Raw genomic sequence first — 57,671 nt, forward strand, 5'->3', positions numbered from 1 at the left:
CCTGGTGCCTGCCTTCACCGGCCTGGGTGCCCCGTACTGGGACCCGTATGCCCGTGGCGCACTGTTCGGCCTGACCCGTGGCGTGAAGGTGGACCACATCATCCGCGCCGCGCTGGAATCGATCGCCTACCAGACTCGCGACGTGCTTGACGCCATGCAGCAGGATTGCGGCCAGCGCCTGTCCGAGCTGCGCGTGGACGGCGGTGCAGTGGCCAACAATTTCCTCATGCAGTTCCAGGCCGACATCCTCGGCACCTGCGTGGAGCGGCCGAAGATGCGTGAAACCACCGCGCTGGGGGCGGCCTACCTGGCAGGCCTGGCCTGTGGCTTCTGGAGCGGCCTGGACGAACTGCGCGACAAGGCGATCATCGAGCGCGAGTTCAGCCCGCAGCTGGATGAAACGCAGAAAGAGAAGCTGTATGCCGGCTGGAAGAAGGCAGTCGACCGTACCCGTGACTGGGAAGATCACGAGGCCTGATCCTACCTGACAGGCGCGACACCACGTGTAGGAGCGGCCTTGTGTCGCGAAAGGGCCGCAAAGCGGCCCCAGGATTTTCGTGTCATTGCAAATGTTGCTGGGGCCGCTTCGCGGCCCTTTCGCGACACAAGGCCGCTCCTACAAAAAAGCGCCAGCGCAGGCCACAAAATCGATGCAGGGCATTTGTCCCCGCCGCCGCCCCGATAGTCTACTGGTCGTAGTCCGCGTCCTACGGCATCATTGCAGCATTTGTCCGGCAGCCCCAAAGGACCGCCCATGAATCTGCCCCCTCGCCAACAACAAATCCTCGAACTGGTGCGCGAACGCGGTTACGTCAGTATCGAAGAAATGGCGCAGCTGTTCGTCGTCACACCGCAAACCATCCGCCGTGATATCAACCAGCTGGCCGAGCTCAATCTGCTACGCCGCTACCACGGGGGCGCGGCCTACGACTCGAGCATCGAGAACACCGCCTACGCCATGCGCGCCGATCAGATGCGCGACGAAAAGCAACGCATCGCCGAAGCCGTGGCCCGGCAGATTCCCGACCATGCCTCGCTGTTCATCAACATCGGCACCACCACCGAATCCATCGCCCGGGCGCTGCTCAACCACAACCACCTGAAAGTCATCACCAACAACCTGCACGTGGCCGCGATCCTAGCCGCCAAGGACGATTTCGAAGTGCTGGTGGCAGGTGGCACTGTTCGCCGTGATGGCGGCGTCGTCGGCCAGGCCAGTGTCGACTTCATCAACCAGTTCAAAGTCGACTTCGCCCTGGTGGGCATCAGCGGCATCGACGAAGATGGCAGCCTGCTCGATTTCGATTACCAGGAAGTGCGGGTATCCCAGGCAATCATCGCCAATGCCCGACAAGTGATCCTTGCCGCCGACTCCAGCAAGTTCGGGCGCAACGCCATGGTCCGCATGGGCTCGATCAGCCTGGTCGACTGCCTGGTGACCGACCAGGCGCCAACTCCCACCCTCACCCAGCTGCTGAACCAGTACAAGATCCGGCTTGAGGTGGTTTGAGGGCTGACAGGCGCATGCCGCAAGGTTTGTCGCGCCTGTGAGATCGAGCGTCGCCCGCGCCGCGCTCGATCTTACAGGCGCGATACCTTTCAAACCGATCATCCAAAACTTTCGTAAATGTTCATTTCATTGTCATCTGATCAGTTTTTTCTATAAAGACTGACTGGCGACCAGCTTTCTGTTGCGCTAGTATTTTCGAAAACGAACATAAATGTTCATATTCGATGTAAACAGCACCAGGAGGCCTTGCCCGTGTCCCAGCCCGTTTCGTCCCAGCCCCCAGTCGCCGACTGCTATGACCTCGCCGTGATCGGCGGCGGCATCAATGGCGTGGGCATCGCTGCCGACGCCGCCGGGCGTGGCCTCAAGGTATTCCTCTGCGAAAAGGACGACCTGGCCCAGCACACCTCGTCGGCCAGCAGCAAACTGATCCACGGCGGCCTGCGCTACCTGGAGCACTACGAGTTCCGCCTGGTGCGTGAAGCGCTGGCCGAACGCGAAGTGCTGCTGGCCAAAGCCCCGCACATCGTCAAGCCGATGCGCTTCGTGCTGCCGCACCGCCCGCACTTGCGCCCTGCCTGGATGATTCGCGCTGGCCTGTTCCTCTACGATCACCTGGGCAAGCGCAAGCGCCTGGGTGCTTCGCGCAGCCTGCGCTTCGGCCCGGGATACCCGCTCAAGCCTGCGATCAGCCGTGGTTTCGAATACGCCGACTGCGCGGTGGACGATGCCCGCCTGGTAGTGCTGAATGCGATGGCCGCACGGGAAAAAGGTGCCCATATCCATACCCGCACCCGCTGCCTGCGCGCGGAGCGTGTGGATGGCCTGTGGCAAGTGGAGTTGCAGCACGCTGACGGCCGCCTGCAGACCATTCGCGCCCGTGCCCTGGTCAATGCCGCCGGGCCGTGGGTGGCCAGCTTCATCAAGGACGACCTCAAGCTCGATGCCCCCTACGGCATCCGCCTGATCCAGGGCAGCCACATCATTGTGCCGCGCATGTACGAAGGCGAACACGCCTACATCCTGCAGAACGAGGACCAGCGTATCGTCTTCTGCATCCCGTACCTGGAGCGTTTCACGCTGATCGGCACCACCGATCGCGAGTACAGCGGCGACCCCGCCAAAGTCGCGATCACCGAGCAGGAAACCGATTATCTGCTCAAAGTGGTCAACGCCCATTTCAACCACCAGATCAGCCGCAGCGACATCGTGCACACCTATTCCGGCGTGCGCCCACTGTGCAACGACGAATCGGACAATCCGTCCGCGGTCACCCGCGACTACACCCTGGCGCTGTCCGCCAGTGAAGGGCAAGCGCCGTTGCTGTCGGTATTCGGTGGCAAGCTGACCACCTACCGCAAACTGGCCGAATCGGCGATGGCCGAGCTCAAGCCGCACTTCCCACAGATGCGCGGCAGCTGGACCGCTGGCGCGCCGCTACCTGGTGGTGAGCAAATGACCACGGTGCAGGCTCTGGTAGATGCGGTGCTGGCGCGCTGTGGCTGGTTGCCGGTCGATATCGCCAGGCGCTGGGTGCTGACCTATGGCAGCCGTGTATGGCAGTTGCTGGAGGGCGTGCAAGGGCCGGAAGACCTGGGCCAGGCAATTGGTGGTGGGTTGTTCGCTCGAGAGGTGGACTACCTCGCCAGCAACGAATGGGCCTGCAGCGCTGAAGACATTCTCTGGCGCCGCACCAAGCTGGGCCTGTTCACCAGCGCGGGCGAACAGCAGGTGCTTGCAGACTACCTGCAACGAGAGCAGCAGGCGCGCACCCAGGCAGCGTGACTCCCTGGCCCGCCCACACGCGCCAGGCGCAAGCGCCTGGCTGTCAAGCGGGCCATTCGGCGCAGCAGTAACTACCGCCAAACCACATTATCGGCGTGATGCTCTGGGGTCTTTAAAACCCCGGAGAACATCACGTGCCACCCACCGAATACAACCCATCCTATTCAGTCGACGCCCTGATCGCCCAGCAACTGCCTGACTGGTTGACCGGCGCCGACACAACGCACCTGCAAGCCTACGGCAAGGCCTTGGGTGCACAACAACAGGCAGCGGACAGGCTTCGCCATCTGCTCGAAAGAATCCCTCGCCTCGAAGACTTCGCCCTGCCCCTGCTCGAACGCGCGCTGCGTGAGCAGAGAGTGGGGCATATCGACGCGCGACGGGGTCACGTGGTCGTGAGCGAAGAGTTCCAACTACCTTCGGCCGCAGAGCATTTCTACAAGCCGACCGTAATCCATAGCACACGACAAACCCTGCTGGCTGCCGCCCTGCATAACTTCGAAGCACACGAAGCTGAACCGTGGCTGTTGCGTAAAGCGCATCTGGAAAACGAGAAAGGCGAAAAGCTGGCCATGACCTTCGAGCAATTCGTTCGCCTGTGCCGCTCGCTGGATCTGGGCGGCAAGTATCAGGTGCTGCTCAAGACAGTGCTCGAACCCAAGGCTGGGCGTGGCCAGCCGGGCGATCAGGCGCGCACGACAATAAGGCACCTGTTTGAAACCGGCGTACGAACGCGCATGCAAGCAGCGGTTTACGAGGCCAGGTTCAAGCGGCAACTGGATGAGCGGGATCTGCTTCGGCTGCGGTCGATGCTGGAACCCCCTGCGCTCGCAACCTATGGCAAAGGCACGCTGACACCTCGCCAACTCTATCTGCTCGGCAAGTGCGTGACGGGGGTCATCACTCTCGAATGGCGCCCTGCCTTGGCTGCCGACATCGACGAGATCATCGTCTGGATACCCGATGCCCCCGGGCAAAGCCTGTGCTTTTACGACAGTTGGAACGATGTGTACACCGACCTGGCCACTCGCCTCAAACACCAGCCATTCCGCAGGTTTTTCAAGCGTTTCATCAAGGCGCGGGACACAAGCGCTTTCGACAAGGAACTTGCACAACGGCTGTTAGCGTCGCCTGGAGCAAAGAAACTGCAGCTCGACGGGCGAAACCTGCCCATAGAGGGGGATGTGTTCGCACATGTACGAGCGCTTTTGCTCGGACGAATGTTCGATGATGCAGCCTACCTGGCTGTGCCCACGGACGTCGAAGACCGCCTGAGCAGACATCAGCGCTTGCAGGGCATGCTCAGTGCCGGGTTGGACCTGCTGGGGCTGGCAGCTCTGGTCGTACCGGTATTGGGAGACCTGCTGCTGGTCGTCAGCGCGGCGCAATTGCTCGATGAAGTCTACGAAGGCTACCAGGACTGGCAGCTAGGTGATCGCCAGGGTGCACTGGACCACTTGTTCAACGTAGCCCAGGGCCTGGCGACCACAGGCCTGACTGCAGGTGCGCTGCATACGCTGCGACGAATACCTTTTGTCGACAGGCTTGCGCCAACGGTGTTGCCCGGCCGCGGCGTAAGGCTGACCAGAAACCTCCGCTACCTGCCTGCCGAGGAAAATGTCTCGGTATTATTGGAAGGCCTGCAAGGGGAGCACTTTGCCGACACGTTGTCAGACCATGGCCGGATGCTTCTGCAGGTCACAGGCCTGTCCGTGGACCAGCTGCGCCGACTTTGCCTGGAGAACGCTCCACCACCCGCGCGGCTGCTAGACATCCACGACCGGATCAAGCTGCACCAGCAGGATCCGACCCTGAAAGGGGTGGCCGTCGAGCAGAAACTTCAGGCATGGCAAACACCGCTATCCATCGACCAGGCCAAGCTGATCGGCGCCTTTCGGGGGCTGTCGCCAAGGGGCGCCCAGGAAGTCATCGACCATTGCAGTAGCGCCCAGATAGAACAGTTGCATGCTTCCGGGCGGATACCACTGAGCATGGCGCAACATGCACGATGGTATGAACATGCCAGCCGTATTGACCGAGCTTGTCTCGGCTTGCGCCTACAGAACCTGGCCAACACCGATAGCGAAATACTGGCGCTACGCCTCATCGAGCGGGAAGCCCCGTGGCCAGACTCAGTACGGGTCGAATTACGCCACGGCGGCCCGGAGGGATTACAGATATTCGCCAGCCAGAGCGAGACCGCGCAGAAGGTGCGCACCATTGTCAAAGATGAGCAAGGCTACGCCCTGGCTGGCGAAGAAACCCAGGGCAAGTCCTTGCTGGCAGCGCTCCTGCGGTGCCTGGACGACGAGCAGAAAACCCGGTTGGGGAACCGCAACCTGCAGCTCAGGGAACTGCGCGACAAACTGGCCATGGCAGCCGAACAGGATCGCGACTCCACGGCTAGCCTGCTCGACCTGCCCGGCATCCGCGCAACTATCAGGCCGCCCCGGCGTTTCGCCGACGGCAGGCTGGCCTATACACTCAGCGGTGGTGGTGAAAGCAGCCAAAGCGCTATTCGTCGAGGGATCCATCAAATATTCCCCACACTCTCCGAACTGCAACTGGACGCTTACCTCGAAGCAGTCCGCCAGCGCGGGGAGAGCTTGTGGGACCATTACCAGGCGCTGCAACGCCAGCTTGCCGACCTGCGCGAAACACTTCGGGTCTGGCAGGCCGGTTGGCAATCTCCGATCGACGCCATTCGCAGACGCCGGGTAGCCGATACCCTTCGCCGCAGTTGGCGGCGCAAACTGGTGGACGGCAACGACCAATATGAACTGACCATAGACGGCGAGCACATCGATGCCTTGCCAGACCTGCCGGAGGGTGTGGAATACCGACACGTGCGCCGGCTGACGTTACGCAACATGCGCCTGCAGCAGATCGATGCGCGCTTCCTAAGGCTGTTCCCCAACGTCGTGGACCTGGACCTGAGCGGCAACCAGCTGACATTGGTTCCCGAGGGCATCGAGGGCCTCAGCCAGCTACGGCGCTTGAACCTGAGCAACAACCTGATTGCGATGGACGCAGCAGGTAGCAGCCGCCTGGCTCAGTTGCAGCGGCTGGATACCCTGATACTCAATTACAACCCCCTCAACGGTATGCCCGACCTCTCGGCCTTGCCACATGTGCGGGACCTGCGCCTGCGAGCAACGGGCCAGGCGGATATTGGCCTGGTCCACCAGAGCGTAGCGCTACGCGCCCATATCGACTTGCGCGACAACAGAATCAGCGAGTTGCAGCGCGAGATGCGCGGCTTGCGCCTTCGCCTGCAAAGGCTGAACCTGCATGACAATCCGTTGAGCGAAGGCAGCATCGAGTATCTGGACGAAGCACAGGGTGCCAGCGAAACAGGCGCCCGAGGCAGCGCGTCGTATGCCCACGAGCCAATAGATGAAGAAACCCGTGCAACCTGGGTAGCGTCCAGAAACGAGCTCCTCCGTGCAGAACGGGAGGCAGCCTGGGACCGCATGAGCGAGGAGCCGGGCTCTGGAGGCCTGTTCAGATTCCTGGCCGACTTTGCCCAGAGCGAAGACTTCGAGGCCCATCCGCGGCATTATCGACGCCGTCTCTGGCATATCCTCGAAGCCTGCGAAAACAATGAAGCGTTACGCGAGCAGTTGTTTCGCGAGGCCGACGGGCCGCGTACCTGCGAGGACCGCCTGTTGCTGCTGCTCAACCAGATGGAAGTGGGCGTGCTGGCCTTCCAGGGCATCGAAGGGGTGCCAGCGGAAATGAGAGAGAGCCACCTGCTGTATCTGGGCGGCCAGTTGCACCGCCTGGACCTGCTTGACGATATTGCCAACCGGCATATCCAGGCCCTGCGCGAAGCAGGACGCAGAGTAGATGAAATCGAAGTTCGGCTTTTCTATCGCCTGCGGCTGACAGGGCCACTTGACTTGCCAGCACCACCGGATGAGATGCACTTCGCATCATTCGCCCACGTGACAACGCGGGATCTGAATGCAGCAGAAATAGAAGTACTGCAAAGCTACAGCACCTTGTCGATGCTGGACGCGCTTGCAGGCCGCCCTTACTGGCAGAACTACCTGCGAGAAACCTATGTTGACCGTTTCGAGGCGACCGCAAGGCCTTATCACGAGCGAATGGAAGCGCTCGAGGCACGGGCCGTGGCCGGCCAGGAAGCGGGCTATGAAGACCAGGCCAGGGTTTTGATGCGCGAACTTGCCGCCGAGGAGTCAGTGCTGATACGCACCCTCACTACCGAGGCCTGGGCGCGCTGGAACCAGACGCCGAAAGAGCGGCTCATGCCCCACTGACCAGGCTGGCAGCACTGCGATCAGGCTCAGCATGGCAGCGGTCCTGATCGCTCGTGCATTGCGATGCAGGGTTGGCAAATCCGTTCGGATTTCCGAACGATTAACCGCTATTCATTCGGTATGGCGAATGAAACTTACCGTCACACGATGAGTGCGAAAGGTTGATTCCCAATGAATTCGAGGCGTTATGATCAATGCCAGAGCTTGGCACGACTCATGCTCTACACTTGGTAGCCGAATGCAATCGTTTATTTCTGTATTCGTTGAACGAAGAGTCCGCCAACGGCTCCATAAAAAAAACAAACACGTCGAGGAAAATTTGATGCGCATCGTTCGTCAATTGCTGGGCGCCGCCATCGCGGCCGCCGTAATCGCTTCGCCGGCCATGGCCGAAGAACTGACCGGCACCCTGAAGAAGATCAAGGATTCGGGCACCATCACCCTGGGCCACCGCGACTCCTCCATCCCGTTTTCCTACCTGGCCGGCAAGCCCGAGCCCGTGGGCTACTCGCATGACATCCAGATGGCTGTCGTCGACGCCCTGAAGAAGCAGCTGGGCACGGACATCAAGGTCCGCTACAACCTCGTCACCTCCCAGACCCGCATCCCGCTGGTGCAGAACGGCACCGTAGACCTCGAGTGCGGCTCCACCACCAACAACGTCGAGCGCCAGCAGCAGGTCGGCTTCTCGGTCGGTATCTTCGAAGTCGGTACCCGCCTGCTGACTAAGGTCAAGGACGGTCAGCCGGCATACAAGGACTTCCCGGACCTGGCCGGCAAGAACGTGGTAACCACCGCAGGTACCACCTCCGAGCGCATCCTCAAGGCGATGAACGCCGACAAGCAGATGAAGATGAACGTGATTTCCGCCAAGGACCACGGTGAAGCCTTCAACATGCTCGAAAGCGGCCGCGCCGTGGCCTTCATGATGGACGACGCCCTGCTCGCCGGCGAAATGGCCAAGGCTCGCAAACCGTCGGACTGGGTCATCACCGGTACCCCGCAGTCCTACGAGATCTACGGCTGCATGGTGCGCAAGGATGACGCGGCCTTCAAGAAAGCGGTCGATGACGCCATCGTCGGCTACTTCAAGTCGGGCGAAGTCAACAAGAGCTACGACAAATGGTTCCAACAGCCAATCCCGCCGAAGGGTCTGAACCTGCAGTTCCCGATGAGCGACGAGCTGAAGAAACTGATCGCCGAGCCGACCGACAAGGCTGCGGACGAGAAAAAGTCCTGACCACCAGCCCATGGCCTGTTGCGCTGCAAAGCGCGAATTAAACCTGCAGGCCACCCGTTAGTGTCTAACCTTTCATCCGAGGGCTTATGCCCTCGGATGTTGGAAGGTGCCCGTGAAACAACCGTCTGAGGGGAAATCCCGATGAATTACAACTGGGACTGGGGCGTGTTCTTCAAGTCCACCGGCGTGGGCAGCGAAACCTATCTGGACTGGTACGTCACCGGCCTGGGCTGGACCATCGCCATCGCCATCTCCGCCTGGGTCATCGCCTTGCTGCTGGGCTCGGTCCTCGGTGTCATGCGCACCGTGCCGAACCGTTTGGTATCGGGTATCGCCACCGCTTATGTGGAGCTGTTCCGCAACGTACCGCTGCTGGTGCAGCTGTTCATCTGGTACTTCCTGGTGCCAGACCTGTTGCCAGAAGGCCTGCAGGAATGGTTCAAGCAGGACCTCAACCCGACCACCTCGGCGCTGATCAGCGTGGTCATCTGCCTGGGCCTGTTCACTGCCGCCCGCGTGTGCGAGCAGGTGCGTACCGGCATCCAGGCGCTGCCCCGCGGCCAGGAAGCCGCCGCCCGCGCCATGGGCTTCAGCCTGTCGCAGATCTACACCAACGTGCTGCTGCCACAAGCCTACCGGATCATCATTCCGCCGCTCACCTCGGAATTCCTGAACGTGTTCAAGAACTCGTCGGTGGCGTCGCTGATCGGCCTGATGGAACTGCTGGCACAAACCAAGCAGACCGCTGAGTTCTCGGCGAACCTGTTCGAGGCCTTCACCTTGGCCACGCTGATCTACTTCACCCTGAACATGGGCCTGATGCTGCTGATGCGCATGGTCGAGAAAAAAGTCTCGGTGCCCGGCCTGATTTCCGTAGGGGGCAAATAAATGGATATGGATTTCAGCGAAATCATCCCGGCCCTGCCTGCCCTTTGGGAAGGCATGGTCATGACCCTGCAGCTGATGATAATGGGCGTGGTTGGCGGCATTGTACTAGGGACCATCCTGGCCCTGATGCGCCTGTCGTCGAGCAAGCTGCTGTCGAACGTGGCCGGCGCCTACGTCAACTACTTCCGCTCGATCCCGCTGCTGCTGGTAATCACCTGGTTCTACCTAGCGGTACCATTCGTGCTGCGCTGGATTACCGGCGAGGACACCCCGGTAGGTGCTTTCACCTCCTGCGTGGTGGCATTCATGATGTTCGAGGCCGCGTACTTCTGCGAAATCGTCCGCGCCGGCGTGCAGTCGATCTCCAAAGGCCAGATGGGCGCCGCCCAGGCCCTGGGCATGACCTACGGCCAGACCATGCGCCTGATCATCTTGCCCCAGGCCTTCCGCAAGATGACGCCGCTGCTTTTGCAGCAGAGCATCATCCTGTTCCAGGACACCTCGCTGGTCTACACCGTGGGCCTGGTGGACTTCCTCAACTCGGCACGCTCCAACGGCGACATCATCGGGCGCTCCCATGAGTTCCTGATCTTCGCCGGTGTCGTGTACTTCCTCATCAGCTTCTCCGCTTCGTGGCTGGTCAAGCGCCTGCAAAAAAGGATCGCCGTATGATTTCCATCAAGAACGTAAACAAGTGGTACGGGGACTTCCAGGTACTGACCGACTGCAGCACCGAGGTCAAGAAGGGTGAAGTGGTGGTGGTCTGCGGCCCGTCGGGCTCGGGCAAGTCCACCCTGATCAAGTGCGTCAACGCCCTGGAGCCGTTCCAGAAAGGTGACATCGTGGTCGACGGCACCTCGATCGCCGACCCCAAGACCAACCTGCCCAAGCTGCGTTCGCGCGTTGGCATGGTGTTCCAGCACTTCGAGCTGTTCCCGCACCTGACCATCACCGAGAACCTGACCATCGCCCAGCGCAAGGTGCTTGGCCGCAGCGAAGCAGAAGCGACCAAGAAGGGCCTGGCCCTGCTCGACCGCGTCGGCCTCGGTGCCCACGCCAAGAAGCACCCCGGCCAGCTGTCCGGCGGCCAGCAGCAGCGCGTGGCCATCGCCCGCGCCTTGTCGATGGACCCGATCGTCATGCTGTTCGACGAACCGACCTCGGCACTGGACCCGGAAATGGTCAACGAAGTACTGGACGTGATGGTCGAGCTGGCCCACGAAGGCATGACCATGATGTGCGTGACCCACGAAATGGGCTTCGCCCGCAAGGTGGCCAACCGCGTGATTTTCATGGACAAGGGCAACATCATCGAGGATTGCCAGAAGGAAGACTTCTTCGGCAACCCGAGTGCCCGCCACGAACGTACCCAGCACTTCCTCAGCAAGATCCTGCAACACTGATTTTGCTTCACTGAAGCGGTCGGCGCCGCTGCCCTTCGGGCAGCAGGCGCTGGTCGTGACAAGGCCACTGTGATGAAATGCGATCCTTCGCTTCTTCTCCCTGCCAAGCCTGCCGTGAAATCCCGCCTGCTCCGCCAATTGCTGTTACCGCCACTGATCATCCTGCTGATGGTCGGCCTGGGAATGGCTGGCTACCTGATCAGCGAGAGCAGCGGCATCCGCACCCTCAGCGAAAACGGCGAGCGCCAGCTGGAGCTGCACGCGCGCACGGTCGAGAGCGAAATCAGCAAGTACACCTACCTGCCGAGCCTGCTGGAGCTGGAAGACAGCGTCTCGCATCTGCTCACCGACCCTGACGGCGGCTCGCGGCAGACTGTCAACGAATACCTCGAAGGCCTGAACCGGCGCAGCCGCAGCCGGGCCATCTTCGTCCTCGACACCAACGGCCGTGTCCAGGCTACCAGCAACTGGCGCGATGCCGACTCGTTCCTCGGCGAGGACCTGTCGTTCCGGGCCTACTTCCAGACTGCCGTGCGCGGCGAACCCGGGCGTTTCTACGGTATCGGCAGTACAACCGGCGAGGCCGGCTATTACCTGGCCCACGGCCTGGAGGAGCATGGCAAGATCATTGGCGTGGCGGTGATCAAAGTGCGCCTGGACACCCTCGAGGAGCGCTGGCAGCGTGCCCGCCTGGAGGCGTTCGTCAGCGACGAGAACGGCATCATCATCCTCTCCAGCGACCCTGCCCGGCGCCTGAAGTCGGTACGCCCGCTGACCCCGCAGATCAAGGAGCGCCTGGCTCGCAGCCTGCAGTACTACTGGTGGCCGCTGAACGAACTGCAGCCGCTGGCACGGGAGACCCTGGCCGATGGTGTGGAAAAGCTGACCTTCCCGGCCAACAGCGAAACCGCACAGGGCAAGGCCCGCGAAATGGCCTACCTGGCCCAGACCCGGCGCCTGGTCGACACGCCCTGGCATTTCACCCTGCTGACCCCACTGCAGGACCTGCGCCGCGAATCCATGGTACAGGGCATCCTGGTGGGCGTGGCCTTCGCCTTGTTGGCGATCCTCGGCATCGCCTGGAACGAACGGCGCAAGGTCATCGCCACTCGCCTGGCAGCCCGCGAGGCCCTGCAGGAAGCCAACAGCCAGCTGGAGCGACGGATTACCGAACGCACGGCCGACCTGCGTGCCAGCAATGAACGCCTGAAGGGCCAGATTCGCGAGCGCCGGCATGCCGAGCAGACCCTGCGCCACGCCCAGGACGAACTGGTACAGGCCGGCAAGCTGGCCGCCATCGGGCAGATGTCCACCAGCATTGCCCACGAACTGAACCAACCGCTGGCCGCGCTGCGTACGTTGTCCGGCAACACCGTGCGCTTCCTCGAACGCGGGGCGCTGGAAACCGCCAGCACCAACCTGCGTACCATGAACGACCTGATCGACCGCATGGGCCGAATCACCGCCAGCCTGCGCTCGTTCGCCCGACGCAGCGACGACAGTGGCCAGGCTTCGCTGGCCAAGGCGGTGGACGCTACCTTGCAGGTGCTGGCCAACCGCATCAGCGCCTGCCACCTGCAGTTGCACAATCAGTTCGAGGACCAGCAGCTTGCCATCGACCAGACCCGCCTGGAGCAGATCCTGGTCAACCTGATCGGCAACGCCCTGGATGCCATGGCCGCCCAACCGCTGCCGCAACTGTGGCTGGAGGGCGAGCTGCAGGGCGACAAGTACCGTTTGCAGGTGCGCGACAATGGCCACGGCATCGACGCCGAGGCGCGCAAGCACCTGTTCGAACCTTTCTTCACCACCAAGCCGGGCGAACACGGCCTGGGCCTGGGCCTGACCCTGTCGGCGAGCCTTGCCGCCGCCGCCAAGGGCAGCCTCAACGTCGAGCATCCCGCCAGCGGCGGTACGGCCTTCGTCCTGGCCCTGCCCCTGGTCTCACCCCCTAGCGAATCGGCAGAGCACCCATGAACCAAGCGCCTCTTACCGTCCTGATCGTCGAAGACGACCCGCATGTGCTGCTCGGCTGCCAACAGGCGCTGGCCCTGGAAGACATCGCCTGTGAAGGTGTGGGCAGCGCCGAGCAGGCGCTGGAGCGCATCGGCGACGACTTCGCCGGCATCGTCGTCAGCGATATACGCCTGCCGGGCATCGATGGCCTGGAGCTGCTCAACCGCCTCAAGGCCCGCGACCGCAGCCTGCCGGTGGTACTGATCACCGGCCACGGCGATATCGACATGGCGGTGGGCGCCATGCGCAATGGCGCCTACGACTTCATGGAAAAACCCTTCTCCCCGGAGCGCCTGGTCGACGTGGTGCGCCGCGCCCTCGAACAGCGCGGGCTGTCGCGCGAAGTGGTGGCCCTGCGCCGCCAGTTGGCGGAGCAAAGCAGCCTGGAGGGGCGCATCATTGGCCGTTCGCCGGCCATGGAGCACCTGCGCGAGCTCATCGCCAACGTCGCCGATACCTCGGCCAACGTGCTGATCGAAGGCGAAACCGGTACCGGCAAGGAACTGGTCGCCCGCTGCCTGCACGACTTCAGCCGTCGTCAGGGCCAGCCGTTCGTGGCACTTAACTGTGGCGGCTTGCCGGAAAACCTGTTCGAAAGCGAGATTTTCGGCCACGAGGCCAACGCCTTCACCGGTGCCGGCAAACGCCGCATCGGCAAGATCGAACACGCCAACGGCGGCACGCTGTTCCTCGACGAAGTGGAGAGCATGCCGATCAACCTGCAGATCAAGCTGTTGCGCGTGCTGCAGGAGCGCACCCTGGAGCGGCTGGGCTCGAACCAGAGCATTCCGGTGGACTGCCGGGTGATCGCCGCCACCAAGTCTGACCTGGATGCCATGGGCCAGAGTGGCCAGTTCCGCAGCGACCTGTATTACCGGCTGAACGTGGTGACACTGGAGCTGCCGCCGCTGCGCGAGCGCCGCGAAGATATCCTGCAGCTGTTCGAACACTTCCTGCAGCAGTCGGCCCTGCGCTTCGACCGTGAAACACCTGCGCTGGACAGCCAGACCCTGTCGCGCCTGATGGCCCACGACTGGCCGGGCAACGTGCGTGAACTGCGCAACGTCGCCGAACGCTATGCCCTCGGCCTGCCTGCGTTCAAGAAAGGCCCCAGCGGTGGTGCCAGCCAAGGCTTGGGCTTTGCCGAGGCGGTGGAAGCGTTCGAGCGCAACCTGCTCAGCGATGCCCTGCAACGTACTGGTGGCAACCTGAGCCAGGCCAGCCAGGAGCTGGGCATGGCCAAGACCACGCTGTTCGACAAAGTGAAGAAATACGGCCTCGGCTGACCTCAACCCAACCTGGAAAGACAACGTGGACCTGGTATTCAAAGCTGCCCTGGGTGCTGGTGTGGTGGTGCTGCTGGCGGTGCTGTCGAAGACACGCAATTACTACATCGCCGGGCTGGTGCCGCTGTTCCCCACCTTCGCCCTGATTGCCCACTACATTGTCGGCAAGGGGCGCAGCATTGCCGACCTGAAGACCACCATCCTGTTCGGCATGTGGTCGATCATTCCGTATTTCGTGTACCTGGCGACCTTGTATGTACTGGTTGACCGCATGCGCCTTGAGGCATCGCTGGCGTTGGCCACGGTAGCCTGGCTGATGGCGGCGACCGTGCTGGTGACCTTGTGGGTGCGGATTCACTGAGTTGCATCGGCGTAGACTTCTTCGCGGGCACGCCCGCTCCCACAGGTATTGCACATGATTGAAAGCGGGTGCATTCCCTGTGGGAGCGGGCGCGCCCGCGAAGAGGCCAACGCCGATTCAGAGCCCTGCGATATGCGTGACATCCTGCCGATGTGCCTGCAGGTAGGGCAACACCGCCCCCAGCAACGGCGCCTTGAACGGCTCCTGGAAGCGGTGCGCCAACCCCGGTATCAAGCGCAGCTGGCTGCCCTGGATATGCGCCGCCAAGTGCACGCCATGCATCACCGGCAGCAACGGGTCGGCCGTGCCATGCACTACCAGGGTCGGCACCCGCAACTGGTTAAGCAACTCGACCCTGCTCGGTTCGGCCAGTATCGCCATGATCTGGCGCTTGGCCCCTTCAGGGTTGAACGCCCGGTCGTAGGCCACGGCCGCTTGCTGCAGCAAGGCCGCACGGTCGTCACGCACCTCGGGGCTACCCAGCGCCGCCAGCAGATCAGCCTGCTGCTCGATGGCCACTTCGCGGTTCGGCGCGCTGCGCCGGGCCAGCAACTGCACCAGCGCAGGATCCGGCGCCGGCAACCCCGCCGCCCCTGAACTGGACATGACCAGCGTCAGGCTGCGCACGCGCTCGGGCGCCATGGCAGCCAGGTGCTGGGCAATCATGCCGCCCATGCTCACCCCCAGCACATGAAACTGGCGCACGCCCAACGCATCCATCAAGCGCAGGCCATCGTCCGCCATGTCGGTCAGCGTATAGGGCGCAGCCACCGACAGGCCCAGCTTGTAGCGCAGCAGTTCGACCGTCAGGTTGGCCGTCGGTGGCAACTGGTTCCAGCGTGACAGGCCGACATCGCGGTTGTCATAGCGGATCACCCGAAAGCCCTGGCGGCACAACGCTTCGACCACGTCGTCCGGCCAGTGGATCAGCTGCCCTCCAAGGCCCATCACCAGCAGCAAGGCCGGGTCGCGTGGCGCACCGACGCTCTGGTAGACAAGGCTGACCGCGCCCAGCTCGGCACGCTGCACCGGCACGTGGGCGTCACAACGCTGTTCAGCGAAACTTGCAGGTACGCCGAATACAAAGAAAAGAAAAAGCCAAAAAGCCCGCATGAAAGAAACACCAGAATGCAGATCCCCAGTAGAGCGCGAGTCTGATGAATTCTGTTCGGGCGCGCTGCCACAGTTCAGTGACAGTTTGATGACTCCCGCCAGGCGGTGCGGCGGTACGCCCAGTCGACAGGCGCGGCAACATGAGGGAAACTCAACTCATTCCCTGTTTCCTCAAGTCCACACACCGGAGTCAGCTGTGCTGGAGATCCGTCACCTGAAAACCCTTCATGCCCTGCGCGAGGCCGACAGCCTCGTGGAGGCTGCCGAGCGCCTGCACCTGACTCAGTCGGCGCTGTCGCACCAGTTCAAGGAACTGGAAGAACGCCTGGGCCTGCCGCTGTTCGTGCGCAAGACCAAGCCGATCCGCTTCACCAGCGCCGGGTTGCGTCTGCTGCAACTGGCCGATGCCACCCTGCCGCTGCTGCGCGGCGCCGAACGTGACATCGCGCGCCTGGCCGGCGGCACCGCCGGTCGTCTGCACATGGCCATCGAATGCCACAGCTGCTTCCAGTGGCTAATGCCGACCATCGACCAGTTCCGTGATGCCTGGCCGGAGGTGGAGCTGGACCTGGCCTCCGGCTTTGCCTTCGCACCACTGCCGGCCCTGGCCCGCGGCGACCTCGACCTGGTGGTGACCTCCGACCCGCTGGACCTGGCGGGCATCACCTACGTGCCTCTGTTCACCTACGAGGCAATGCTGGCGGTGGCCAACCAGCATCCGTTGGCCAGCAAGCCCTACATCGTGCCGCAGGACCTGCTCGACCAGACCCTCATCACCTACCCGGTGGAGCGCGACCGCCTGGACATCTTCACCCGCTTCCTGGAGCCAGCCGACATCGAGCCCGCCGCCGTGCGCACATCGGAGCTGACGGTGATGATGATGCAACTTGTGGCCAGTGGCCGTGGCGTGTGCGGCATGCCGCACTGGGCGCTGCACGAGTACAGTTCGCGCGGGTATGTGAAGGGCAAGCGCCTGGGTGAGAAAGGCCTGTTCGCCACGCTTTATGCCGCCGTGCGCACCGACATGCTCGATGCGCCATATATGCGCGACTTCTTGCTCACGGCCAAGGACACCTCGTTCGCCACCCTCGATGGCGTCAGCGCGGTGCGCTGACGGCCTGGCGGTATAGCGGCAGGATCAGGTCGCGGGTCAGGGGTGCAAGCTGCATGGCGGGTGCCTGGTCTGCGGCCAGCCACACCACCTCCTCGATCTCCGCGGCCGGCAGCACGGCTGCGGCGCTGTCGACTCGGAACAGTTCGGCTTGTACCTCGAAGCCCGGCTCGTTGGCGGCCGGGGCGCTGAACTGGCCCAGGTGCACGGCCTGGGCCGGGTCGATGTGCAGGCCCAGCTCCTCATGCAGCTCTCGCACCAGCGCCTGCACGGGTGTTTCGCCAGCATCGATCTTGCCGCCGGGCTGCATGAAAGCCTGGGTGCCGCGTTTGCGTACCAGCAGGGTTCGGCCTTGGGGGTCGATCAGCATGGCCGCGGCGATGCGGATGGTGTTGGGCATGGGGGGCTCACCTGAATCAATGGCCGGGGAGGATCCCATGGGGTTCCTGGCCTGACAAGGCCAGTGTTTCCTGTGCCGGCCCTTTCGCGGGCGCGCCCGCTCCCACAAGCCCTCCACAGCTCTTGAAAGCAACGCAGTACCTGTTGGAGCGGGCATGCCCGCGAAAGGGCCGGCACAGGATATAGCCGACCGGCCAGACGAACGGCCCCTTGCCAACCCGTCCCACACCCTCCATAACCAACACATGAACCTGCCCGCCAAACACCACCCGGTGCTCGAGCTGTTCCACCCCGCCGTGCGCACCTGGTTCCGTCGCCACTTCGCCACGGTGACCGATGCCCAGGCCCAGGCCTGGCCGTTGACCCATGCGGGCAAGTCGATGCTGCTAGCCGCACCGACCGGCTCGGGCAAGACCCTCAGTGCGTTCCTGGCCGTGCTCGACGAACTGTTCCGCCAAGGCCTGGAGCACCAAGGCGAGCTACCAGCGCAAACCCAGGTGGTCTACGTTTCGCCACTCAAGGCGCTGTCCAACGATATCCGCCTGAACCTGCAAGCCCCGCTCGAAGGCATCAGCCAGGCCATCGCGGACCAGGGCCTGAACGCCCCGCGCATCACCACGGCCGTGCGCAGCGGCGACACCCCGCAGAAGGAGCGTGCCGCCATGCGCAAGCTGGCGCCGCACATCCTGGTGACCACCCCCGAATCGCTCTACGTGCTGATGGGCTCGGCTTCTGGCCGTAAAGGCCTGGCCAGCGTGCACACGGTAATCGTCGACGAAATCCATGCCCTGGCAGGCAACAAGCGCGGCGCCCACCTGGCACTCACCCTGGAGCGCCTGCAGGCCCTGTGCAACCGGCCGTTGCGGCGCATCGGCCTGTCGGCCACGCAACGCCCGGTCGAGCGAGTGGCGCAATTTCTGGTCGGCAACGGCCGCCCCTGCGCAATCGTCGATGTCGGCCATGCTCGGCAGCGCGACCTGGCCATCGAGGTGCCGCCAGTGCCACTGGGTGCAGTGATGGCCACCGATGTCTGGGGCCTGGTCTATGACCGCCTGGCCACCCTGGCGCGCGAACACCGCACCACCCTGGTGTTCGTCAACACCCGGCGACTGGCCGAGCGCATCACCCGCCACCTCAGCGACCGGCTGGGCAAGGAGGCGGTTGCCGCGCACCACGGCAGCCTGGCCAAGGAACTACGCCTGGATGCCGAACAACGCCTGAAGAATGGCCAGTTGCAGGTGCTGGTGGCCACTGCATCGCTGGAGCTGGGTATCGATATCGGCGACATCGATCTGGTCTGCCAGATCGCTTCACCAGGTTCGATAGCGGCCTTTCTGCAGCGGGTCGGCCGCGCCGGCCACCAGGTCGATGGCGTGCCAAAGGGCCGCTTGTTCCCGACCTCGCGCGATGACCTGATCGAATGCGTGGCCCTGCTCGACTGCATACGCCGGGGCGAGCTGGATGAACTGCACATTCCCCGGGCGCCGCTGGACGTGCTGGCCCAGCAGATCGTCGCCGAAGCCAGCAACCAGCCCTGGCACGAACAAGCCCTGTTCGACTGCCTGCGCCAGGCCACGCCCTATGCCGAACTCGACCAGCAACATTACCAGGCCCTGCTGCGCATGCTCGCCGAGGGCTACAACGGCCGCCAGGGCGTGCGCAGTGCCTATCTGCACCGCGATGCGGTGAGCGGCACCCTGCGTGGCCGCCGCGGCAGCCAGCTGACCGCCCTGACCAGCGGCGGCACAATCCCCGACAACGCCGACTACGCCGTGCTGCTCGAACCGCAGGCGCTGAACATCGGCAGCGTCAACGAAGACTTCGCCGTAGAAAGCATCGCCGGCGACATCTTCCAGCTTGGCAATGCCTCCTATCGCATCCTGCGCGTCGAACCGGGCCGGGTGCGGGTGGAGGATGCCCATGGCCTGCCACCGACCATTCCATTCTGGCTGGGCGAGGCGCCGGGGCGCAGCGACGAGCTGTCCGCCGCGGTGGCCCGGCTGCAGGCGCAGATCGACCAACAGCTGGCTGACAACAACCAGGCCGAGGTGCTGGCATGGTTGCAGGCCACCTTCGAACTGAGGAAAGACGCCGCCGGCCAGTTGCTCGACTACCTGGCCCGCACCCGCGAAGTGCTTGGTGCCCTGCCCTCGCAGGACACGCTGGTGATGGAGCGCTTCTTCGATGAGTCCGGCGGTACCCAGTTGATCATCCATTCGCCCTACGGCAGCCGCATCAACCGCGCCTGGGGCCTGGCCCTGCGCAAGCGCTTCTGCCGCACCTTCAACTTCGAGTTGCAGGCGGCGGCCAGCGAGGACGCCATCGTGCTGTCGCTGTCCTCCAGCCACAGCTTCGAACTGGACGACGTGTGGCGTTACCTGAATAGCCGCAACGCCGAGTCGATCCTTGTCCAGGCACTGCTCGATGCGCCGCTGTTCGGCGTGCGCTGGCGCTGGAACGCCAGCGTGACCATGGCCTTGCCGCGCTTTGTCGGCGGTCGCAAGGTGGCGCCACAGATCCAGCGGATGAAGAGTGAAGACCTGATTGCCGCCGTGTTCCCCGACCAGATCGCCTGCCTGGAGAACATCGTCGGCGAGCGGCAGATTCCCGATCATCCGCTGGTCGAGCAAACCCTCGACGACTGCCTGCACGAGGCGATGGACAGCGAAGGCTGGCTAGCACTTTTGCGGCGCATGGAAAGCGGCACGGTACGCCTGCTGTGCCGCGATCTGCCCGCCCCTTCGCCGTTGGCGGCGGCCATCCTCAATGCACGGCCATATGCCTTCCTGGATGACGCGCCACTGGAAGAGCGTCGCACACAGGCAGTGCTCAACCGGCGCTGGAACGAGGTGCAGAACGGCGACGACCTGGGCGCGCTGGACGCCGATGCGATTGCCGCCGTGGCGGCCGAAGCCTGGCCGCAGCCGGGCAACGCCGACGAAATGCATGAAGCGTTGATGGGCCTGGGTGTCATCAGCCAGGACGAAGTGCAGGGCAATGCCGGCTGGGAGCTGCTGCTCAGACAATTGGCCAAGGCTGGCCGGGCCTTGCGCCTGGTGGATGAAAAACTGTGGCTGGCACGCGAGCGGTCGAGTCTGCTGCAGGTGCTGTATCCCGGCTCCCGGCTGGAACCTGCGTTGCAGGTACTGCCAGGCTTCGATCAGGCCATCGAGCCGGACATTGCGCTGGTCGAACTGTTGCGAGCCCGCCTGAGCGGCCATGGCCCGCTGACCCGCGCGCAGATTGCGGTAGCACTTGGCAAACCGCCGCAAGCCATCGAACAGGCCCTGGCCCACCTGGAGACCGAAGGCTATGTGCTGCGTGGGCATTTCAGCCCCGGCGCAAGCGAACTGCAATGGTGCGAACGCCATCTGCTTGCGCGCATCCACCGCTACACGGTCAAACGCCTGCGCCGGGAGATCGAGCCGGTCAGCCTGCAGGACTTCATGCGCTTTCTGTTCGACTGGCAGCACCTGGCTGACGACACGCGCCTGCGCGGCCCGCAAGCCGTGGCCGAGGTACTAGGCCAGTTACAAGGATTCCCGAGTGCCGCCGGAGCATGGGAGGCCGAACTGCTGCCAGCACGTATCAAGGACTACAGCCCGAACTGGCTCGACGATGCCTGCCGTAGCGGGCAGTTCGCCTGGAGCCGGCTGGCGGCGACCGTGTCGAGCAACACCTTGTCGAGCACACCGCTGGTGCTGCTGCCACGCGAGCATCTTGGGTTGTGGCGCAGCCTTGCCCCCGTGCCAACCCTGGATAGCCTCGGCGCACGGGCACAACGCGTCCACGAGGTGCTGAACGCGCATGGCGCGCTGTTCTTCGACGAGCTGGCACACGACGCCCACCTACTACCCAGCGAACTGGAGACGGCCTTGCAAGAGCTGGTAGGCGCAGGCCTGGTGGGGGCCGACAGCTTCACCGGCCTGCGCAGCCTGATCACCCCGGCGGCGAAACGCACATCGCGCAACAGCCGACGCGGCCACCCGCCGCTGTCCAGCAGCATGTCCCATGCCGGGCGCTGGGCCTTGCTGCGCAGGGGCACTGTAGACGACAGCCAGCGCCTGGAGCACATCGCCCGGGCCCTGCTTCGGCGCTATGGCGTGGTGTGCTGGCGCCTGCTGGAGCGCGAAAGCGATGTGCTGCCGCCCTGGCGCGAACTGCTGCGCTGCTATCACCGGCTGGAAGCGCGTGGCGAGATTCGTGGCGGGCGTTTCATTGCCGGGCTGGCCGGCGAACAGTTCGCCTTGCCTGAGGCGGTGGGGCTGCTGCGGCAGGTGCGGCGGCGTGAATTGGACGGGGCATTGGTGGTGGTGAGTGCCAGTGACCCACTGAACCTGGTCGGGTCGTTGCTGCCGGGGGCGAAAGTGCCGGCGGTGAGTGGCAACCGCCTGCTGTACCGCGACGGGGTGCCAGTGGCGATGCGGGTGGCAGGGCACTATTCGTACCTGGTCGAAGCGCCGGCACAAGAGCAGGAAAGCTGGCGGCAGAAGCTGCTGCGCGACACTATCTGAATCCCTCGTTGCTGACTTCAGGGCATGCACAGCACCTGTAGGAGCAGCCTTGTGCTGCGAAGAGGCCATTATTGCCGAAGACAATCTGTTTCCCTACTGGCCTCTTCGCAGCACAAGGCTGCTCCTACAAAAGCCCGTGTTGGCCTGAAGACTATCGCCAGGCTCTGCGAGAATGATTTTCGCTACCCCGATTTTAATTTGCACAGCCGAGCAACTTGGCTATGGTCGGGGTTTGCCCCAGGCCCTGAGCCTGACCGCGCCATCGCAAGGACCCTGTATGAGCCTGTCACTTCTCAGTCGCTATGCCTTCTTCGCCGCCTGTGTGCTGTTCACCCTGGCGAGCCTGCCGTTCACCCACCACGAATGGCTGTGGCCGTTCACCCTGAGCACCGGCATCCTCAGCCTCATCGGTCTGTTCGACCTGTTGCAGCAACGCCACGCAGTACGCCGCAACTACCCGATCCTGGGCAACATCCGCTATCTGGTCGAGGCCATTCGCCCGGAAATTCGCCAGTACCTGCTGGAGGCGGACAGCGACGCCCTGCCGTTCTCCCGCGCCCAGCGCTCGCTGGTTTACGCAAGGGCGAAGAACGAAGCCTCGGACAAACCCTTCGGCACCCTGATCGACGTGTACGAGTCCGGCTTCGAATTCATCGGCCACTCCATGCGCCCGGCGCCATTGGCCGACCCGGCAAGCTTCCGGGTCATCGTCGGCGGGCCGCAATGCAGCCAGCCATACTCAGCGTCGATCTTCAACATATCGGCGATGAGCTTTGGCTCGCTCAGTGCCAACGCCATCCGCGCCCTCAACCAGGGCGCCAAGCTGGGCAACTTCCACCATGACACCGGCGAAGGCAGCATCAGCCCCTATCACCGCGAGCATGGCGGCGACCTGGTCTGGGAACTGGGCAGCGGCTACTTCGGGTGCCGCACGCCAGACGGGCGCTTCGACCCCGAACGCTTTGCCGCCCAGGCACGCAGCCCGCAGGTGCGGATGATCGAAATCAAGATGAGCCAAGGCGCCAAGCCCGGCCATGGCGGCATCCTGCCCAAGCACAAGGTGACCCGGGAAATCGCCGAAACCCGTGGTGTGCTGATGGGCGAAGACTGCATATCGCCGTCGCGCCACAGCGCCTTCTCCACACCCATCGAGATGATGCAGTTCATCGCCCAGTTGCGTGAGCTGTCTGGCGGCAAACCGGTAGGTTTCAAGTTCTGCCTGGGCCACCCGTGGGAGTTCATGGGCATCGCCAAGGCCATGCTGGAAACCGGCATCCTGCCCGACTTCATCGTCATCGACGGCAAGGAAGGCGGCACCGGCGCGGCGCCGGTGGAGTTCACCGACCACATTGGCGTACCGCTGCGCGAAGGGTTGCTGTTCGTGCACAACACCCTGGTTGGCCTGAACCTGCGCGACAAGATCAAGCTGGGCGCCAGCGGCAAGATCGTCAGCGCGTTCGACATTGCCAGCGTGCTAGCCATTGGCGCCGACTGGGCCAACTCGGCGCGCGGCTTCATGTTCGCCATCGGCTGCATTCAGTCGCAGAGCTGCCACACCAACAAGTGCCCGACCGGTGTGGCCACGCAAGACCCTCTGCGCCAGCGTGCGCTGGTGGTGCCGGACAAAGCCCAGCGGGTGTTGAACTTCCACCACAATACCTTGCGTGCCCTGGCCGAAATGCTTGCGGCAGCGGGCCTGGAGCACCCGGCGCAGCTGGAAGCCAAGCACCTGGTACGGCGCATCTCGGCCACCGAGATCAAACTGTTCTCGCAGATGCATGTGTTCTTGAAGCCGGGTGAACTGCTGACTGGCGAGGTGAACGGGCAGTTCTATTCGCGCATGTGGCAATTGGCGCGGGCGGACAGCTTTGAACCGAACAGCGAAGTGGCGGCCTGATAGAACCCTGGGGCTGCTACGCAGCCCATCGCGACACAAGGCCGCTCCTACAGGAGTACGCGATCTCTTGTGGGAGCGGCCTTGTGTCGCGAAAGGGCCGCAAAGCGGCCCCAGCCATTTCAGATCAGGAAGCAGTACTGGTCACACCCTGCGCATCTTTCGGCGCCAGGCGGAATGCGTAGTACAGCACCGTCAGCAGCACCAGGAACGCCGGGCCGATGTACAGCGCCACGCGGGTATCCTCGAAGTACGCCATCAGGCCGACCACCAGCACCAGGAAGGCCAGCGCCAGATACGAGCTCAACGGCCACAGCCACATGCGGTATTTCAGCGCCTTGCGTTCAGTGGAGCTCAGGCCGGCGCGGAACTTCAGTTGCGCCAGCAGGATCATCACCCAGGTCCAGATCGCGCCGAAGGTGGCGATCGAAGTCACCCAGACGAAGACCTTCTCCGGCACCAGGTAGTTGGCCAGCACGCCCAGCAGCAGCGCACCGATCGACAGCAGCAGCGCGTTGCGCGGCACGCCGTTCTTCGACGTACGGGCGAAGGCCGCCGGGGCCTGGCCGTTCTGCGCCAGGCTGTAGAGCATGCGCCCGGTGCTGAAGATGCCGCCGTTGCACGACGACAGCGCTGCAGTGATGACCACGAAGTTGATGATGCCGGCGGCGGTCTTGATGCCCAGGCGCTCGAAGGTCATGACGAACGGGCTGCCCTGGCTGCCGATTTCGTTCCAAGGGTAGATCGACAGGATCACGAACAGCGCACCGACATAGAACAGCAGAATGCGCCAGAACACCGAGCCGATGGCCTGCGGGATGGTCTTTTGCGGGTTGCGTGCTTCACCGGCGGTCAGGCCGATCATTTCCACGCCCAGGTAGGCGAACATGACCATTTGCAGCGACATCAGCACGCCGGTCACGCCATTGGGCATGAAGCCGCCGTTGCTCCAAAGGTTGGAAATACCCACTGCCACGCCGTCATTGCCGAAGCCAAAGGCAATGATGCCGATGCCGCCAAGGACCATGGCGATGATGGTGACGATCTTGATCAGGGCGAACCAGAACTCGAATTCACCAAAGGCCTTGACGGCCACCAGGTTGACCGCCCCCATGCTGCCCAGCGCCGCCAGGGCCCAGATCCAGCGTGGTACGTCAGGGAACCAGATACCCATGTAGATGGCTACCGCGGTGATTTCGGCAACGCAGGTCACCAGCCACAGGAACCAGTAGTTCCAGCCGGTAAGGAAGCCCGCCAGCGGGCCTAGATAGTCCTGGGCATAACGGCTGAACGAGCCAGCGACAGGGTTGTGCACGGCCATTTCGCCAAGGGCGCGCATAATCACCAGGATGGCCAGGCCGCCGATGATGTAGGACAACATGATGGCGGGGCCGGCCATTTCGATGGCCTTGGCCGAACCGAGGAAAAGACCGACACCGATACAGGCGCCCAGCGCCATCAGGCGGATGTGCCGTTCGCCCAGTTCACGCTTGAGCGGGCCGCCTTCAGCGGCCTGGCCGTGGGCAGAGTGGTTGCCGACTGGCATAGCAATACAACCTCATTTTGTTATTGGATTTGACCTTCGTGCAGCACCAGCCAGGCCGATAGGCGTGGCATTGGCTTGCCGAACTGGCCTTGTGGGCCGGCCCGAGTGCCGGAATAGAGCGCCCGGCGAGGCGAAGGGGGCGAGCAGTATAGGAAGACCCTTGCAGGTTTTTTCGCTGTATAAACAGGAATATTCAGCTAGATCTCTGGGGCCGCTTCGCACCCCATTCGCAGCACAAGGCTGCTCCTACAATGGATACGCATTCCCCTGTAGGAGCAGCCTTGTGCTGCGAATGGGGCGCGAAGCGGCCCCAAATCGCCCGGCCACCATAGCAACATCGCCGTATGAAGAAACCCACACCAAAGCCGCATAGCCCTACGCCACTCTTCTCCGTCTCTTACAAATTTTTCACCTGACCCGCTCAACGTCTAAGCTTCAGACAAGCAAGACGAAAATACCTGGCCGGATAGAAGACTATGGGCGCACTGTGGCAATCGGAACCAAGCAGAACGGAAGCACCCGAGATACCTCCGGCCGAGACGCCACAACCCAAGTCCCCCCGTCAGCGTCGGCTATGGTGGCGGCTGATCATCCTCATCCTGCTGGTGGCGCTGGTGGCCATCGGCTTTGCTGCGTATGACGAATTCCGCACCTCCAACCTGCAGTCGCGGGAATTCAGCAAGCTGGCCAGCACCCTCACCTATTCGCTGCAACCAGGCCCCAGCGATGCCATCGTCTACCCCGGCGAAGGGCCGTTCGACAAACGCCTGGGCTACAGCGCCCTGGGCGAATTCCTGCCGCGCCTGCTCAAGCGCGACTACCTGATCAGCGAGCAGGTGAAGTTCTCGCCGGCGTTGATGAACTACGTCGATCATGGGCTGTTCGCCCCCTATATCGAGAAAATCCAGGCTGGCCTGTCGATCACCGACTGCCGCGGCGACATGCTGTACCAGTACAACTACCCGCAACACCTGTACCCGGACTTTGCGGCGATCCCGCCGGTGATCGTCAACAGCCTGCTGTTCATCGAGAACCGCGACCTGCTCGACACCAAGGACCCACGCAACAACCCGGCCGTGGACTGGCCGCGCTTCGCCAAGGCCGCCTACAGCCAGGTGGCCAAGTACCTGGCCCTGCCCGGCCAGTCCGCTGGCGGCAGCACCCTGGCCACGCAGCTGGAAAAGTACCGCCATTCACCGGACGGCCTGACCGTTTCCGGCGCCGAGAAGATCCGCCAGATGATTTCCGCCAGCGTGCGCGCCTACCAGGGCGGCCCTGACACCACCGAGGCGCGCCAGCGTATCGTGCGGGACTACCTCAACAGCGTGCCGCTGTCGGCAGTGCCTGGGCATGGCGAAGTGCATGGCATGGCCGAAGGCCTGCGGGTCTGGTACGGCGCCGACTTCGACCAGGTCAACCAGGCCCTGAGTTCCACCGCCAGCGACCCTGAGAGCATGGCCGCACGCGGCCTGGCCCTGCGCCAGGTGCTGTCACTGATGATTGCCCAGCGCCGGCCGTCGCACTACCTGTCCAAGGGGCGGCTCGAACTGGCCGAACTGACCGACGCGCACATCCGCGTGCTGGCCGCCAACAAGGTCATCGAGCAGCCACTGGCCGACGCGGCACTGGCCAGCAAGGCGGTATACCGCGACTGGGTGGCGCAACCGACCATCGTGCCGATCGTCACCAACAAGGGCATCAGCCTGGCACGCAACCGCCTGGCGGCCATGCTCAACCGCCCGCTGTACGACCTCGACCGGCTCGACGTGTCGGCCACCAGTACCCTGCAGTCCGACCTGCAGCTGCAGGTCAGCCAGTACCTGAAAAACCTTGCCGACCCTGAATTCGCAGCGCAGATCGGCCTGATCGGCGAACGCCTGCTTACCGCCAAGACCACCGACCAGGTGAGCTACAGCTTCACCTTGTTCGAGCGCACTGCCGACGGCTCGCGGGTGCGGGTGCAGACCGACAGCACCGACCAGCCGTTCGACATCAACGAAGGCAGCAAGCTGGAGCTGGGTTCCACCGCCAAGTTGCGGGTGCTCACCACCTACCTGGAGATCATCGCCGAACTGCACGACAAGTACGCCGGCAAGCCAGCCGCCGAGTTGAAGAAAGTCGAAGTCGCCGAACTCGACCGCATCAGCCAGTGGTCGCTGGAATGGCTGGCGCAGAACAGCAAGAACCAGAGCCTGGACGCGATGCTCGATGCGGCGCTGGAACGCAAGTATTCGGCCAACACCGGCGAAGCCTTCTTCACCGGCGGCGGCATGCATGTGTTCAACAACTTCCGCAAGGAAGACAACAGCCGCAACCCGACCCTCAAGGATGCATTGCGCGAGTCGATCAACCTGCCGTTCATCCGCCTGATGCGCGACCTGGTGCGCTACGTGACCTACCAGCAGCCATACAACCGCGTGCCGCTGCTCAAGGACGACTCCGACCCGCGCCGCCAGGAATACCTGGCCCGTTTCGCCGACAAGGAAGGCACCAACTACCTGATGCGCTTCTGGAAGAAATACCAGCGCAAGACCTCGCAGCAGCGCCTGGACACCTTCCTCGACAGCATGCGCGTAACCCCGCAACGGTTGGCGGCCGTGCACCGTTACCTGTTCCCCGAGGCTGGTCAGGAAACCTTCAACGCCTTCGTCCGCGCCCACCTCAAGGGTGACAAGATCGTCCTGGGCAAACTGACCGATGGCCGCCTGTCGGAGATGTACGACGCCTATGGCCCGGGCAAGTACGACCTGCCCGACCAGGGCTATATCGCCAAGGTCCACCCGCTGGACTTGTGGCTGCTGGGTTACCTGCTGAAGAACCCCGGCTCTACCTTGACCGAAATGGTCAATGCCAGCCGCTTCGAGCGCCAGGAGGTATACGGCTGGCTGTTCAAGAGCCGCCATCAGGGCGCCCGTGACAGCCGCATTCGCACCATGGTCGAGATCGAAGCGTTCCTCGACATTCACCAGCGCTGGAAGCGCGTGGGCTATCCATTCGACCACCTGGTGCCCTCGCTGGCCACCGCCATCGGCAGCTCGGGCGACCGCCCCGCCGCCCTCTCCGAACTGGTCGGCATCATCCAGAACGACGGCGTGCGCCTGCCGACCTTGCGGATCGACACCCTGCACTTCGCTGCCAACACGCCTTACGAGACCAAGCTGGTCACTGACCCGGACCGGGGTGTGCGGATTCTGCCGGTCGAAGTGGCGCGCGCCCTCAAAGGCGCCATGTCGCAGGTGGTGGATGCAGGCACCGCGCGGCGTATTTCCGGCAGTTTCAAGCTGCAGGACGGCACGCCATTGGTGATGGGCGGCAAGACCGGTACCGGTGACAACCGCATCGAAAGCTTTGGTGCTGGCGGCCGGCTGATCGGCTCGCGCTCGCTGAACCGTACCGCCACCTTCGTGTTCTTCCTGGGCGACAACCACTTCGGCACCTTGACCGCGTTCGTGCCGGGGCGCTCGGCAGAGGCCTTCAAGTTCACCTCGGCGCTGCCGGTGCAGGTACTCAAGGGCATGGCTCCGATTCTCATGCCATACCTGCAACCGGGCAATCCGAATGAGTGCAAAGCGCCGCAGGTGGCCATGCACACAGCCGCGCCGCAAGGGGATCCATCGAACAACTAGATGATAATCATCTGCAATTAAGGGCTTGTCTTTAGATATATCTTGAGTAATATCTTACGATATATCGCAAACGACGGAGCCCTGCCCCCATGCGCGAACATACCCCCCATGACCCCTTCGAGCGGCGCCCAGGTCGTGGCGAACGCGGCCCGCGCGTCTTCGCTCCCGGCGACCTCAAGCTGCTGATGCTGGCCCTGCTCGCCGAGCAGCCAGGCCACGGCTACGACCTGATCCGCCAGATCGAGAACCTGTTCGACGGTAGCTACAGCCCAAGCCCCGGGGTGATCTACCCCACCCTCAACTTCCTCGAGGAGGCCGAGCTGATCAGCGGCCAGGTGCAGGGCAGCAAACGCCTCTATGCCATCACCGAAGCTGGCCGCACCGCCCTGGCCGAACAGGCCGTCGCACTGGACGGCGTGCGCATGCGCATCGAAGTCAGCAAGCGCGCCCTGCGCGGCCACGACCGCCCACCAGAGATTCATGAAGCGGTCGGCAACCTGCGCCACGCACTGCACATGCACAGCGGTCGCTGGACACCGGAAGAAATCGAGCGGGTCCGCGACCTGCTCAACCACGCCGCCAAGGCCATCGCCTCCTCGCCGGCTGAACCTGCCAGGGAGACACCCCATGAGTGACACCATTCACCGCGTCAACCACGAAATCCGCCAACGCCACCTGCAGGTGCTGCGGGTCACCGAACTGACCCCGCGCATGCGCCGTATCACTCTCGGGGGTGCCGAACTGCAAGGTTTCACCAGCGTGGGCAGCGACGACCATATCAAGCTGCTGTTCGCCGAAACGCCGGAGCAACAGCAAGCCATCGAGGCTCGCAACCTGGGCCGAGAAGGTGGCGCACGGCCTACCATGCGCGAATACACGCCACGGCGCATCGACCTGGTGGCCAATGAGCTGGACATCGACTTCGTGCTGCACGGCGATGGCCCTGCCTCTACCTGGGCAGCCCAGGCGGCACCCGGGCAAACCCTGGACATTGCCGGGCCGCGGGCTTCGATGGTGGTGCCGGACATCTTCGACAGCTACCTGCTGATCGGCGACGAAACCGCCATTCCGGCCATTGGCCGCCGCCTGGAGGAATTGCCAGCGGGCCGCCAGGTACTGGCGGTTATCCAGATCGAAGACGAGCAGGAACGCCAGCCACTGCCGAGCAAGGCACAGGTGGAAGTGATCTGGGTACGTCGTCAACATGAAGACCTGCTGGCGCTGGTGAAGAACCTGACCTTGCCACAAGGCCGGTTGTATGGCTGGGTGGCACTGGAAAAAGCCCTGACCCGCCAGGCCAAGGCACTGTTGCTGGAGAAAGGTTTGCCTGAGGATGCGCTCAAGGCTGTGGCCTACTGGCGTGCCGACGGGACTGCGGACGACGAATGATTGTTTATTGCCTGCACTGGCCCTATCGCCGGCAAGCCAGCCACAGGAATCGCTTAGCCCCTGTGGGAGCGGCCTTGTGTCGCGATAGGGCTGCAAAGCAGCCCCAGCAATTTCAACTATGGCGCATCAATCCTGGGGCCGCGTTGCGGCCCTTTCGCGACACAAGGCCGCTCCTACAGGTACAGCGACAACCTCGAGAGCAACGCTGTACCTGTGGGAGCTGGCTTGCCGGCGATAGGGCCAGTGCAGGTCAAGCCAATCTGTGCAGCCCCCGCCACCTGTCCAGCCCCAGCAACACCAGCCCAATCCCCCAGAACCCCGCCAACACCCCCAGGGCATTGAGCAATACCTGCCCATACCCCAGGCTCGCCACATCGATGAACGGGTAGGCATACACGCCAATCTCGCTCCCCCGCCACAGCGCGTAGGCAAAATACATCGCCGGGTACACCGCCCAGACCAGCAGATGCCATAGCCGCAACCTGCCCTTGGGCACCTCGCACCACCAGTACAAGGCATATAGCACGGGCATCACATCGTGCAGCAACTCGTCCGCCAGCCATTGCCAGCCCTGCGGTTGCCACAAGTGACGCAACAGCACGCTGTAGGCCAATGCCACCAGCACGATGCTGGCGGCCACCGCGGAACTCACCGCAGGCGACAGGAAAAAGCGCTTGGCACGGCCTTCCCGGCCAAACGCCGCATAACTGAGCACCGTTGCCACCAGGGTGTTGGTCAACACGGTGAAATACCCGAACACATTGATCAGGCCACCCACCAGGCTGGCCTGCTCCTGCCAGCGCGCCAGCAGCACCAGATACACCTGCACGGTCAGGCCGAACCAGCCCAGCACGGCCATGCCGGTCAGCCAGGGGCGACGCGGCATGTCAGGCCTGACGCTGCAGCTTCACGTACAGCTGCTCGACCTTTTCCCGTGCCCACGGCGTCTTGCGCAGGAAGGTCAGGCTCGACTTGATGGTCGGGTTGCTTTTGAAGCAGCGCACATCGATGCGCTCGGCCAGGCCCTGCCATTGGTAGTGCGCCACCAGCTCGGTGAGGATCTGTTCGAGGGTCTTGCCGTGCAGCGCGTTGTGTTGGGCCGTGCTCATGCCTGTGCTCCGTAGGAAAGATGCGCACCTTACACGAGTGTAGTGGTGGGTGGGATCAGGTGAGTCAACAGAAAAACCGCTGGCCAGGCGCAAAACCTCTGTGCTGAAATAGAGATGTTATATTGTAACATTACAAAAGCATCTGCCAAGGAACGCCCCATCCCCATGCTGCACACACCGCTTCGCCTCTCTCCCCTCGCCGTCGCGCTATGGCTAGCCGCCCCACCCAGCCAAGCGGTGGAGCTCGAACCCCAGGTCATCACCGCCAACCCTTTGGGTAACAGCCAGCTGGCCGCCCCCAGCACCGTGCTCGAAGGCGACAACCTGCTGCAACAGCAGCACGGCAGCCTCGGTGAAACCCTGAACAAGCAGCCCGGAGTCGCCTCCACCTGGTTCGGCCCTGGCGCCAGTCGCCCGGTAATTCGTGGCCTGGATGGCGACCGCATTCGCATCCTGCGCAATGGCGTCGGCGCCCTCGACGCTTCATCACTGTCCTACGACCACGCCGTGCCGCTGGACCCGGTGACCGTCGACCGTGTCGAGATCGTCCGTGGCCCGGCCGCCCTGCTCTACGGCGGCAACGCCATCGGCGGCGTGGTCAATACCTTCGACAACCGCATCCCGGATGCCCCCATCGAGGGCATCCACGGTGCCGGTGAACTGCGCTACGGCGGCGCCGATACCACCCACAGCAGCGCTGGCAAGCTGGAAGCCGGCAACGGTGCCTTCGCCCTGCACCTGGATGCCAACAGCCGCCAGTTCAACGACCTGCGCATCCCCGGTTACGCGCGCAGTTCCAAGGTGCGCGATGCCGACGAACCCGGCAGCAAGCACCGCCTGGAAAACAGCGATGGCCGCCAGGACGGTGGCGCCCTGGGTGGCGCCTACCATTGGGACCACGGTTACGCCGGCCTGTCGTACAGCCGCTACGACAGTAACTATGGCTCGGTGGCCGAGCCAGGTGTGCGCCTGGACATGAAGCAGGACCATTACGCCTTCGCCTCCGAGCTGCGCGACCTGGACGGCCCGTTCACTTCGATCAAGGTCGATGCCGGCTACACCGACTACGAGCATCGTGAAATCGAAGAAGGCGAGGTCCACACCACCTTCAGGAACAAGGGTTATGAAGCACGTATCGAAGCTCGCCACCAACCGCTCGGGCCGGTAGAAGGCGTGATCGGTGCCCAGGTCAGCCGCAACGAATTCTCCGCGTTGGGCGAGGAAGCCTTCGTCCCGCACACCGACACCGACAGCCTGGCGCTGTTCATGCTGGAGCAGTGGCAAGCCACCGAGCGCCTCAACCTGAGCCTGGGTGCACGCATGGAGCACACCCGGGTCGATCCGGATGCCAAAGGCAACGAGAACTTCGCCGACGCCGACAGCGCCAGCAGTTTCAACGCCTTCAGTCTGTCTTCCGGGGCGGTGTACCAGCTCGACCCGGTATGGGCGCTGGCCGCCAACCTCGGCTACACCGAGCGCGCCCCGACCTTCTACGAGCTGTATGCCAATGGTGCCCACGTGGCCACCGGAGCCTTTGAAGTCGGCGATGCCAGCCTGAACAAGGAAAAAGCCGTTTCCGCCGACCTGGCCCTGCGTTTCGACAACGGCACCCACAAGGGCAGTTTCGGGGTGTTCTACAGCCACTTCCGCAACTACATCGGCCTGATCAGCACCGGCAACATCCGCGAGGGGCATGACCACGATCATGATGAGGATGACCACGACCATGATCACGATCATGACCACGGCGGTTTCCCGGAGTACCAGTATCAGGGCGTGCGGGCGCGATTCTATGGCATCGAGGCCCAGGATCGCTGGCAGCTGGCCGAGAACCGTTACGGCAGCTTCGCGTTGGAAGTGTCTGGTGACTACACCCGGGCCAAGAACCTGGACAGTGGCGAGCCGCTGCCCCGCATCGCCCCGCTGCGCCTGAACAGCGGCCTGGTCTGGGAGCTGGACCGCTGGCAGGCGCGGGTCGACGTGCAACACGCTGCGTCTCAGCATCGCAAACCGGCCAACGAAACCAGCACTGATGGCTATACCACGCTAGGGGCCAGCGTTGGTTACCGCTTCGAAGTCGGCCAGAGCCAGTGGCTGGCGTTTGTGCGCGGCGAGAACCTGACTGACCAGACCGTGCGCTATGCCAGTTCGATCCTGCGCGACATCGCCCCGGCGCCGGGGCGTAGTGTGGAAGTGGGTCTGCGTACCACCTTCTGATTGCAAATCAGTATCTGTGGGAGCGGGCATGCCCGCGAAGAAACCGACGCGGTGGATGGCACCGGCTCCGCCGGTGTTCGCGGGCGCGCCCGCTCCCACAAAGAGCTCGCAAGCTCTGGACTGTTGCCATATCAGCAACAATCCACTGCGACAATTTGTCTTTTTTTCTTACAACTTCCCCTATATCCTCCCCGCCGCAAGCTGAATCGCTTCATCGAAACCATCTTGTCGCCATTTCCATTGAAGGGCCCGCCCTTCGATGCGCTTGCCGTTTATTCAACAATCAGAAGATAGCGCTATCTCATGCTCCAACTGCCCAAAACCTGTTACATCGGCCTAGCCCTCAGCGCCCTGGCGGCTCCCAGCAGCGCCAGCGAGATATTCGCCAGCGACTCGCCATGGATGCTCGGCGACTGGGGTGGCACCCGCAGCGAACTGCTGGAAAAAGGCTACGACTTTACCCTCGGCTACACCGGCGAGATGGGCAGCAACCTGCATGGTGGCTACGACCACGACCGCACCGCGCGCTACAGCGACCAGTTCACCTTCGGCAGCCACCTGGACCTGGAGAAGGTCCTCGGCTGGAACGACACCGAATTCCAGCTGACCATTACCGAGCGCCACGGCGACAACATCAGCAACGACCGTATCAACGACCCGCGTGTCGGCGGCTTCACCTCGGCCCAGGAGGTCTGGGGCCGTGGCGAAACCTGGCGGCTGACGCAGATGTGGATCAAGCAGAAGTACTTCGATGGCGCACTGGATGTGAAATTCGGCCGTTTCGGCGAAGGCGAAGACTTCAACAGCTTCCCCTGCGACTTCCAGAACCTGGCCTTCTGCGGCTCGCAGGTAGGCAACTGGGTAGGTGGCATCTGGTACAACTGGCCGGTCAGCCAGTGGGCCCTGCGCGTCCGCTACAACCTCAGCGATGCGCTCTACGCCCAGGTCGGCGTGTACGAGCAGAACCCCTCCAACCTGGAGTCGGGCAACGGCTTCAAGCTCAGCGGCAGCGGCACCCACGGCGCGGTAATGCCGATCGAACTGGTATGGAGCCCACAGGTCAATGGCCTGAAAGGGGAATATCGCGCCGGCTACTACTACAGTAATGCCAAGGCACAGGATGTTCTCAAGGACAGCAATGGCCAGCCGGCAGCCCTCAGCGGCGCCGCCTACCGCAGCAGTTCGAGCAAGCACGGCTTGTGGCTCGGCGCCCAGCAGCAGGTGACTTCGCTGGCGTCCGACCAGTCGCGTGGCCTGAGCCTGTTCGCCAACGCCACGGTGCACGACAAGAAGACCAATGCCATCGACAACTATGTTCAGGCAGGACTGGTATACAAAGGGCCATTCGACGCCCGCGCCAAGGACGACATCGGTTTCGCCCTCGCCCGCGTGCACGTCAACCCTGCCTATCGCAAGAACGCGCGTCTGGTCAACCAGGCCGCCGGCATCGACGACTATGACAACCCCGGTTTCCTGCCGGTACAGGACACCGAGTACAGCGCCGAGCTGTATTACGGCATCCACTTGGCCGACTGGCTCACGGTACGCCCCAACCTGCAGTACATCCGCCACCCGGGCGGGGTGTCGCAAGTCGATGGCGCCCTGATCGGCGGCCTGAAGATCCAGAGCAGTTTCTAACCCCTTTCTTGACCTGACGGAGAACCTACGATGAGCACTGAAGGTGCCAACAATGGAAGCCGCTGGCTACCGCGCCTGATCGGCGCGCTGCTGTTGCTGATGGGCCTGGCCCTGCTGGCTGGCGGCATCAAGCTGAGCCAGCTGGGCGGATCGCTGTACTACCTGATCGCCGGAATCGGCTTTGCCCTGTCTGGTATCCTGCTGCTGGCCCAACGCCGCATCGCCCTGGGCCTGTACGGCCTGGTACTGCTGGGCAGCACCGCATGGGCCCTGTTCGAAGTGGGCCTGGACTGGTGGCAACTGGTCCCACGCCTGGCCATCTGGTTTGCCATCGGCGTGGTCCTGCTGCTGCCTTGGGCGCGTCGTCCGCTGGTCGGCCCGGCCAGCAAGGCCAACACTGCGCTGCTCGGCGTTGCAGTGGTAGCATCTGGCGCTTGTGCCCTGGGCAGCCAGTTCACCCACCCCGGTGAAGTGTTTGGCGAACTGGGCCGCGACAGCAGCGAAATGGCCAGCGCCGCCCCGGCCATGCCCGACGGTGAATGGCAGGCCTACGGCCGCACCGAGCACGGCGACCGCTATTCGCCACTGCGCCAGATCACCCCGCAGAACGCTTACCGCCTGGAAGAGGCCTGGCGCATCCGCACCGGTGACCTGCCGACCGAAAACGACCCTGTGGAGCTGACCAACCAGAACACCCCACTGAAGGTCAACGGCATGCTCTATGCCTGCACCGCGCATAGCCGCTTGCTGGCCCTGGACCCGGACACCGGCGCGGAAATCTGGCGCTTTGATCCACAGGTCAAGAGCCCCGTCGGTACCTTCAAAGGCTTTGCCCACATGACCTGCCGTGGCGTTTCGTACTATGACGAAAACCGTTACGTCAGCCGCGACGGCAGCCCGGCACCGAAAATTACCGACGCCGGCCAAGCCGTGGCCCAGGCCTGCCCTCGCCGCCTCTACCTGCCGACTGCGGACGCCCGCCTGATCGCCATCAATGCCGACAACGGCAAGGTCTGCGAAGGCTTCGCCAATCAGGGCGTGATCGACCTCACCACCGGCATCGGCCCGTTCACCGCTGGCGGCTACTACTCCACCTCGCCAGCCGCAATCACCCGTGACCTGGTGATCATCGGTGGCCACGTCACCGACAACGAGTCGACCAACGAGCCATCCGGCGTGATCCGCGCCTACGATGTACACGATGGTCACCTGGTGTGGAACTGGGACAGCAACAACCCGGACGACACCCAGCCACTGGCCCCCGGCAAGATGTACAGCCGCAACTCGGCCAACATGTGGTCGATCGCCAGCGTCGATGAAGACCTCGGCATGATCTACCTGCCACTGGGCAACCAGACCCCGGACCAGTGGGGCGCCGACCGCACCCCGGGCGCCGAGAAGTACAGCGCCGGCGTGGTCGCACTCGACCTGGCCACCGGCAAGGCTCGCTGGAACTACCAGTTCACCCACCACGACCTGTGGGACATGGACGTCGGCAGCCAGCCGACCCTGGTCCACCTGAAGACCGACGATGGCGTGAAGCCGGCGATCATCGTGCCGACCAAGCAAGGCAGCCTGTACGTGCTCGACCGCCGCGACGGTACGCCGATCGTGCCGATCCGCGAGATCCCCACCCCTCAAGGTGCGGTGAAGGGCGACCACACCTCGCCGACCCAGGCCCGCTCCGATCTCAACCTGCTCGGCCCTGAGCTGACCGAACAGGCCATGTGGGGCGCCACGCCGTTCGACCAGATGCTGTGCCGCATCCAGTTCCGCGAACTGCGTTACGAAGGCCAATACACTCCACCGTCCGAGCAAGGCTCGCTGGTCTACCCGGGCAACGTCGGTGTGTTCAACTGGGGTAGCGTGTCGGTCGACCCGGTGCGCCAACTGCTGTTCACCTCGCCCAACTACATGGCCTTCGTGTCGAAGATGATCCCGCGTGAGCAGGTGGCCGAGGGCAGCAAGCGCGAAAGCGAGACCAGCGGCGTGCAGCCGAACACCGGCGCACCGTACGCAGTGACCATGCACCCGTTCATGTCGCCCCTGGGCGTACCGTGCCAGGCCCCGGCCTGGGGCTATGTCGCCGCCATCGACCTGTTCACCAACAAGGTGGTTTGGAAGCACAAGAACGGCACCACCCGCGACAGCACCCCGGTGCCGATCGGCCTGCCGGTTGGCGTGCCGAGCATGGGCGGCTCGATCGTCACCGCTGGTGGCGTCGGTTTCCTCAGCGGCACCCTGGACCAGTACCTGCGCGCCTATGACGTGAACAACGGCAAGGAACTGTGGAAAGCCCGCCTGCCCGCGGGTGGCCAGGCCACGCCCATGACCTACACCGGCAAGGATGGCAAGCAGTACGTGCTGGTAACTGCCGGCGGGCATGGCTCGCTGGGCACCAGGATGGGCGACTACATCATCGCCTACAAACTGGCTGAGTAAAGTTGCCGAGCCCCGCCAGCGGGGCTCACTCGTTGTAGTGGCCTCATCGCCGGCAAGCCAGCTCCCACAGGTACTCCATTAGCCTTGAAAGCAGTGGGCCACCTGTGGGAGCTGGCTTGCCGGCGATAGGGCCAGAACAGGCCACCAACGATCCCCTCCCTCCTGCCATCATCTACCATTGAAACCCATCCCCCCGCGCCCCATCTAAGCACCATAGTCATTCACGCAGGTGCCCCATGAGCGACCAGCAGGATTTCCCGGAACATCCCGACGAACACAGCGAAGTCGAACACACCACACCCCAGGCCGAAACCGGCCACGCCCTCGCCCTGACCGGCCAGCAGCTGCCGGACAAGGTCTACGTGATCCCGATCCACAACCGTCCGTTCTTCCCGGCCCAGGTGCTGCCGGTCATCGTCAATGAAGACCCTTGGGCAGAAACCCTGGACCTGGTAGCCAAGTCGCCAGACCACAGCCTGGCCCTGTTCTTCATGGATACCCCGCCAGAAGACCACCGCCACTTCGATACCTCGGCGCTGCCGCAGTACGGCACGCTGGTAAAGGTGCACCACGCCAGCCGCGAAAACGGCAAGCTGCAGTTCGTCGCCCAGGGCCTGACCCGGGTACGCATCCGTACCTGGCTCAAGCACCACCGCCCGCCGTATCTTGTAGAGGTCGAATACCCGCGCCAGCCCGCCGAGCCGACCGACGAGGTCAAGGCCTATGGCATGGCGCTGATCAACGCGATCAAGGAACTGCTGCCACTCAACCCGCTGTACAGCGAAGAGCTGAAGAACTACCTCAACCGCTTCAGCCCCAACGACCCCTCGCCGCTCACCGACTTCGCCGCAGCCCTCACCTCGGCCACCGGCAACCAGTTGCAGGAAGTGCTCGACTGCGTCCCCATGCTCAAACGCATGGAAAAGGTCCTGCCGATGCTGCGCAAAGAGGTCGAGGTCGCGCGCCTGCAGAACGAGATCTCGGCCGAAGTCAACCGGCAGATCGGCGAGCACCAGCGCGAGTTCTTCCTCAAGGAACAGCTCAAGGTCATCCAGCAAGAGCTGGGCCTGACCAAGGACGACCGCAGCGCCGACCTGGAGCAGTTCGAGCAGCGCCTCGAGGGCAAGACCTTGCCGGACCAGGCGCGCAAGCGCATCGACGAAGAGATGGGCAAGCTGGCCATCCTCGAAACCGGCTCGCCCGAATACGCCGTCACCCGCAACTACCTGGACTGGGCAACCGCCCTGCCCTGGGGTGTGTATGGCAAAGACAAGCTCGACCTCAACCACGCGCGCAAAGTCCTCGACCAGCACCACGCCGGCCTCGATGACATCAAGGAGCGCATTCTCGAGTTCCTTGCCGTGGGCGCCTGGAAAGGCGAGATCAGCGGCTCGATCGTGCTGCTGGTGGGCCCGCCTGGGGTAGGCAAGACCAGCATCGGCAAATCCATCGCCGAATCGCTCGGCCGGCCGTTCTACCGCTTCAGTGTCGGCGGCATGCGTGACGAGGCCGAGATCAAGGGCCATCGCCGCACCTACATCGGCGCCCAGCCCGGCAAGCTGGTACAGGCCCTGAAGGACGTCGAAGTGATGAACCCGGTGATCATGCTCGACGAGATCGACAAGATGGGCCAGAGCTATCAGGGCGACCCGGCTTCAGCGCTGCTGGAAACCCTGGACCCAGAGCAGAACGTCGACTTCCTCGACCACTACCTCGACCTGCGCCTGGACCTGTCCAAGGTGCTGTTCGTGTGCACCGCCAACACCCTGGACTCGATCCCCGGGCCATTGCTCGACCGTATGGAAGTGATCCGCCTGTCCGGCTATATCACCGAAGAGAAACTGGCTATCGCCAAGCGCCACCTGTGGCCCAAGCAGCTGGAAAAGGCTGGCGTGGCCAAGACCAGCCTCGGCATCAGCGACAGCGCCCTGCGTGCGGTGATCGAAGGCTATGCCCGCGAAGCCGGGGTACGCCAATTGGAGAAACAACTGGGCAAGCTGGTGCGCAAGGCCGTGGTCAAGCTGCTGGACAACCCCGAAGCCAAGCTGAAGATCGGCACCAAGGACCTGGAAGCTGCGCTCGGCATGCCCGTGTTCCGCAGCGAGCAGGTGCTGGCCGGCAAAGGCGTGATCACTGGCCTGGCCTGGACCAGCATGGGCGGCGCCACGCTGCCGATCGAAGCCACCCGCATCCACAGCCTCAACCGCGGCTTCAAGCTGACCGGCAAGCTGGGTGAGGTGATGAAAGAGTCGGCCGAAATCGCCTATAGCTACGTCAGCTCCAACCTCAAGCAGTTTGGTGGTGACCCAGGTTTCTTCAACGAAGCGTTCATTCACCTGCACGTGCCCGAAGGCGCCACGCCCAAGGACGGCCCGAGTGCCGGTATCACCATGGCCAGCGCCCTGCTGTCGCTGGCCCGTGACCAGGCGCCGAAGAAAGGGGTGGCCATGACTGGCGAGCTGACCCTGACCGGGCAGGTCCTGCCGATTGGCGGTGTGCGCGAGAAGGTGATTGCAGCACGGCGGCAGAAGATCTTCGAGCTGATCTTGCCGGAGCCTAACCGCGGGGACTATGAAGAACTGCCGGACTACCTGCGCGAAGGCCTGACCGTGCATTTCGCCAAGCGCTTCGCCGACGTGGCCAAAGTCCTGTTCTGAGCTGCTCCGGCCCCTTCGCGGGCTTGCCCGCTCCTACAGGGAAATCACAGTTTTCAATTACTGTGCAATACCTGTGGGAGCGGGCAAGCCCGCGAAGAGGCCGGCACAGGCAACACAAATCTCCTCGATCATCGGTTATCCTCAGGCCATCGCCAGCCTCCGGAGCCAACATGACCGCCCCTCGTCTGCTCGTTCCCCTGAGCTTCGCCCTGATTTCCGCCTGCGCTCAACAGCCTACGCAACCCGTCGAACTGGACGCCGAAAGCGAATGCCCGACACGCCTGCAGGTTGGCCAGGTGCTGACACTGACCCTGCCCAGCAACCCATCCACCGGCTATCGCTGGCGCGTCGAAAACCCCGCCGCCAATGTACTGCGTAGCCTTGGCCCGGAGGTGTACAGCGCTCCCGAGGAGGAAGACCTGGTCGGCAATGCCGGTGTCTCCACCTGGCGCTACCAGGCCAGCGGTACCGGCGATGGCCAGTTGGTGCTTGTGTACCAGCAGCCGTGGGCCGCAGATATTGCGCCCGTACAAACCTTCGACTGCAAGATCATCGTCCGCTAAAGGCCGCAGCTCCGTCCCCGGGCAACCTGAACGGCCACTTGTTAGGGGCAGAGGCCCCTCGGCGCCCCGCCCCTTGAGCGCCGCCATGGCAAGAATCGCGGCCTTTGGCTAAAATGCGTCTCCGTTTCACCCTGTATCGAGCCCTCCCGTGAGCAAACAACCCGACCGCCTTTTCGCCCAGCCCCTGGAGCAAGTGCCCGACTTCGCCTTCAACGAGGATGTGGTGCGCGTGTTCCCGGACATGATCAAGCGCTCGGTGCCAGGCTACCCGACCATCGTCGAGAACCTCGGCGTGCTGGCCGCGCGCTTCGCCCAGCCGCACACCGCGTTGTACGACCTCGGTGCCTCGTTGGGTGCCGTTACCCAGTCGCTGCGCCGCCATGTGCGCAGTGATGGCTGCCGGGTGATTGCCGTGGACAACTCCGCGGCGATGGTCGAGCGTTGCCGCCAGTACCTCACTGCCCAGGACTCGATGTTCCAGGAACTGCTGCCGGTGCAGGTGCTGGAAGCCGACATCCTGGCCCTGCCATTCGAGCCCGCCTCGGTGGTGGCGATGAACTTCACCCTGCAATTCGTCGCCCCCGACCAGCGTCTGGAACTGCTTGGCCGCATCCGCCAGGCGCTTTTGCCCGGTGGTGCGCTGATCCTCTCGGAAAAACTGCGCTTCGCCGATGCGGAACAGCAAGACCTGCTCAATGAACTGCACCTGGACTTCAAACGTGCCAATGGCTACAGCGAACTGGAAATTGCCCAGAAGCGCAGCGCCATCGAGAACGTGATGAAGCCCGACACCCTCGAAGCCCACCAGGCGCGCCTGCGCGCAGCCGGTTTCTCGAAGGTGGTGCCCTGGTTCCAATGCCTTAACTTCGCCTCGTTGATTGCCCTGCCATGATCGATCTGTCCCCCCTCGTCCGCCGCCTGGCGGGCACGCCCTTGGCTTCCTGGTCGCAAGGCCTGCAAGCGCAACTGGAAGCCAAGCTGGAGAAGGGCCATGGTGACCTCGACCGCTGGCGCGGTGCGCTGGAAGCCCTGCCCGCCCTGCAGCCGAGCGAAGTCGACCTGGTCAACGGGCTGCGCCTGGACTGCGATTGCGATGACGCGACCCGCGCGCAGATGCATCAGGCACTGATGGGCCTGTCGCCTTGGCGCAAAGGCCCCTTCGACCTGTTCGGCGTGCATGTGGACACCGAATGGCGTTCGGACTGGAAATGGTCGCGGGTTGGCCCGCACCTGGACCTCAAGGGCAAGTGCGTGCTCGACGTGGGCTGCGGCAACGGCTACTACCAGTGGCGCATGCTCGGTGCCGGTGCCGACATGGTGATTGGCGTCGATCCCAACTGGCTGTTCTTCTGCCAGTTCCAGGCCGTCCAGCAATACCTGCCAGAGCTGCCCGCCTGGCACCTGCCGTTCGCCCTGGAAGACCTGCCGGCCAACCTTGAAGGTTTCGACACGGTGTTTTCCATGGGGGTGTTCTATCACCGCCGCTCGCCCATCGAGCACCTGTTGGCGCTGAAGGACTGCCTGGTAAAAGGCGGGGAACTGGTGCTGGAAACCCTGGTGATCGAGGGTGACGAAAACCAGGTGCTGGTACCTGAGGACCGCTATGCACAGATGCGCAACGTCTGGTACCTGCCGTCGGTACCGGCCTTGGAGCGCTGGTTGCGCCGCGCCGGTTTCAGCGATGTGCGATGCGTCGACGTGAGCGTGACCAGCGTCGAGGAACAGCGCAGCACCGAGTGGATGCGCTACCAGTCGTTGGGCGACTTCCTTGACCCGAACGACCACAGCAAGACCATCGAAGGCCTGCCGGCTCCACGCCGCGCCACCCTGCTGGCACGCAAATGAAAAAGGCGCCCGGTTGGGCGCCTGAATATACCTGCGCCGAGGAGCTGTCGCGGCGCAGGTGTTGTTACCTCAATCCTTGGCCAACTCGCGGGCCTTCTCCTGTGCCTTGCGCTCACGCTCTGCGACGGCCTGTTGCTTGTCGCCGTACAGGCGCTGCTGGTCTTCGCGGAACGCTTGCCAGAATTGTTTCGAACGTTCCGCACCGCCCTCGGCGTGAACACTGGCGCTGCCCAGGGCAAGGGTGGCCAACAGCAGGTATTTGGTCAGGTTCATCGTGGTTGCCTCGTGATAACCGATCAGATGCGGCCATCCTAGCGAGGGCCAGCTAACGGCAAGGTGAGGCGGGGATTACAGTCTTGCAATGTGGCCTTGTTTTGCCTGTTCGGGCCCTATCGCCGGCAAGCCAGCTCCCACAGGTACTGCACAGTTTTCAAGACCTGTGGTGATCCTGTGGGAGCTGGCTTGCCGGCGATAGGGCCCGAACAGACAGCCAGATAACACCAGGATTACAAATCCGTTATCTGCGCCGCGCGCCCTTACTCATGCCGTAACATCCCACGCCTTGACCCTGATGCCACTACAGGGTCGAGAATCGCCCCCTTTCAACACACCGAGCCCACCCATGCGTCTACTGATCATCGAGGACGAACTGCGCACCGCCGACTACCTGCAGCAGGGCCTGCGCGAGAACGGCTACGTGGTCGACTGCGCCCACACCGGCACCGATGGCCTGCACCTGGCCCGCCAGCAGCCCTACGACCTGGTCATCCTCGACGTCAACCTGCCCGAGCTCGATGGCTGGACCGTGCTGCAGCGGCTGCGCGCCGAATCGGCCACGCGCATCATGATGCTGACCGCCCATGGCCGCCTGGCCGACCGGGTCAAGGGCCTGGACCTGGGTGCCGACGATTACCTGCTCAAGCCCTTCGAGTTTCCGGAACTGCTCGCCCGTATCCGCAGCCTGCTACGCCGCAACGACCAGCAACTGCAGCCCAGCACCCTGCGCGTTGCCGATCTGGAGCTGGACCCCGGCCGCCACCGTGCCTACCGCGCCGGGCAGCGTATCGACCTGACCGCCAAGGAATTCGCCCTGCTGCACCTGCTGATGCGTCAGACCGGCGAGGTGCTGTCGCGCACCCAGATCATCTCGCTGGTGTGGGACATGAACTTCGACTGCGACACCAATGTGGTCGAGGTTTCGATCCGGCGCCTGCGGGCCAAGATCGACGACCCGTTCGACAACAAGCTGATCCATACCCTGCGTGGCGTCGGCTACGTGCTCGAGGCACGCTTTTGAAAAACGCCAGCCTGTCACTGCGCCTGGGCCTGAGCGTGACGCTGATGGGCGCCGCACTGGTACTGCTGCTGGCCTGCCTGGCCGTGTTCGCCCTCGATCACGAACTGGACAGCCGCGCACGCAAGGACCTGGCGCGCAAGATGCTGCAGGTCGAGCACAACCTGCGCGTCGACCTGCGTAGCGAAGACCTGGGCAGCCGCGCCCATCCCTTGCTCGACCTGGTGATGGGGCACGATAACCTCAGCCTCAGCGTGCTGGCTCTCGAAGGCCGCCACCCGCACCTGCTCAGCCTCGGGCCGGCGCTGGAATCACAGGTAGGCGAGCTGCGCACCGATACGCGCCTGGCCTTTCATGCGTGGCGCGACAGCAATGACAACCAGATACTCACCGTGACCCGGCTGATGCGCCTGCGCGACGATACCCCGGTGAAGGTGATGATGTCGCTCAACCGCGCCGACGACAACGCCCTGCTGCAGGCCTACCTGCACTCCACGTTGCTCGCGCTGCCGTTACTGCTGTTGCTGATCGGGGCCGGTGCCTGGTGGCTGATGCAGCGCGGCCTGAGGCCACTGCGGCACTTCCGGCGCATCGCCGGGCGGGTGTCGGCCCAGGACCTGCAACATCGCCTTCCCGCTACCGGCCTGCCGCTGGAGCTGGCAGAGCTGGCCAGCAGCATCAACGTGATGCTCGACCGCCTCGATCAGGGCGTCAGCCAGCTGTCGCAGTTCTCCGATGATCTGGCCCATGAACTGCGCACACCGTTGAGTAACCTGATGGGCAAGGCGCAAGTGACGCTGGCCCGCGAACGGGACAACGCGAATTACCGCGAAGTGCTGGAAGACAGCATCGAAGAACTGACCCGGCTCAACCGCATCATCAATGACATGCTGTTTCTCGCCCAGGTCAGCCAACCCCAGGCCCAGGTCGCGCTCAAGCCCATGGCATTGGCCGACGAGACGGCGCGGGTTGTCGAGCTGTTTGCGTTCAGTGCCGAGCTGAAAGGGGTTGAGTTGCGTGTGCAAGGCTGGGGGACGGCGCAGGGTGATCGGCTGATGTTTCAGCGGGCACTGTCGAACCTGTTGAGCAATGCCATTCGGCACTGCCCCGATGACAAGCCTGTGGAACTACGTATCGAGCGCGTGGGCAGCGAAGTTCGGCTTTCGGTGGATAACCAGGGGCCTGGTATTGCTGAAGAGCACCAGTCGCGCTTGTTCGAGCGATTTTACCGGGTGGGCTCGGGGCGCTCGCGGCTGGAGGGAGGGACCGGGTTGGGGCTGGCGATCGTGAAATCGATCATGCAGTTGCATGGCGGGCGGGTCGAGGTCAGCAGCAGCCCCTTGGGGCCTACCCGGTTTACCCTGGTGTTTCCTGCCGAGTGATCGGCTGCCTGCACCGGCCTCTTCGCGGGCTTGCCCGCTCCCACAGGTACCCCACAGGCCTCGAAGCTTGTGCAATCCCTGTGGGAGCGGGCAAGCCCGCGAAGAGGCCGGTACAGGCGACCAACGATTAGCGCGAAGCCGCCACGATCAGCGCCTTCATCTCGGCCACAGCGGCCTTGAAGCCGACGAACAGCGCATGCGCCACCAGCGCATGACCGATGTTCAGCTCATTGATGCCCTTGATCGCCGCCACCGCCTCCACGTTGTGGTAGTGCAGCCCGTGGCCAGCATTGACGATCAACCCCTGCCCCACGCCAAACGCCACGCCATCGACGATACGCTTGAGCTCCTCGGCCACTTCGGTCGGGGTTTCGGCATCGGCGTAACGCCCGGTGTGCAGTTCGATGGCAGGCGCACCAACGCGACGCGACGCCTCGATCTGCCGCTCGTCGGCATCGATGAACAGCGACACTTCGGCACCGGTACGCGACAGCCGCTCAACCGCAGCCTTGATCCGTGCCTCCTGGCCCGCCACGTCAAGGCCGCCTTCGGTGGTCAGTTCCTGACGGGTTTCGGGTACCAGGCAGATGTGCGCCGGTCGGATCTTCTCGGCAAAGGCCATCATCTCTTCGGTGACGCCCATCTCGAAGTTCATGCGCGTCTGCAGCACGTCCTTCAGCAGCACCACATCACGCTCCTGGATGTGCCGACGGTCTTCACGCAGATGCACGGTGATGCCATCGGCGCCCGCTTCCTCGGCATCCAGGGCAGCCTTGACCGGATCGGGGTAACGCGTGCCCCGGGCCTGGCGCAGGGTCGCCACGTGGTCGATGTTTACGCCGAGAAGCATGCGGTTGCTGTGAGTCACGAAAGGCTCTCCTGAAGATTGAGCCCCACAGCATACGTCGTGATCAGCGCTTGCGAAACAGTTCCCGGCTGACCAGCGGTTTTGCCCCCAGATGAACCGCCAGTGCCTGGCGCATCAGGCGCTTGGCAGCGAGCAAGGCACCTGGCGCATCCCAGTCGGCTTCGGCCAGGGCCAGCAGTTCGGTGCCGCGGAACAGCCCGGGTTGCACCAGCTCGACCCGCTCCAGGCCGGCATCCACACGCAAGCGGTACAGGCCATCGACCGCGATCGCCTGGTCATTGACGTCGTGGTGCAACGAAAACGCGTAACCGAGCTCGTCCAGCAGCCGCCATTCGAAGGAGCGCAGCAGCGGCTCCAGCGGGCGACCGGCGGCCAAGGCCTGCAAGGTCAGGGTGTAGTGCTCGAACAGCGCCGGGAATGGCGCTTCGGCGGGCAGCAGGCGCATGAGCAGTTCGTTGAGGTACAACCCGCTGAACAGGGCATCGCCATGCAGCCAGGCGGCGATGCCAGCGCTGTCCATGCGCCCGACATTCTTCAGCTCGCCACGCCCGCGCAGCTCCAGTTCCAGCGGCACGAACGGCCGCACCAGGCTGCCACCCTTGCCACGCGCACGGCGCAGCACGGCACGCATGCGGCCCTGCGGGGTGAAGAAGTCCACCAGCGCGCTGGTTTCCTTGTAGGCGCGGCTGTGCAGCACGTAGGCTGGCTGGCCGACAGGTTGTTCCATGGAAGATCACTGGCTCCCTGTGGCTCGGTAAACTGCATATTGGGGCTGCTCTGCAGCCCATCGCCGGCAAGCCAGCTCCCACAGGTACGGCGCATGGCTTGAAGTCGATGCGATCGGGGTGGGAGCCGGCTTGCCGGCGATGGGCCGCACCGCGGCCCCAATAGTATTGCTTAGAGGTCGCCGTAGCCCAGCGAGCGGAGGGCGCGCTCGTCATCGGACCAGCCGCCTTTCACCTTGACCCACAGGTTGAGCATGACCTTGGAGTCGAACAGCACCTCCATGTCCTTGCGCGCCTCGGAGCCGATGCGCTTGATGCGCTCGCCCTTGTCGCCAATGATGATCTTCTTCTGGCCATCGCGCTCGACCAGGATCAGCGCGTGGATGTGCAGCACGTGGCCCTGCTGCTTGAATTCTTCAATTTCCACGGTGATCTGGTACGGCAATTCCGCACCCAGCTGGCGCATGATCTTTTCGCGCACCAGTTCGGCGGCCAGGAAGCGGCTGCTGCGGTCGGTGATCTGATCTTCGGGGAAGAAGTGCTCGTTCTCGGGCAGGTGCTTGGCGATCTGTGCTTCCAGCGCCTGCAGGTTGTGCCCCTGTTGCGCGGAGATAGGCATCACTTCGGCGTTCGGCAACTGCTCCTGGAGCCATTGCAGGTGCGGGATCAGTTCGGCCTTCTCTTCCATGCGGTCGGTCTTGTTGACCGCGATGATCAGTGGGCCCGTCACGTACTGCACGCGCTCCAGCACCAGTTGGTCCTCGTCGGTCCATTTGGTGCGGTCGACCACGAAGATCACCACGTCGACGTCCTTCAGGGCCGCCGAGGCATTGCGGTTCATGTAGCGGTTCAAGGCCTTGTCATTGGCCTTGTGCATACCGGGGGTATCGACGTAGATCGCCTGCACGTCACCCTCGGTCTTGATGCCGAGCATGTTGTGGCGGGTGGTCTGCGGCTTGCGCGAGGTGATCGCCAGCTTCTGGCCGAGGATGTGGTTGAGCAGGGTCGACTTGCCCACGTTCGGGCGGCCGACAATGGCCACGTAGCCGCAGCGGGTCGGGTTGCTATCAGTCATTGCCATTCTCCACGCCCAGGGCGATCAGTGCAGACGCGGCGGCGACTTGCTCGGCGATACGCCGGCTAACGCCCTGGCCACGGCTCTTGTTGTTCAGCAGCACCACTTCGCATTCGACGAAGAAGGTCCGGCAGTGCGGTTCGCCCTGGATATCCACCACTTCGTAACGCGGCAGCTCACAGCTGCGCGACTGCAGGAACTCCTGCAGGCGGGTTTTCGGGTCCTTGTTGGTATCAACCAGGGTCAGGCCTTCGAATTCATCGGCCAGCCAGGCCAGCACGCGCTCCCGGGCCGTTTCCATGTCGGCGTCCAGGTAGATAGCGCCAATCAGCGCCTCCAGGGCGTCGGCCAGGATCGACTCGCGGCGGAAGCCACCGCTCTTGAGCTCCCCCGAGCCCAGGCGCAGGTGATCGCCCAGGTCGAAACCACGGGCCAGGCGGGCCAGGGTCTCACCCTTGACCAGGCGCGCGCGCAAGCGCGACAGCTGGCCTTCGCGGGCCTGCGGGAAGCGCTCGAACAGCGCTTCGCCGGCGACGAAGTTGAGAATGGCGTCACCGAGAAACTCCAGGCGCTCATTGTTGCGCCCGGCGTAGCTGCGATGGGTCAGTGCCAGGAGCATCTGGTCCTGGTTCTTGAAGGTATAACCGAGCTTTCGCTCCAGACGGGCAAGGGGAGCACTCATGCAGCCACCCGTTCGTTGTTCAACGCGTTGTTCAAATCAACATCCTGAAAGACTGTTTGGCTGTGGCCCGCCGCGATGTGCGACGAATCTCCCAATCCCTGAGAACACAGCCTATGTCAGAAATGCATTCGGCGCTGCCTGCAGGCCAGCGCCGATGGGTATCAATGGATCAGACCGACCCGCGACAGGTTGGGCAGGTGGCTGAGCTTGGGCTCTGGCCAGCTCATCCACACCGCGAAGGCCTTGCCGACGATGTTCCGGTCCGGAACCATGCCGTGCAGTTCCTTCGGGATGTTCGGGTCATCCCAGTAACGGCTGTCGTTGGAGTTGTCGCGGTTGTCGCCCATCATGAAGTAATGGCCTGCCGGCACGGTCCATTGCTGGTCCGGCGGCATGCGATAACGGCTCATTTCCTTGCGAATCAGGTGTTCGGCCTCGCCGAGCTTTTCCTTGTACAGCTCGGCGCTGCCCAAAGTGCCCGGCTCGGTGCCCACCAGTTGTTCGGCAATCGGCTGGCCGTTGACGAACAACCGCTTGTCGCTGGTGTAGCGCACCTGGTCGCCCGGCAGGCCGACCACACGCTTGATGTAGTTGACGTTCGGGTCGCTCGGGTAGCGGAACACCATCACATCACCGCGTTGCGGGTCACCCACCTCGATGACCTTCTTGTCGATCACCGGCAAGCGAATGCCGTACGAGAACTTGTTCACCAGGATGAAGTCGCCCACTTCCAGGGTCGGTTTCATCGACCCCGAAGGGATCTGGAACGGCTCGACCAGGAACGAACGCAGCACCAGCACGATGAACAGCACCGGGAAGAACGACTTGCCGTACTCGACCAGCAACGGCTCCTTGCCCAGGCGCTCGACCACCGCCATCTCGGGCTGGCTGACGCTGCCCTGGTAGTTGGCGATTGCCGCACGCCGGCGCGGGGCCAGGAACAGCAGGTCGATCAAGCCCAGCAGGCCGCAGACGAAGACGGCGATGACTAGCAACAGCGGGAAATTTAGCGACATAGGACCTAGCTATCCAACCTGAGCACGGCGAGGAAGGCTTCCTGTGGAATTTCCACGTTACCCACCTGTTTCATGCGTTTCTTACCGGCCTTCTGCTTCTCCAGCAGCTTCTTCTTACGGCTGACGTCGCCACCGTAGCACTTGGCCAGTACGTTCTTTCTGAGCGCCTTGACGGTTGTCCGTGCAATGATCTGGCCGCCGATAGCTGCCTGGATCGCCACGTCGAACATCTGCCGAGGGATCAGTTCCTTCATCTTTTCGGTCAACGCACGGCCCTTGTAGGCCGCGTTGTCGCGGTGCACGATCAATGCCAGGGCATCGACCTTGTCGCCGTTGATCAGTACGTCCAGCTTGACCAGATTGGCCGACTGGTAGCGATCGAAATGATAGTCCAGCGAAGCATAGCCGCGGCTGGTGGACTTGAGGCGGTCGAAGAAGTCCAGCACCACTTCGTTCATCGGCAGGTCGTAGCGCACCTGCACCTGGCTACCGAGGAACTGCATGTCGCGCTGCACGCCACGCTTCTCGATGCACAGGGTGATGACGTTGCCCAGGTGCTCCTGCGGCACCAGGATGGTGGCGGTGACGATCGGCTCGCGGAAATCGGCGACCGCCGAGACGTCCGGCAGCTTCGACGGGTTGTCGACGGTGATGGTCTCGCCGGTTTTCAGTTCCAGCTCATAGATCACACTTGGCGCGGTGGTGATCAGGTCCAGGTCGTATTCGCGCTCCAGGCGCTCCTGGATGATCTCCATGTGCAGCATGCCGAGGAAGCCGCAACGGAAGCCGAAGCCCAGGGCGTCGGAGCTTTCCGGCATGTATTGCAGCGACGAGTCGTTCAGGGTCAGCTTCTGCAGCGCATCGCGGAAGTCCTCGAAGTCGTCGGAGCTGACCGGGAACAGACCGGCGTAGACCTGCGGCTGAATCTTCTTGAAGCCTGGCAGCACTTCGACCTCAGGGGTCGCGGACAGGGTCAGGGTGTCACCGACCGGGGCACCGTGGATGTCCTTGATGCTGGCGATGATGAAGCCCACTTCGCCGGCCTTCAGGTCGGCGGTCTGGGTGTGCTTCGGGGTAAACACGCCCACGCTGTCGACCAGGTGCACCTTGCCGGTGGACTTGACCAGGATCTTGTCGCCTTTCTTGACGCGACCGTGTCGCACGCGCACCAGCGAGACCACACCCAGGTAGTTGTCGAACCAAGAGTCGATGATCAGCGCCTGCAGCGGCGCCTCGATATCGCCTTCCGGCGCGGGAATGGTCTGCACCAGGCGCTCGAGCACCTCGTCCACGCCCATGCCACTCTTGGCGCTGCAGGCCACGGCGTCGGTGGCGTCGATGCCGATGATCTTCTCGATCTCGTCCTTGACGCGATCCGGATCGGCCTGGGGCAGGTCCATCTTGTTCAGTACCGGCATGACCTCAAGGCCCTGCTCGATGGCGGTATAGCAGTTGGCCACGGACTGGGCCTCGACGCCCTGGCCGGCATCCACCACCAGCAGCGCGCCCTCACAGGCCGCCAGCGAACGCGAGACTTCGTAGGTGAAGTCGACGTGGCCAGGAGTATCGATGAAGTTCAGCTGGTAGACCTTGCCGTCCTGCGCCTTGTAGTTGAGCGTGACGCTGTGGGCCTTGATGGTGATACCGCGCTCACGCTCCAGGTCCATGGAATCGAGCACCTGGGCTTCCATCTCGCGTGCCGACAGGCCACCGCACATCTGGATGAAACGGTCGGCCAGCGTCGACTTGCCATGGTCGATGTGGGCGATGATGGAGAAATTGCGGATATGACTCAAATCACTCACGGGTCAACACTCGAAAAGGCTGCGAGCCGGACGCCCGCCGAAAAATAGCCGGGAATTGTACCTTAAGCCGCAGCAGGCCGCCACGCCATCCGGCCGTTGGTGAACACGGTTGCCTGACAGAGGTGCTACCTGACATTTCTGCCAGTACTCACCGCATCGGGAGTCGACCATCCTTGCAAATCTCTCGACCAAGGTGACCAGCATGCCCGAACAACACATGACACCGGGGGATTACGACCCTGCATTTGGAATGAATGGCAGGGCCGAGCTCCCTTCGTTCCATGGCGCTTCAATAGGCCGAAACCTGACTGGCATGGCGCTACAAGGGAGCAGCCTGCTTGTCAGCGCGCTTGCCTTTGACTCCTCCGGGGGGCGTCATTTTGCCCTGACCCGCTTTACCGCAAACGGTTCAGTTGACAACGACTTTGCACAGGGCGGCGTGATCGTTGGCCGTTACGTGATTGACGAGCATGCATCGACTGAAGCGCTAACGGTACTGGCTGACCAACGCTTCACAGTGCTGGGATGGAGTGCCCCTACCTCGAACCTGCTGGCAAAGCCCAGGCTCACCTGTTACGACCGCGATGGCCGAGGAGGTGAACACCAGCTCCTGAGCGTGCCGCCGGATATGGGCATGGTGATTGGTAGCGGTCGCCTTACAAGCGATGGGCCATACCTCATGGTTTCCCTGAACCTCCAAAAGGCTCAAGGCGCGCGTTCCACGATGGCCAGGGTGTACCTGCGGGAACACTCCGGCCAGCCAGCAGCAGGGCTTCAGGAATTCATCGATATTCTACCGGACGCAGGCCAAATTGCTGTCGCCGGAATCGTTCAGTTGCCTGACGGGTTCGTGGTCAGCGGAACCCGCTCGCAGCAGGGGCAGCCCGCAGAAAGCTTTCTCGCTCGCTACCGCCACGACGGCGAGCTGGATTCAACCTTCGGTGAAGGCGGCACAGTGTATTTCCGGGCTGCGGGTTTCGCTACCGAACTCAACGCGCTGCTAGCCAGGCCGGAAGGACAGCTGCTGGTCGCCGGTAAAGCGACAACCGGAGACAATTCATCACAAGCATTGCTCTGGCAGTTCGATGCCAGTGGCGCGAAGGACCCGACATTTAACGGCGGTGCACCGATCCTGGACGACTCAGGTCTTACAGATTGGTGTGCAGTGGCCATCGATGGGCAACATCGGCTGTTTGCGTTCGGCCTGGGCAGGAGCCTGGAAAACCGTCGCTATCTTGCGGATGGCTCCATTGATACATCCTTCCGACCGATCAATGATCTTGTCGGCATTCCCGATGCCATGACTTGCCTGGACAACGGGCAGCGCACTGTGATCGGTTTCAACTCAACCGCAGTTGCTGGATACCTCGGCACGTTGATGTCCATTTTCAACTGAGCCCCCCCTGAATGACAAAGCCCGGCGCTCACGCACCGGGCTTGTCAAGCCGGACAATGCCTGCGAAGGCAACTACACCTTATTCAGCCAGCTTGAAGGTAATGAAGCTGGCACGACCCTGACGCAGCACACGCATCGACACCGAACGGTTCTTCGGCAGTTCCTTGGCGATTTCGGTGAATTCCTTGGCCGAACCGATAGCCTGGTTGTTCAGGTGACTGATCACATCACCCGGACGCAGGCCGATCATCGCGGCCGGGCCATCCTGAACTTCCTTGATGACCACACCACCCTTGAGTTCGAGGGCTTTCTTCTGTTCGGCGGTCAGGTCGGCAACCGAGACGCCCAGGCGGTTGCTGCTACGCTCGGCGCTGCCTTCGGCGCCGGTACCGATGTCAGCGTCTTCGTCGGGCAGTGCGCCAACGCTGATGTCGAGGTTCTGGCGCTTGCCGTTGCGGATGATCTCCAGCTTGGCCTTTTCGCCATCCTTGAGGCTGCCGACCAGATGCGGCAGGTCGGCCGACATGATGATCGGCTGGCCGTTCATGCTCAGGATCACGTCACCCACCTGCAGGCCGCCCTTGGCTGCAGGGCCGTTTTCCAGCACCTGGGCCACCAGGGCACCGGCCGGCTTGTCCAGGCCGAACGACTCAGCCAGGTCCTTGTTGACCTCCTGGATCACCACGCCCAGCCAGCCGCGGCTGACCTTGCCGTCTTTCTTCAGCTGATTGGAGACATCGATCGCCACATCGATCGGGATGGCGAACGAAAGGCCCATGAAACCACCGGAGCGGGTGAATATCTGCGAGTTGATACCCACTACTTCGCCATTCATGTTGAACAGCGGGCCGCCGGAGTTGCCGGGGTTGATGGCCACGTCCGTCTGGATGAACGGTACGTAGGTGTCATTGGGCAGGGTACGGCCCTTGGCACTGACGATACCTTTGGTCACCGAATGGTCAAAGCCGAACGGCGAACCGATGGCCAGCACCCACTCGCCCACCTTGAGCTTCTCGGAATCACCCAGCTTGACGGTCGGCAGGTTCTTGCCCTCGACCTTGAGCAGGGCCACGTCGGTGCGCGGGTCGGTGCCGACCAGTTTGGCCTGCAGCTCGCTGCGGTCCGACAGGCGGACGATGATCTCGTCGGCATCGGCTACCACGTGGTTGTTGGTCAGTACGTAGCCATCACTGGAAATGATGAAGCCCGAACCCAGCGACTGGGCCTCGCGCTGGCGGTCGCCACGCGGAGAGCGCGGTTGCTGCGGCATGTTGCGCTCGAAGAACTCGCGGAACATCGGCGGCAGGCCTTCCAGGTCGGGCATCTGCCCGGCGGCCATGCGGCGGTCCGGCAGTTTCTGCTTGGTACTGATGTTGACCACGGCTGGCGAGGCCTGCTCGACCAGGGTAGTGAAGTCCGGCAGGGCTTCCTCGGCCTGGGCGCTGAGCACCTGGCCGAGCATCAGCACGGCGGCGAACATCGATAGGTAGGATTTCAAGCGTGGTATTGACATACGGCTCCCGTCACAACGAGCGGTAGTTTAGAAAGGCCCCTGCACAAAACAGGAAAGGCCAGACTCCTAGAAGCCTGACCTATAGAAAATTTGCCGATGGATTGCAAATGACAATGCTTTAATTTCATTTCAGCGGCATGTCCGCACGCCTTGGCATGGCCTGCACGCCATGCCCGCAAATGCACGCCATCACTGGCGCGCCTGGCCATCCTGGGGGCGCATCGACAGCGCCACACGCTCTGCGGTACCCAGCGGAATCTCGCCGACCACAGTGACCATGACCTTGCCTTTGGGCGTGTTCAGCCGACGCGAGACCGCCGAGGTCGGGCCAAGCTGGGTGCGCATGTCGGTCCCGCCCTCATCCTTTACCGGCTCGAGGAACACCGAGAAGCGCGCCAGGCCATCGTCATACATCAGGCTGCTGACCGTGCTGTCATTCTTGGGGTCGCGGCGTACCGAGCTGTTGACCAGCTCGAAGCCGGGCGGCAGCCAGTCCGAACGCCACCCGGCGACCTTGTCATTGGCGGCAGCAGCCACATGCTGCACCGGCTTGCATGCAGCACTGGCGCGCAGGTCATCATCGCTGGGTGCGCCAGTATCGAGACGGGTCATCTGGAAGCGCTCCAGCAACTGCCCCTTGTCGTTGATCATCAACGAGCGCAGCGGCAGGCCGGTAGTGCGGTCCAGGTGCAATTCGAAGGCATAGCGGTGCTGGTCGCGCGGGGTGAGCGTCACGATCACGGCATCGCGCCCGGCGACCCGCGACCTGCCCGCCACGCTCAAGTCATACCAGCCCATCAGTTTCAGCGGATCAAGTACACGCTGCGTAGTGTTCGGGGGCGTCGTCACTCCACTGACCAAGGCCCCGCTGACGCACTCCACCTTGCCATCCACGCGCACGATCTCCTGAGCGGCACCATCGAGCTGCAACAGCCGCTCGCTGACCTTGCCGTCGTCGACCCTGTGCCAGATCTCGTGGGAAGAGAAACTGCCGTTCCGTTCGTAGACAAAAGAGCCTTGGTAGCTCTGCTTTTGCTCGGCCTGTGCCAGCTTGCTCAGCCACTCGCTCGCCTCGGGCGAAGAATTGGCCGCCAATGCTGGCACCGTCACGCAGCTGCCAATCAGCAGCGACAGGAGAGGTAGCGCGCGCATGATCCTCCTTACTTAACGGTTTTCCAGGCTGGCGGCGCGGGCATACGGCAATGCGGTTTCAGTGCCCTTGAGCGCAGATTCCTGGGCATGCTGGCGCAGGTAGCCTGGCAGACGCTGATCCCAGCCGGCCTGGTTCTGCAGCACGCCGTTGGCCATCGGCCCGGTCGGTTGCTCACTGCTCTCACTATAGCCTGCCAAAACGGCAGGGCCTTGTGCTTGTGGCACACTCAGGCCTTGCTGGGCAGGTTGCTGGGCAGCAAGCTCGGCGCCAGTGATCTCGTCCTGGTTGTACATGCGCACACCGGCCAGCACCGCTACGGTGACCGAGGCAGCTACCGCCAGGCGGCCAATGCTGCGCCATGGCCCTTTCTTGACCTTGGCCGGCACGGCTTCGTCAGCCAGCGCTGCAGACACCGCCGAGGCGATATCCAGGTTAGGCAGCAGCAGCTCCTTGTGCATGGCTGCGCGGGCAACCTGGTAACGCGACCAGGTGGCACGGGTTTCAGCATCATCTACGGCGTTCAACACACGACGCAGTTCAAGCTCGTCCGCTTCGTTATCCATCACCGCGGACAGCGATTCCTGCAAAGCTTCACGACTCATGGCGGTTCCTCTCTTGGCTGTCGCCGCTGTCTCAGGTTTCCTGCAGCAAAGGTTGCAGGGCTTTGTCTATTGCCTCCCGAGCGCGGAAGATTCGAGAGCGCACGGTACCCACCGGACATTGCATGACACTGGCAATGTCTTCGTAACTCAGCCCGTCGAACTCGCGCAGGGTCAGCGCCGTGCGCAGGTCTTCAGGCAGTTGCTGGATGGTGCGATGGACAGTGCCTTCGATTTCATCCCGCAACAACGAGCGCTCTGGGGACTCGAGATCCTTGAGACCATGATCGCCGTCGTAAAACTCCGCATCCTCGGAGCTCACATCACTGTCTGGCGGCCGTCTTCCACGGGACACCAGGTAATTCTTCGCCGTGTTGATGGCGATGCGGTACAGCCACGTATAGAACGCACTGTCTCCGCGGAAGTTGCCAAGCGCACGGTAGGCCTTGATGAAGGCTTCCTGTGCTACATCCTGGGCCTCGTGGGTGTCGTGAACGAACCGCACGATCAACCCGAGAATCTTGTGCTGATACTTCAGCACCAACAGATCGAACGCTCGCCTGTCACCACGCTGAACGCGCTCGACAAGCTGCTGATCCTCTTCCTGGGTTAGCATGAACACTCCTCAGTGAACTCGAAGGAGCGTTGCATCAGCCATCGTTCAGGCTTGCAACCATAGACTCGGGCTTTGCGCAAAAGTTCTCCCCTCCAAGCAAGTTTCCTGCAGCCCTTGGTCGGCTTGCACGAAAGACGCGGCACGGTCACGGCCGGCTACGTCGATAATCAGGTTTCGAGTACGCAGGGACAGCCCGGACAGGCCTGCCGCCCTGCGTCGCCGCGGCAAGTTGTGGCGCGTGGGCAGCCTTCATAGGATTTCCGGCCATGTCGGAAAGTTCCCACAAAGGTTGTCGCGACCAGGCAAGTGGCATGGAAATTGGCCACCCGGGGCTGCTATAAAGGCAACCCGGCCAGCTTTTACGATAGTTTCACAATGCCATCGGCGCGTGACTATTGTGCCGCGCCCCTTCCAAAGAATACTAGTGTCCCGACATGAGCCAACAATTCCAACATGATGTCCTGGTGATCGGCAGCGGTGCCGCCGGTCTCAGCCTGGCACTGAACCTCCCCAGCCACCTTCGAGTCGCCGTACTCAGCAAGGGCGACCTGGCCAACGGCTCGACCTTCTGGGCCCAGGGCGGTGTCGCGGCGGTGCTGGACAATACCGATACCGTGCAGTCGCATGTCGAGGACACCCTCAATGCCGGCGGCGGCCTTTGCCATGAAGACGCCGTGCGCTTTACCGTCGAGCACAGCCGCGAGGCCATCGA

General features: G+C 63.2%; 44 protein-coding genes (2 of these 44 only partly in view). 28 read left to right on the forward strand and 16 right to left on the reverse strand.

Going from position 1 to position 57,671, the window contains the following annotated elements; all coding sequences use genetic code 11:
* From glpK to AC2T3R_RS20710, 11 genes are all read left to right on the forward strand, one after another.
* A protein-coding gene (gene glpK, locus AC2T3R_RS20660; RefSeq protein WP_486744198.1) for a glycerol kinase GlpK crosses the window boundary here: on the forward strand, nt 1-478 show its 3' end. It extends 1,022 nt beyond the left edge of the window; 478 of the gene's 1,500 nt are visible here — the last part of the coding sequence; the start codon falls outside the window, past its left edge; the stop codon is at nt 476-478.
* A gap of 276 nt (nt 479-754) precedes the next feature.
* The gene (gene glpR, locus AC2T3R_RS20665) at nt 755-1,510 is read left to right on the forward strand and encodes a DNA-binding transcriptional repressor GlpR (RefSeq protein WP_015271570.1); all 756 of its coding nucleotides are present in this window, start codon (nt 755-757) and stop codon (nt 1,508-1,510) included.
* A 252-nt stretch (nt 1,511-1,762) separates the two neighbouring features.
* Nucleotides 1,763-3,295 (forward strand): glycerol-3-phosphate dehydrogenase, encoded by a 1,533-nt coding sequence (glpD, locus tag AC2T3R_RS20670; protein ID WP_024087667.1) that lies wholly within the window; start codon nt 1,763-1,765, stop codon nt 3,293-3,295.
* Nucleotides 3,296-3,429: 134 nt separating this feature from the next.
* Nucleotides 3,430-7,578 (forward strand): NEL-type E3 ubiquitin ligase domain-containing protein, encoded by a 4,149-nt coding sequence (locus AC2T3R_RS20675; protein ID WP_486744199.1) that lies wholly within the window; start codon nt 3,430-3,432, stop codon nt 7,576-7,578.
* Between the two features lie 322 nt (nt 7,579-7,900).
* The gene (locus AC2T3R_RS20680) at nt 7,901-8,818 is read left to right on the forward strand and encodes a glutamate/aspartate ABC transporter substrate-binding protein (RefSeq protein WP_013973968.1); all 918 of its coding nucleotides are present in this window, start codon (nt 7,901-7,903) and stop codon (nt 8,816-8,818) included.
* A 141-nt stretch (nt 8,819-8,959) separates the two neighbouring features.
* Entirely contained in the window at nt 8,960-9,706 is a 747-nt protein-coding gene (locus tag AC2T3R_RS20685) for an amino acid ABC transporter permease (protein ID WP_015271574.1), read from the forward strand.
* A complete protein-coding gene (locus tag AC2T3R_RS20690) occupies nt 9,707-10,378 on the forward strand; it encodes an amino acid ABC transporter permease (protein ID WP_013973970.1) in 672 nt (223 codons plus the stop codon).
* Nucleotides 10,375-11,109, forward strand: coding sequence for an amino acid ABC transporter ATP-binding protein (locus tag AC2T3R_RS20695; RefSeq protein ID WP_015271575.1), 735 nt, complete (start codon nt 10,375-10,377; stop codon nt 11,107-11,109). Before AC2T3R_RS20690 ends, AC2T3R_RS20695 begins: the two co-directional genes overlap by 4 nt.
* 72 nt (nt 11,110-11,181) lie before the next feature.
* Nucleotides 11,182-13,086 (forward strand): two-component sensor histidine kinase AauS, encoded by a 1,905-nt coding sequence (aauS, locus tag AC2T3R_RS20700; RefSeq protein WP_015271576.1) that lies wholly within the window; start codon nt 11,182-11,184, stop codon nt 13,084-13,086.
* Entirely contained in the window at nt 13,083-14,411 is a 1,329-nt protein-coding gene (aauR, locus tag AC2T3R_RS20705; RefSeq protein ID WP_013973972.1) for a two-component response regulator AauR, read from the forward strand. Before aauS ends, aauR begins: the two co-directional genes overlap by 4 nt.
* A 25-nt stretch (nt 14,412-14,436) precedes the next feature.
* Nucleotides 14,437-14,772, forward strand: a complete 336-nt coding sequence (locus AC2T3R_RS20710) for a GlpM family protein (protein WP_486744200.1) — start codon at nt 14,437-14,439, stop codon at nt 14,770-14,772.
* Nucleotides 14,773-14,889: 117 nt separating this feature from the next.
* Here AC2T3R_RS20710 and AC2T3R_RS20715 read toward each other — a convergent pair whose 3' ends face one another.
* Nucleotides 14,890-15,885 carry an alpha/beta fold hydrolase gene (locus AC2T3R_RS20715; protein WP_024087669.1) on the reverse strand — a complete coding sequence of 332 codons (996 nt, stop codon included), beginning with the start codon at nt 15,883-15,885 and terminating at the stop codon, nt 14,890-14,892.
* Between the two features lie 196 nt (nt 15,886-16,081).
* Between AC2T3R_RS20715 and metR the strand changes: the two genes are divergently transcribed.
* Nucleotides 16,082-16,999, forward strand: a complete 918-nt coding sequence (gene metR, locus AC2T3R_RS20720; protein WP_003258025.1) for a transcriptional regulator MetR — start codon at nt 16,082-16,084, stop codon at nt 16,997-16,999.
* Here metR and AC2T3R_RS20725 read toward each other — a convergent pair.
* Nucleotides 16,983-17,396: an NUDIX hydrolase gene (locus AC2T3R_RS20725; protein ID WP_486744201.1), complete on the reverse strand. Its 414-nt coding sequence runs from the start codon at nt 17,394-17,396 to the stop codon at nt 16,983-16,985. The two genes, metR and AC2T3R_RS20725, sit on opposite strands and share 17 nt — an antisense overlap.
* Before the next feature lie 244 nt (nt 17,397-17,640).
* On the opposite strand from AC2T3R_RS20725, the gene AC2T3R_RS20730 reads away from it, so the two are divergent.
* Together AC2T3R_RS20730 and AC2T3R_RS20735 are read left to right on the forward strand one after the other, a co-directional pair.
* Nucleotides 17,641-21,909, forward strand: coding sequence for a DEAD/DEAH box helicase (locus AC2T3R_RS20730; RefSeq protein ID WP_486744202.1), 4,269 nt, complete (start codon nt 17,641-17,643; stop codon nt 21,907-21,909).
* A gap of 277 nt (nt 21,910-22,186) precedes the next feature.
* Nucleotides 22,187-23,806 carry an FMN-binding glutamate synthase family protein gene (locus AC2T3R_RS20735; protein WP_039613721.1) on the forward strand — a complete coding sequence of 540 codons (1,620 nt, stop codon included), beginning with the start codon at nt 22,187-22,189 and terminating at the stop codon, nt 23,804-23,806.
* Between the two features lie 124 nt (nt 23,807-23,930).
* Here AC2T3R_RS20735 and AC2T3R_RS20740 read toward each other — a convergent pair whose 3' ends face one another.
* Complete coding sequence (locus tag AC2T3R_RS20740; protein ID WP_486744203.1) at nt 23,931-25,349, reverse strand: amino acid permease; 1,419 nt, start codon at nt 25,347-25,349, stop codon at nt 23,931-23,933.
* A gap of 476 nt (nt 25,350-25,825) precedes the next feature.
* Here AC2T3R_RS20740 and AC2T3R_RS20745 point away from each other — a divergent pair, with 476 nt between their 5' ends.
* The 3 genes from AC2T3R_RS20745 (at nt 25,826) to AC2T3R_RS20755 (ending at nt 30,364) form a co-directional block, all read left to right on the forward strand.
* Entirely contained in the window at nt 25,826-28,975 is a 3,150-nt protein-coding gene (locus AC2T3R_RS20745; RefSeq protein WP_238066863.1) for a transglycosylase domain-containing protein, read from the forward strand.
* A gap of 89 nt (nt 28,976-29,064) precedes the next feature.
* A complete protein-coding gene (locus AC2T3R_RS20750) occupies nt 29,065-29,610 on the forward strand; it encodes a PadR family transcriptional regulator (RefSeq protein WP_015271583.1) in 546 nt (181 codons plus the stop codon).
* Entirely contained in the window at nt 29,603-30,364 is a 762-nt protein-coding gene (locus AC2T3R_RS20755; protein ID WP_085590254.1) for a siderophore-interacting protein, read from the forward strand. The genes AC2T3R_RS20750 and AC2T3R_RS20755 overlap by 8 nt, the downstream gene beginning before the upstream one ends.
* Before the next feature lie 250 nt (nt 30,365-30,614).
* Here the strand turns inward: AC2T3R_RS20755 and AC2T3R_RS20760 are convergent, their stop codons facing one another.
* Nucleotides 30,615-31,250, reverse strand: coding sequence for a Pr6Pr family membrane protein (locus AC2T3R_RS20760; protein ID WP_085665435.1), 636 nt, complete (start codon nt 31,248-31,250; stop codon nt 30,615-30,617).
* Between the two features lies 1 nt (nt 31,251).
* On the reverse strand, nt 31,252-31,473 hold the full coding sequence (locus AC2T3R_RS20765) for a VF530 family protein (protein ID WP_003252112.1): 222 nt from the start codon (nt 31,471-31,473) through the stop codon (nt 31,252-31,254).
* 165 nt (nt 31,474-31,638) lie between these two features.
* Here AC2T3R_RS20765 and AC2T3R_RS20770 point away from each other — a divergent pair, with 165 nt between their 5' ends.
* The 7 genes from AC2T3R_RS20770 (at nt 31,639) to cmoB (ending at nt 42,835) form a co-directional block, all read left to right on the forward strand.
* On the forward strand, nt 31,639-33,690 hold the full coding sequence (locus AC2T3R_RS20770; protein ID WP_486744204.1) for a TonB-dependent receptor: 2,052 nt from the start codon (nt 31,639-31,641) through the stop codon (nt 33,688-33,690).
* Nucleotides 33,691-33,993: 303 nt separating this feature from the next.
* Nucleotides 33,994-35,328, forward strand: coding sequence for a carbohydrate porin (locus AC2T3R_RS20775; RefSeq protein WP_486744205.1), 1,335 nt, complete (start codon nt 33,994-33,996; stop codon nt 35,326-35,328).
* Nucleotides 35,329-35,358: 30 nt separating this feature from the next.
* Complete coding sequence (locus AC2T3R_RS20780; protein ID WP_013973985.1) at nt 35,359-37,770, forward strand: glucose/quinate/shikimate family membrane-bound PQQ-dependent dehydrogenase; 2,412 nt, start codon at nt 35,359-35,361, stop codon at nt 37,768-37,770.
* A gap of 236 nt (nt 37,771-38,006) precedes the next feature.
* Nucleotides 38,007-40,427, forward strand: coding sequence for an endopeptidase La (gene lon, locus AC2T3R_RS20785; RefSeq protein WP_410951779.1), 2,421 nt, complete (start codon nt 38,007-38,009; stop codon nt 40,425-40,427).
* Nucleotides 40,428-40,597: 170 nt separating this feature from the next.
* The gene (locus AC2T3R_RS20790; protein ID WP_013973987.1) at nt 40,598-40,990 is read left to right on the forward strand and encodes a protease inhibitor I42 family protein; all 393 of its coding nucleotides are present in this window, start codon (nt 40,598-40,600) and stop codon (nt 40,988-40,990) included.
* A 148-nt stretch (nt 40,991-41,138) separates the two neighbouring features.
* The gene (gene cmoA, locus AC2T3R_RS20795; protein WP_015271589.1) at nt 41,139-41,882 is read left to right on the forward strand and encodes a carboxy-S-adenosyl-L-methionine synthase CmoA; all 744 of its coding nucleotides are present in this window, start codon (nt 41,139-41,141) and stop codon (nt 41,880-41,882) included.
* Nucleotides 41,879-42,835: a tRNA 5-methoxyuridine(34)/uridine 5-oxyacetic acid(34) synthase CmoB gene (gene cmoB / locus AC2T3R_RS20800; protein ID WP_486744206.1), complete on the forward strand. Its 957-nt coding sequence runs from the start codon at nt 41,879-41,881 to the stop codon at nt 42,833-42,835. Before cmoA ends, cmoB begins: the two co-directional genes overlap by 4 nt.
* A gap of 69 nt (nt 42,836-42,904) precedes the next feature.
* Here the strand turns inward: cmoB and AC2T3R_RS20805 are convergent, their stop codons facing one another.
* On the reverse strand, nt 42,905-43,108 hold the full coding sequence (locus AC2T3R_RS20805) for a hypothetical protein (protein ID WP_061550369.1): 204 nt from the start codon (nt 43,106-43,108) through the stop codon (nt 42,905-42,907).
* Between the two features lie 349 nt (nt 43,109-43,457).
* Here AC2T3R_RS20805 and AC2T3R_RS20810 point away from each other — a divergent pair, with 349 nt between their 5' ends.
* On the forward strand, nt 43,458-44,132 hold the full coding sequence (locus AC2T3R_RS20810; RefSeq protein ID WP_003258489.1) for a heavy metal response regulator transcription factor: 675 nt from the start codon (nt 43,458-43,460) through the stop codon (nt 44,130-44,132).
* Nucleotides 44,129-45,511: a heavy metal sensor histidine kinase gene (locus AC2T3R_RS20815; RefSeq protein ID WP_486744207.1), complete on the forward strand. Its 1,383-nt coding sequence runs from the start codon at nt 44,129-44,131 to the stop codon at nt 45,509-45,511. The genes AC2T3R_RS20810 and AC2T3R_RS20815 overlap by 4 nt, the downstream gene beginning before the upstream one ends.
* A gap of 127 nt (nt 45,512-45,638) precedes the next feature.
* Here the strand turns inward: AC2T3R_RS20815 and pdxJ are convergent, their stop codons facing one another.
* From pdxJ to lepA, 6 genes are all read right to left on the reverse strand, one after another.
* Nucleotides 45,639-46,361 carry a pyridoxine 5'-phosphate synthase gene (gene pdxJ, locus AC2T3R_RS20820; RefSeq protein WP_153670549.1) on the reverse strand — a complete coding sequence of 241 codons (723 nt, stop codon included), beginning with the start codon at nt 46,359-46,361 and terminating at the stop codon, nt 45,639-45,641.
* A 61-nt stretch (nt 46,362-46,422) separates the two neighbouring features.
* Nucleotides 46,423-47,106 (reverse strand): DNA repair protein RecO, encoded by a 684-nt coding sequence (recO, locus tag AC2T3R_RS20825; protein WP_015271594.1) that lies wholly within the window; start codon nt 47,104-47,106, stop codon nt 46,423-46,425.
* Nucleotides 47,107-47,276: 170 nt separating this feature from the next.
* On the reverse strand, nt 47,277-48,179 hold the full coding sequence (era, locus tag AC2T3R_RS20830) for a GTPase Era (protein ID WP_015271595.1): 903 nt from the start codon (nt 48,177-48,179) through the stop codon (nt 47,277-47,279).
* Nucleotides 48,172-48,861, reverse strand: a complete 690-nt coding sequence (rnc, locus tag AC2T3R_RS20835; protein WP_003258487.1) for a ribonuclease III — start codon at nt 48,859-48,861, stop codon at nt 48,172-48,174. Before rnc ends, era begins: the two co-directional genes overlap by 8 nt.
* Before the next feature lie 161 nt (nt 48,862-49,022).
* Complete coding sequence (gene lepB, locus AC2T3R_RS20840) at nt 49,023-49,877, reverse strand: signal peptidase I (protein WP_003258486.1); 855 nt, start codon at nt 49,875-49,877, stop codon at nt 49,023-49,025.
* A gap of 5 nt (nt 49,878-49,882) precedes the next feature.
* Nucleotides 49,883-51,682, reverse strand: coding sequence for a translation elongation factor 4 (lepA, locus tag AC2T3R_RS20845; RefSeq protein WP_013973995.1), 1,800 nt, complete (start codon nt 51,680-51,682; stop codon nt 49,883-49,885).
* 202 nt (nt 51,683-51,884) lie between these two features.
* Between lepA and AC2T3R_RS20850 the strand changes: the two genes are divergently transcribed.
* On the forward strand, nt 51,885-53,078 hold the full coding sequence (locus AC2T3R_RS20850) for a hypothetical protein (protein ID WP_486744208.1): 1,194 nt from the start codon (nt 51,885-51,887) through the stop codon (nt 53,076-53,078).
* A 79-nt stretch (nt 53,079-53,157) separates the two neighbouring features.
* Here the strand turns inward: AC2T3R_RS20850 and AC2T3R_RS20855 are convergent, their stop codons facing one another.
* The 4 genes from AC2T3R_RS20855 to rpoE form a co-directional block, all read right to left on the reverse strand.
* Nucleotides 53,158-54,558 carry a DegQ family serine endoprotease gene (locus tag AC2T3R_RS20855; protein WP_370290353.1) on the reverse strand — a complete coding sequence of 467 codons (1,401 nt, stop codon included), beginning with the start codon at nt 54,556-54,558 and terminating at the stop codon, nt 53,158-53,160.
* A 222-nt stretch (nt 54,559-54,780) separates the two neighbouring features.
* Entirely contained in the window at nt 54,781-55,743 is a 963-nt protein-coding gene (locus AC2T3R_RS20860; protein ID WP_410951781.1) for a MucB/RseB C-terminal domain-containing protein, read from the reverse strand.
* 12 nt (nt 55,744-55,755) lie between these two features.
* A complete protein-coding gene (locus AC2T3R_RS20865; RefSeq protein ID WP_015271600.1) occupies nt 55,756-56,346 on the reverse strand; it encodes a sigma-E factor negative regulatory protein in 591 nt (196 codons plus the stop codon).
* A gap of 31 nt (nt 56,347-56,377) precedes the next feature.
* A complete protein-coding gene (gene rpoE, locus AC2T3R_RS20870) occupies nt 56,378-56,959 on the reverse strand; it encodes an RNA polymerase sigma factor RpoE/AlgU (protein ID WP_003252049.1) in 582 nt (193 codons plus the stop codon).
* Between the two features lie 434 nt (nt 56,960-57,393).
* Here rpoE and nadB point away from each other — a divergent pair, with 434 nt between their 5' ends.
* Nucleotides 57,394-57,671: the 5' portion of an L-aspartate oxidase gene (nadB, locus tag AC2T3R_RS20875; RefSeq protein WP_013974000.1), read on the forward strand. 1,327 nt of this gene lie beyond the right edge of the window; the window shows 278 of its 1,605 coding nt (coding positions 1-278); its start codon is at nt 57,394-57,396; the stop codon falls past the right edge of the window.

This window comes from Pseudomonas sp. PVC-5-1, from assembly GCF_057444345.1.

Coding starts and splice junctions, on each gene's coding strand:
- rpoE (WP_003252049.1), bottom strand. CDS start 56,959: ATGCTAACCCAGGAAGAGGATCAGCAGCTTGTCGAGCGCGTTCAGCGT.
- AC2T3R_RS20770 (WP_486744204.1), top strand. CDS start 31,639: ATGCTGCACACACCGCTTCGCCTCTCTCCCCTCGCCGTCGCGCTATGG.
- AC2T3R_RS20855 (WP_370290353.1), bottom strand. CDS start 54,558: ATGTTCGCCGCCGTGCTGATGCTCGGCCAGGTGCTCAGCGCCCAGGCC.
- cmoB (WP_486744206.1), top strand. CDS start 41,879: ATGATCGATCTGTCCCCCCTCGTCCGCCGCCTGGCGGGCACGCCCTTG.
- AC2T3R_RS20685 (WP_015271574.1), top strand. CDS start 8,960: ATGAATTACAACTGGGACTGGGGCGTGTTCTTCAAGTCCACCGGCGTG.
- aauS (WP_015271576.1), top strand. CDS start 11,182: ATGAAATGCGATCCTTCGCTTCTTCTCCCTGCCAAGCCTGCCGTGAAA.
- AC2T3R_RS20850 (WP_486744208.1), top strand. CDS start 51,885: ATGCCCGAACAACACATGACACCGGGGGATTACGACCCTGCATTTGGA.
- AC2T3R_RS20745 (WP_238066863.1), top strand. CDS start 25,826: ATGGGCGCACTGTGGCAATCGGAACCAAGCAGAACGGAAGCACCCGAG.
- AC2T3R_RS20680 (WP_013973968.1), top strand. CDS start 7,901: ATGCGCATCGTTCGTCAATTGCTGGGCGCCGCCATCGCGGCCGCCGTA.
- AC2T3R_RS20755 (WP_085590254.1), top strand. CDS start 29,603: ATGAGTGACACCATTCACCGCGTCAACCACGAAATCCGCCAACGCCAC.
- AC2T3R_RS20790 (WP_013973987.1), top strand. CDS start 40,598: ATGACCGCCCCTCGTCTGCTCGTTCCCCTGAGCTTCGCCCTGATTTCC.
- AC2T3R_RS20735 (WP_039613721.1), top strand. CDS start 22,187: ATGAGCCTGTCACTTCTCAGTCGCTATGCCTTCTTCGCCGCCTGTGTG.
- AC2T3R_RS20730 (WP_486744202.1), top strand. CDS start 17,641: ATGAACCTGCCCGCCAAACACCACCCGGTGCTCGAGCTGTTCCACCCC.
- era (WP_015271595.1), bottom strand. CDS start 48,179: ATGACTGATAGCAACCCGACCCGCTGCGGCTACGTGGCCATTGTCGGC.
- AC2T3R_RS20725 (WP_486744201.1), bottom strand. CDS start 17,396: ATGCCCAACACCATCCGCATCGCCGCGGCCATGCTGATCGACCCCCAA.
- AC2T3R_RS20750 (WP_015271583.1), top strand. CDS start 29,065: ATGCGCGAACATACCCCCCATGACCCCTTCGAGCGGCGCCCAGGTCGT.
- AC2T3R_RS20865 (WP_015271600.1), bottom strand. CDS start 56,346: ATGAGTCGTGAAGCTTTGCAGGAATCGCTGTCCGCGGTGATGGATAAC.
- AC2T3R_RS20715 (WP_024087669.1), bottom strand. CDS start 15,885: ATGCGGGCTTTTTGGCTTTTTCTTTTCTTTGTATTCGGCGTACCTGCA.
- lon (WP_410951779.1), top strand. CDS start 38,007: ATGAGCGACCAGCAGGATTTCCCGGAACATCCCGACGAACACAGCGAA.
- aauR (WP_013973972.1), top strand. CDS start 13,083: ATGAACCAAGCGCCTCTTACCGTCCTGATCGTCGAAGACGACCCGCAT.
- AC2T3R_RS20765 (WP_003252112.1), bottom strand. CDS start 31,473: ATGAGCACGGCCCAACACAACGCGCTGCACGGCAAGACCCTCGAACAG.
- rnc (WP_003258487.1), bottom strand. CDS start 48,861: ATGAGTGCTCCCCTTGCCCGTCTGGAGCGAAAGCTCGGTTATACCTTC.
- AC2T3R_RS20805 (WP_061550369.1), bottom strand. CDS start 43,108: ATGAACCTGACCAAATACCTGCTGTTGGCCACCCTTGCCCTGGGCAGC.
- AC2T3R_RS20810 (WP_003258489.1), top strand. CDS start 43,458: ATGCGTCTACTGATCATCGAGGACGAACTGCGCACCGCCGACTACCTG.
- AC2T3R_RS20780 (WP_013973985.1), top strand. CDS start 35,359: ATGAGCACTGAAGGTGCCAACAATGGAAGCCGCTGGCTACCGCGCCTG.
- AC2T3R_RS20860 (WP_410951781.1), bottom strand. CDS start 55,743: ATGCGCGCGCTACCTCTCCTGTCGCTGCTGATTGGCAGCTGCGTGACG.
- AC2T3R_RS20760 (WP_085665435.1), bottom strand. CDS start 31,250: ATGCCGCGTCGCCCCTGGCTGACCGGCATGGCCGTGCTGGGCTGGTTC.
- pdxJ (WP_153670549.1), bottom strand. CDS start 46,361: ATGCTTCTCGGCGTAAACATCGACCACGTGGCGACCCTGCGCCAGGCC.
- AC2T3R_RS20775 (WP_486744205.1), top strand. CDS start 33,994: ATGCTCCAACTGCCCAAAACCTGTTACATCGGCCTAGCCCTCAGCGCC.
- AC2T3R_RS20690 (WP_013973970.1), top strand. CDS start 9,707: ATGGATATGGATTTCAGCGAAATCATCCCGGCCCTGCCTGCCCTTTGG.
- lepB (WP_003258486.1), bottom strand. CDS start 49,877: ATGTCGCTAAATTTCCCGCTGTTGCTAGTCATCGCCGTCTTCGTCTGC.
- AC2T3R_RS20695 (WP_015271575.1), top strand. CDS start 10,375: ATGATTTCCATCAAGAACGTAAACAAGTGGTACGGGGACTTCCAGGTA.
- AC2T3R_RS20740 (WP_486744203.1), bottom strand. CDS start 25,349: ATGCCAGTCGGCAACCACTCTGCCCACGGCCAGGCCGCTGAAGGCGGC.
- recO (WP_015271594.1), bottom strand. CDS start 47,106: ATGGAACAACCTGTCGGCCAGCCAGCCTACGTGCTGCACAGCCGCGCC.
- glpR (WP_015271570.1), top strand. CDS start 755: ATGAATCTGCCCCCTCGCCAACAACAAATCCTCGAACTGGTGCGCGAA.